Source organism: Streptomyces sp. NPDC001507 (genome assembly GCF_042894765.1).
Classification (GTDB): Bacteria; Actinomycetota; Actinomycetes; order Streptomycetales; family Streptomycetaceae; genus Streptomyces.
In genome coordinates, this window is the sequence record NZ_JBIAVV010000001.1 from 1,165,210 (window position 1) to 1,222,880 (window position 57,671).

Below are 57,671 nucleotides of genomic sequence, written 5' to 3' on the forward strand. Positions count from 1 at the left end.
GGAACGGTTCCAGGGAGACGACCGCCAGCGCTGATGGACTGGCAATGCCCGCAAAACACCGTAAATGCAGCGCCAGTTGCCTCCGTGATAGCGGGCTCTGGCTTTTTTCGAAATCGCAGTAACTTAGTTGTTATTCATTCTTGTTTGTTTGTTCGACACGTCCGTCGTTGACTGTCGCCATACGCAGCGCCGACCCCGCGGCGCCGGTTTGGGTCCTCCCATGACGTTTGCGGGTCCTTCCACTCTGAGGAGAGCCATGTTCCTTGCTCCCACGGCCGCCGGCCGCCGCTGGGCCCTCGTCGCGGGTGCCGCCGTCCTCACCGGCGCGCTGGTCACCGGCTGTTCGGGCGGCGGCACCTCGTCGTCAGGCCCGGCGTCGTCGGACACGATCAACTACGCGCTCCCGGCGAACTTCACGCCGAACTGGATCCTCCCGATCGGCACCGCCGCGCACCTCAACACCAACAACTCCTCCATCTCCCAGGCCGTCTGGGAGCCGCTGATCGCGTACGACGGCTCCGCCGGCAAGGTCGGCTGGAACAAGGACAACTCGCTCGCCACCGACGCGCAGTTCGCCGCCGACGGCAAGAGCGTGACGATCACCCTCGGGCAGCGCCACTGGAGCGACGGCAAGCCGATCACCTCGCGCGACGTCGAGTTCTGGTTCAACCTCGTCAAGGCGAACAAGGCCGACTGGGCCAGCTACAGCCCGGGCAAGGCCCCGGACAACTGGACGTCCTTCAAGACGGTCGACGACACGCACTTCACGATCACCTTCGACAAGGCCTACAACCAGCAGTGGATGCTCGCCAACGAGCTGAGCATGATCCGCACGATCCCGCAGCACGCCTGGGACAAGACCAGCGACTCGGGCGCCGTCTCCGACCTCGACCGCACCGCCGCCGGCGCCAAGCAGGTCTGGACGTACCTCAACAACGCCGCCAAGAAGATGTCCGGCTACGCGACCGACCCACTGTGGAAGACGGTCAGCGGCCCGTACACCATCACGTCGTTCTCCACCGCGGGCAGGGTCGAACTCACCGCCAACGCCAAGTACGACGGCGGCGGCAAGGCCAACATCAAGAACGTCAACCTGCTGCCGTTCACCACCACCGAGGCCGAGGAGAACGCCCTGCGCGCCGGCACCGTCGACTACGGCTACATCAACGCCTCCGACCTGAACCAGGAAGCCTCCTTCAAGGCCAAGGGCTACTTGGTGAAGCCGTGGAGCGGCTGGGCGATCACCTACATGCCGTACAACTTCAACAACCCCGCCATGGGAGCGGTGTTCAAGCAGCTGTACGCCCGCCAGGCCATCCAGATGTCGGTCGACCAGACCACCCTCTCCAAGGTGGTCTTCAACGGCAGTGCCGTCTCCACCTACGGCCCGGTCCCGCAGGGCCAGGAGTCGTCCTTCGTCTCGGCCGACCAGAAGAACAACCCGTACCCCTTCGACACCACCAAGGCCAGGAAGCTGCTCACCGACCACGGTTGGACCGAGCAGGGCGGCACCATGGTGTGCAACGCCCCCGGCACCGGTGCGAACCAGTGCGGCGCGGGCGTCGACAAGGGCACCAAGTTCGAGATGCAGGTGCTGTCCCAGTCCGGCTCGACCGTGACCGACAACATGATGAGCGCGCTCCAGTCGTCGTTCGCGAAGACCGGCATCAAGTTCGGCATCAGGACCGCCCCGGTCAACTCCGTGCTGTCGCAGGCCGGTCAGTGCAAGCCCGGCGAGTCGAGCTGCTCGTGGCAGCTGTCCTTCTTCGGCACCGCGGGCAGCTGGTACTTCCCCGCCTACCCGAGCGGTGAATCGCTCTTCGCCACCGGCGGCGGCTCCAACTTCGGCAGCTACTCCAACCCCGCCGTCGACAAGCTGATCACCCAGACCACCACGTCCTCCTCGAACGAGGCGGTGCAGAACTACAGCGCCGCACTCGCCAAGGACCTCCCCGTGATCTGGCTGCCGGAGCCCGACTACCAGATCTCCGTGGTCCGCGACGGCCTCGGCGGCTTCGCCCAGGACTCGCTCGCCAACTTCCACCCCGCCATGTGGAAGTGGACCAAGTAGGCCCGGTCGGTGCCCGCGCGGGCCGACGGCGGCCGGCCCCACGGCCGGCCGGCCGAAGCCCGCGCGCACCCGCGCCGCACCGCCGTCCACGTCGTGGTGACGCCCCTGTCCGGGTGACGCCCCCGCGCGCCACAGAGACGAAGCGACCGGAAAACACATGAGCACTTCCTCGTACCTGATCAGACGCGTCCTCCAGGCCGTCGCGGTGATCGTCATCGTGACCGTCGTCGTCTTCGGCCTGCTGCACGCGCTCCCCGGAGGCCCCGCGCGCGGGATCCTCGGCCCCCAGGCCACCGCCCAGCAGATCGCGAGCTTCAACCACGAACAGGGCCTCGACAAGTCCCTGCCCGTGCAGTACTTCCACTACCTCGGCAGGCTGCTGCACGGTGACCTCGGGACCTCCTACACCCTCAACGAGCCGGTCTCCCAGCTCATCGGCGAACGGCTGCCCAAGACCCTGGTGCTGACCCTGCTGTCGGCTCTCGTGGGCCTCGTCCTCGCGATCCCGCTGGGCATGTGGCAGGCCGTGCGCCGCAACAAGGCCACGGACTACGTCATCACCACGCTCAGCTTCATCGCCTACTCCACGCCCGTGTACTTCCTCGGGCTGATCCTGGTGCTGGTCTTCAGCCAGGAGCTGGCCTGGTTCCCCTCGCAGGCCCCGCAGGGGGAGACCGTGGGGCAGGTGTTCTCCGACCCGCAGGGCCTGGTCCTGCCGGTGTTCGCGGGCGCGGCCTCCATGATCGCCGTGTTCAGCCGCTACATGCGGGCGGCCACCCTGGAGAACCTCTCCGAGGACTACGTCCGCACGGCCAGGGCGGGCGGCTCCCGCTCCCGCGCCATCCTCGCGCGGCACGTGTTCCGCAACTCGCTGACCCCCGTGGTGGCCATGCTCGGCTACTACATCCCCGTGCTCTTCGGCGGCGCGCTCGTTGTCGAGCAGCTGTTCAACTACCCGGGCATGGGGCTGCTGTTCTGGACGGCGGCACAGTCCTCCGACTACCCGGTCCTGCTGGGCTGCGTCCTGGTGATCGCCGTCGCCACCGTCACCGGCACGCTGCTCGCCGACATCGTCCAGCGGATCATCGACCCCCGAGTGAAGGCAGGCCGGGCATGAGCGCCGTCATCCAGCCGGACGCGGTCCCGACGAAGGCCGCCGCCCCGCGCGAGGCCACCGGCACCCGCCTGGCCGTCCGCCGCTTCCTGCGCAACAGACTGGCCGTGGTCGGACTCGCCGTCGTGGTCCTCTTCTTCCTGTTCTGCTTCGTCGGCCCGCTGGTGTACTCCACCGACCAGACCCACACCGTGCTCGAACAGGTCAACCTCGCCCCCAGCGGCGCCCACTGGCTCGGCACCGACGCCGTCGGCCACGACGAGCTGGGCCGGCTCATGTACGGCGGCAAGGTCTCGCTGATCGTCGGCCTCGCCGCGGGCGTACTGGCCACCTGCATCGGCACGCTGTGGGGCGCCGCCGCAGGCTACGCGGGCGGCTGGATCGACGCCCTGATGATGCGGATCGTCGACGCCGGCATCGCGATCCCCGCCCTGTTCATCCTGCTGGTGGTCTCCGCCATCACCACACCGGGCCTCGCCGGACTCGTCCTCATCCTCGGCCTGGTGTCCTGGCTGGTGCCCTCCCGGCTGGTCCGGGCCGAGACCCTGACCCTGAAGAACCGGGACTACGTCCTGACCCTGCGCGCCATCGGCGGCACGCACGCCCGGGCGATCCTGCGGCACATCCTGCCCAACTCGGTGTCCACCGTCATCGTCGCCGCCACCTTCCAGGTCGCCGACGCCATCCTGCTCGTCGCCTACGTCTCCTACCTGGGCATGGGAGTGCGGCCACCGCAGACCGACTGGGGCGGCATGCTCTCCGCCGGCCTCACCGCCGCCTACTCCGGCTACTGGTGGCTGATCCTGCCGCCCGGCCTGGCCATCATCCTGGTGGTGTGGGCGTTCAACGCGATCGGGGACGGACTCCGCGACGCATTCGACGTGAGGGGACGCGGATGACCGCCACCACCGACGGCTCCGCCGCCCGCACCGCGGCGGCCGAGCCGATCCTCGAACTCGACGGCCTGGGCGTCGTCTTCACCACCGAGACCGGCGAAGTGCCCGCGGTCCAGGGCGTGTCCCTCCAGGTCCGGCCGGGCGAGACGCTCGCCCTCGTCGGCGAGTCCGGCTCCGGCAAGTCGACCATCGCGCTCGCCGCGATGGGCCTGCTCACCGGGAACGCCCGTGCCACCGGCAGCGCCGTCATCGCCGGCACCCAGATCGTCGGCGCCTCGGAGAACGGCCTCGCCGCACTGCGCGGCAAGACCGCCTCCATGGTGTTCCAGGAGCCGGCCACCGCGCTCGACCCGCTCACCCGCATCGGGAAGCAGATCGCCGAAGTGATCCGCAACCACCGCGAGGTGAGCGCCAAGGACGCGGCCGCCGAAGCCGTCGACCTGCTGCGCAGGGTCGGCATCCCGGAGCCGGAGCGGCGGGCTCGCGCCTACCCGTTCCAGCTCTCCGGCGGACAGCGGCAGCGCGTCGTCATCGCCATGGCCATCGCCAACGAACCCAGACTGCTCATCGCGGACGAGCCGACCACCGCCCTCGACGTGACCGTGCAGGCCGAGATCCTCGACCTGCTGCGCCGGCTCGCCGCCGAGACCGGCACGGGCGTGCTGCTCGTCACCCACAACATGGGCGTCGTCGCGGACTTCGCGGACCGGGTCGCCGTCATGTACCAGGGGGAGATCGTGGAGAGCGGGGCGGTCGAGGACGTCCTGCTGCGGCCCGCCCACGACTACACCCGGCGGCTGCTGGCCGCCGTACCGCGGCTGTCGGTCGCGGAGCCGGGCGCCGAAACGGGCGCCGAGACGGGCGCCCACCCGGTGTCCGAGCCGGTCGCCGTGCGCGGTCCGGAAGCCGAACCGGCGGACGCATCAACCGAGTCCGGCGAATCCGTCGTCGAACTGCGTGACATCAGCGTGGTGTTCGGCCGCGGCAAGGCCGCCGTGCACGCCCTCGACGGAGTGTCCTTCCGGGTCGGCCAGGGACAGACCCTCGGCCTGGTCGGCGAGTCCGGCTCGGGCAAGTCGACCGCCGCCCGGGTCGCGCTCGGCCTGGTCGCGCCCACCTCCGGAACCGTCTCCCTGTTCGGCACCGACCTGGGCCGCACCCGCGCCCGGGCCCGTCGCGCGCTGCGGGCCGGCATCGGTGTCGTCCTCCAGGACCCGGTGGCCTCCCTCGACGCCCGGATGACCATCGGCGAGTGCATCGCCGAACCGCTGCGGATCCACCGCCGCGACCTCACCGCCAAGGACCGCCAGGCCAGGATCGCCGACGTCCTCGACCAGGTACGGCTGCCCCGCGAGGTCGCCCGCCGCGCACCCCGCGAACTCTCCGGCGGACAGCGCCAGCGGGTCAGCCTGGCCCGCGCCCTGGTGCTCGAACCCCGGCTGCTGGTCGCGGACGAACCCACCAGCGCGCTCGACGTGAGCGTGCAGGAAGCGGTCCTGGCGGTGATCACCGAACTCCAGCGAGAACTGGGCTTCGCCTGCCTCTTCGTCTCCCACGACCTCGCCGTCGTGCAGCACTTCGCCCAGCACGTCGTCGTCATGCGCGCCGGCCGGATCGAGGAGCAGGGCACCACCGGGACGACCCTGCTGCATCCGGAGACCGACTACACCCGCCGCCTGCTGGCCGCCGTGCCGGTACCCGACCCCGTGGTGCAGCGGGGCCGCAGGGCCGAGCGGCTGGCCGCCCTCGCGGCCGGCCGTACGGAGGCCCAGGCGTGACCGGACCCCTGCTCTCCCCCCACACCCCGCAGGACCTCGCGATGCACACCCCACCCCTCCGGCCGCTGTTCGCCGGCATCGACATCGGCGGCACCACCACCCAGGTGGTGCTCTGTTCGGACGACCTGACGGTCCTCGACCGGGCGGAGACGGCCACCCCGGCGCGGGAGGGCGGCGAGGCCATGATCGGCACCGCGCTCGACACCCTCGCCCCGCTGCTGGCCCGTACGCCGGGCCGTCTGGTGGGCGTGGGAATCGGCGCCGCCGGGGTGGTGGACTCCGCCAGCGGCCGCATCCTGGTCGCCAGCGACTCCTTCCACGGCTGGGCGGGCTTCGCCGTCACCGCCGCCGTCGAGGAAGCCCTCGGTGTGCCCGCCTACCTGGACAACGACGTCAACGCCTTCCTGTACGGAGAGGTGCACGGCGGGGCGGTGCACGGCGAGACCGACGTGCTCGGCATGACCCTGGGGACCGGCGTCGGCGGCGCCCTGTGGACCAACGGCGCCCTGTACGCCGGCCCGCACGGCGCGGCCGGCGAGATCGGGCACATCCCCGGCTTCGGAGACCTGCCCTGCTCGTGCGGCGGGCGCGGCCACCTGGAGACGCTGGCCTCCGGCCGCTCCATCGCGGCCCGTTACGCCGACCGCACCGGTCTGCGGCGGACCGCGCGCGAGGTGGCCGAGGCCGCGGCGGGCGGCGACGAGGACGCCCGCGCGGTGTACCGCGCCGCCGGGGCGGGCATCGCCCGCGCGATCGTGATCACGGCGGGCGTCGCCGACATCACGACGGCGGTCGTCGGGGGCGGCGTCAGCCGGGCCTGGCCCCTGCTGGAACCGTTCATCCAGTCCGCGCTCGCCGCCGACCCGCCGGTCAGCGGTCACCCCGTACGCCTGGTCCGGGCCGCGCTGGCCTCCGACGCCGTCCCGGTCGGCGCCGCCGCCCGCGTACGAGGCGAACTGGCCACGAAGCCCGAGACGACCACGGTGTAGCGAGGGAGCGAACGGATCGGCGAGCCGTTCGCTCGTGGAGGTCGGACCGGACCCGGCGACCGGCTGGGAGGACGAGCTGCCCGGACAGCTCGTCCGGGCCCGGCGGACGGTGCCCGACGAGGCACGGACGACGGCCGAGGCAGCTGCGCCGGGCGCCTGCGGCCGTCCTATACTCCACCCCCATGGGGACCGTTGCTGCAAACGTTGTTGAAGACCTCGCTTCGACAGGTGTGCTGAGGGTTTCGATCAACCTGGGCAACCCCGTCCTCGCCCAGGGCACCCCCGCACACCCCGCCGGCGTCACGGTGGACATCGCCCGTGAGATCGGCCGGCGTCTGGCAGTGCCGGTGGAACTCGTCTGCTTCGACGCCGCGCGAAAGTCGTTCGCAGCCATGACATCGGGCCGAGCGGATCTCTGCTTCCTCGCGGTCGAACCGGCTCGGGAGGCAGAGGTCGCCTTCACCACCCCGTACGTAGTGATCGAGGGCGTGTACGCAGTGCCCGTGGAATCGGATCTCCGGTCCGCCGCCGACATCGACCGGCCGGGCGTCCGCGTCGGCGTCAAACAGGGCTCCGCGTACGACCTCTATCTCAGCCGTACGCTTCAGCGTGCAACCGTGGTACGGGGCGACGAGGGCGTGGACGTCTTCCTTGGGCAGGGGCTGGAGGCCGCAGCGGGCATCCGGCAGCCGATGTCTGCTTTCGTCGCAGAACACGCAGATCAGGTCCGGCTGATCGAGGACCGCTTCATGGAGATCCGACAGGCCGTCGGGGTTCCGCGGAAGTCCGACCCCGAGACCGTACGTTTCCTGCGCACGCTGGTCGAGGAACTGAAGGCGGAGGGGTTCGTGGCCGACGCCCTTGGCCGCTCGCACCAGTCCCGCACGCTCGTTGCGCCGCCGGCGTAGCGTCGCCGCGGGGCCGTCGCCGACCCGTCGGAGGTGTCTGGCAGACTCCGCGGGCATGGGAATGTTCAAGCGGTCCAACAAGGCGGACACTGCTGGTCGGGCAGGGGAGGGGCCCGACCTGAGCGTGCTTCTGCTGCAGGGCGAAGACATGATCGAGCAGGTGGGCCGGGCTCACATGTCCTGGGGCCTGGGCTCGGCGGACCGCTGGGATCTGGACCAGACGACCGGCATCATCACCTGGACCTTCCCCGACAAGACGGCGACGGCGTCGGCTCAGATCCTCGGCAGCTTCGCTCCAAGAGCGGGTTCATGGCTGTGGGCCTGGGCCAACCAGAGCCTCCTTCCCCACATGAGCCGCGACTCCCGCAGCTTCTGCGACTGGGCGGAGGCCAACGGGCATCCCGGGCTGGCTCAACCCAAGATCGACGCCGACGAGCAGACGGCTTCGACGCTTGCCGCCCTGGCTTTCCGGATCACCGGGGCGACCGGTTATTACCGGGGTCCCGGCGGCAACTCCTCCTACGTGATCATCACCTTCGGACCGGTCACCCTGACGAGCGCGGACGGCAGCGTCTCCACCTTCAACATCAACGTCGGCCAGCGCCGGGCCGGCGCTCCGGTCCCTGGCCGGACACTGGAGCTTGTTCGGCCGGTGGCCAGAACCATTCCTGACGACCTGACGGCTGGTGATGATCAGTGAGCGTCCCGAGCTCAGTGAGCACGCAGCGCCTGGCCGGCCCGGCATCCAGGCTCCGCATCAGGGCCGTCCATCGGCGGTAGCGGTCCTCGGCGGGCCGGATCTCCCTCGGTGCCCACCGGACCGGGGCGATACCGTGCCCCCGTGTGCGTATCAACAGCTGAAGCCGCGTTCTCCGGCACGATCGTGTACTGCGGGCGGCAGCACCACCCCGAGCACGGCCTCATCCACGTCCTGGGCTACCAGAACACCGCCGCCAACCTGGCGGACGGCCCGAACGCCCTGCTGCTGCACCTGCCCACCAGGCAGCTCACCCCCCGGCAGTTCCTCTCCGCCGGACGCAACGGCGATGTCCTGCACCGCATGGTCACCGCTGTCGAATCCGCCGCAGCGGCAGCTGACGGCATCGCATGGATGGATGCGGAGCCCCAGACCGTCCAGGTCTTCGACCATGACGTCTACACGGTGCTCCTCGCCGCAGAGCCCACCGCGATCGCCGCCGCGCTCGGAGAGGTGCCGCCACACCGGCGCCCCGACCTCGGCCCAGACCTGTTGCGCTTCTACACCGACCTCTTCCCCGACCACACCATCGCCGTGTGCTGCTTCGACAACGCCGACGCGCAACGTGCCAGACCCTTGCTGCTTTGGTACCCGCCCCTCGACCCCGACCGGTTGACCGTGCCGGCCCTGGACAGCCACACCGGAGCGGCGCCGGACCTCGACGCCGGCGTACCCGCCGACCACTGGGTCCTGCTCTCCACCGACCAGGCCCCCTCTGACTGGGGCGCACCCGTCACGTACCCCAGGGACATGCGCCACCACCTGCGGGCTTTCCTGCCCGCCACCGTCCTGGGCCGGCGCTTCGGACGAGAGCAGACCCTGCCCAACGGAGACTTCACCATCAGCCACCGCGACCTGCTCAGCGGCGACCTGGACCGCATCGAACGATTGCGACCGACCCTCCGCTGAAGGGCGGGGCGTCCATCCTGGCCTGTGTGAGGATCCCGGCGTGAACGATCTGCGCACCCGTCGCGCCGAGGAGACGGACCTTGCCACTCTCGTTCGACTGCGCGCCGCCGCCCGCTGGATGCTCGCCCGGGGCACCACCGGTCAGTGGCGGCCCGGCGAGCTCGGCGTGGCCCGCTTCCGCAGGGTCATGGCGGGTGGTGAGATCTGGTTCGCTGAGGCCGACGGCCGCGTGGCCGGGGCTCGGGAGCTGTGGTGGGACGACGAGGACGCGTAGGGGCCACAGCCACCGGTGGCCGGCTAGGTGCACCGGCTGATGGTGGACCGCAGCACCGCCCAGCCCGGGACGGGGGCGGGCCCTGCTCGGTGCGGCGGAGCGTCGTGTCGCCACGAGGGGGCGGGCGTTTGGCGGGTCGATCAGGTCGTTCGGCACCGCCGCACACGGTGCGGTTCACCGGCCGGTCCTCACCCGTCGGCCGCGGCCCGGTGCGTTCTCGTCGCCGGGCCGCGGCGGGCCTTCTGCGGTGTCAGGCCGGCAGGTGGAACTGCTGGTTGGTGCCGCCGGCGCAGGTCCAGATCTGCAGCCGGGCTCCGTTGGCCGTCGACTTGTCCGTGACATCGAGGCACTTGCCCGACGCCGGGTTCACCAGGGTGTTGCCGCTGCCCTGCTGCCAGATCTGGGCACCGGTGCCGTTGCAGTCGTACAACTGGACCTTCGTGCCGTTGGCGGTGCCGGCGGCGGTGAGATCCATGCACTTGCCGAGACTGCGGACAGTGTTGTCGGACCCTACGGTCCACTGCTGGGCCGTGGTGCCGTTGCAGTCATACATCTGAACGGCGGTGCCGTTGGCGCTGTTCGCCCCCGCGACGTCCACGCACTTGCCGCCGAGGCCGGTGATCTGGCCGGTGGAGCCGGCGGGCGGCGGGGTGGTCGTACCGCCGGTCACGGTGTTGAAGGTGCTGGAGAACTGCCAGGCACTCTGCGGGGTGCCGCTGCAGGAGTCGGAGAGCTGGCCGTTGGTGGCGCACGCCTTGTCACGGCCGAGCGCCCAGAAGGCGAGCTCCTGGATGCCCTTGGACTTGGCGAAGTTGGTCAGTGTGGTCGCGTTGCCGGTGGTGAAGATCTCGCTGGTGTCGTCGTTGACCCCGATCATCGGGGTGTTGCCCTCCATCGCCCACAGCTGGGCGTCGGACTTCTCCGGCCAGATGGAGCCGAGCTGGCTGCGCAGGGCGGTGGCGGCGTCGGTGGCCGCCTTGCCCATGTCGCGGGTGCCGTCGTAGTAGTCCATCGTCATGATGTTGACGAGATTGACGGTGAGCCCGTTGCTCTTGGCGTTCGACAGCAGCTTCGTGCCGTTGCCGTCGAGACCGTTCGGCATGGACGGCAGGGTGTACTGGACGTCCAGCTTGCGCCCGGCGGCGGCGTACTCCTGCTGGAGCTGGGCGAGGGCCTTGTTCCGGCGGTCGTTGGCGGCGGTGTCGGCGATCGCGCTGCCCTCGATGTCGAAGTCGACCCGGGTGAGGTTGAGGGTGTCGATGACCTTCTTGTACTGGGCCTTGAGCGAGGCCACGGTGGTACAGGCCTGGGCCTCCTCGGTGCCGGAGGCACCGCCGAAGGAGGCGATGACGTCGCCGCCCGCGGCGCGCAGGGAGTTGATCGCCGACGTCCAGCCGGCGTCGGTGACGGGCGTGTCGCCGTTGAACATGGCGTTACAGCCGCCGCCGTCGATGACGAAGGCGAGAGTGAAGTACTTCAGGCCGGTGGCGTTGCGGGCGTTGGTCATGGCCGAGGGCGAGTTCCACGTCTCGACGTACGGCGCGGCGTAGTGGGCGGGGAAGCCGGGGCCGGGATTGGTCGCGGCGCTCGCGGAACCGCCGGCGGCGACGAGGACGGTGGCAGCCGTCGCGAGGAGCGCGGGAACGGCCGTGAGGGCTCTGGCGGCGGATCTGTTCACAGGACGGCTCCTGTCATGGACGCAACAAGCGCGAGTGGGGGGTGTCGTGGTGGAGCATTCGGGAGCTGAAGGTGAAGAGTGGCAGAGGTTCACACACTTGAACGATGGCTTCACTGCTGAACCATCGGTGGTTGAAGACGGTATGGACTAGACCAGCTGTGCGTCAATACCCCGTGCACCGGCGGCAGTTCGGGTGGCCGTCTCCCCTTCGGCAAGAAGGCCGCCACCGACGGCCGGCGCGTCTTCCTGGCCGGGAACCACGGACCGGGGCGGCTTCGTGTCCTGCAACGGGTGTGCGGCGAACCCGACGCCACGTGGAGGGGGACCATGCAGATCATCGAGGTGACCGGCTATGCCGTCAGGTCTGCTGTGATCACCATGAGACGGACGCAGACGCCGCTCGAATTCGTGATCTTCCCGATGCTGCATGTGGCATCGCCGACGTTCTACTCCCAGGTCCGCCTCCGGCTCAGGGAATGCGATCTCATAGTCGTCGAGGGAATCCGGGGAAGATCGGCCGGGGTGAGCGCCCTCACGCTGGCCTACCGGTTCGCCCCGCGCCGGCGGCGCAACGGCCTGCAGGAGCAGAGCGACGGACTGGTGCTTCCCGAAGGCGTGCCGGTGGTCAACCCGGATGTGACCGCGGGCGAAGCGGTCGCCGACCTGAAGACACTGCCCCGGTGGATGTACGTACTGCTCATGCTCGCGGCCCCGGTGATGGGCCTGGTGTTCGCGGTGCGCGGTCCGCGCGCCTTCCTCGACGAGGACCAGGTTGTCGAGGACCTGCCGTCGACACACCGAGCGGAGATGATGGCCGACAACCCGGTCGAGCACGCGATGAGCGACCGGCGCGACCAGCGGTTGCTCGACGCACTCGGCGAGATCTACACGGAACGCGGCGCCGAGCCGATCCGGGTGGCCGTCGTCTACGGCGCCGGCCACGTCCCGGCGATCGTGTCAGGGCTGTGGAACCGCTACGGGTACCGGCCACGCGAAGCGGAGTGGCTCACCGTCCTCGTCCCGGAGTAGATGACAGGACGGGCCCCCTTGCCGGCAGCCCGGCACCGACCGCGGCCGCCCGGCCCACCGCTCGCAGCGATTTGAGCCATCGACGGCCACCACGAACTGCAGGCCGCGGCCACGGCCCGTCGGCCGGTGCAACTCCTCTCGTTCCTGGCCCTGGTGGAGGGCCTGGCCGGAGCGGAAGACCATGCTCGACTGCCTGCCCTGCGTGCCCAACCCCGCTCGGCCCGAGCGACTGCTCACTGAACCCGGACCGTCGGCGAGACCGGTGTGTCCGCATGCCCCAAGTCCGCCAAGAGCGACGGCGCGTGACCATGTCGCCCCCGATGGAACGCCGAACGCCGTGTCATGGCCGTGGGGGCTCGTGGGCCGTGCGGGTACTGGCTGCCCGGTCGTCGAGATGGTGCCGCAGGATCGAGGCGAAGTCCGGGTCGGGGTGCAGGCCGAGGGCCGCGGCGCGGCTGTTGTCGAAGGCGGCGGGCCAGGAACCCACGATGGCTTCGACGGCGGGGTCGGGGGCGATGGTGACCAGGTCGGCAACGGCGTCTCCGGCGGCCTGCCGGAGCGTGGCCAGCATGTCGGTGACCGAGACGGTGAGGGCGGGCAGGTTGACCGGAGCCGAGCCGGACAGCTGTCCCGGTCCGGTGCCGCGGGCGACCTCGGCGAGGTGCAGTAGTCCGAGGACGGTGCGCTGGGGGGAGGCGAGGGCCACACGGAGGCCGGGGTCGACGGGACACGTAGCCGGAAGGCCGGCGAGAGGGTCGCGGATGATGGCGGACAGGAACCCGGAGGCGGCCGCGTTCGGCTTCCCAGGGCGTACGGCCACGGTCATCAGGCGGGCGACCCGTCCGTCGACGAAGCCGCGCCGGGTGCAGTCGGCGATCAACTGCTCGCACATGAGTTTCTGGGTTCCGTAGCTGGTACGCGGGGTGGGGAGCGTGAACTCGTCGACGGGCGGCGCCGGCGGCCGGCCGGGGTGGATGCCGAAGACGGCGAGGCTGCTGGAGAACACCAGCCGCGGCACCGGCCCGCCGGCAGCGCTCTGCCCGCGGGCGGCGTCCAGCAGGGCGCGGGTCACGTCGAGATTGGCGTGCATGCCCAGATCGAAGTCCTCCTCGCACTCGGCCGACACGGCGGCCGCGAGATGGAAGATCACGTGGACCGGGTCGGCGAAGAGGTCGTCGAGCCGGTCGGACAGGTCACCTTGCACGACCGTGACGAGGGGATCGTCCACCCCGGCCGCGTCGTCGGGCACGATGCGGTCGGCGAGCACCAGCCCTTCGATCGGTGCGCCGCAGAGCATCCGCTGTTCGAGGAGGGGAGCGGTGAGCCGGGATCCCAGGAACCCGAACGCACCGGTGACGGCGATCCTCATGTGTGGTCTCCTCGGTATCGGTCCGGTGGGTGCCGGAACAGGGCCGACTGCTGAAGATCCTTCTTGCCGAGGAGGCGACCCGTCCGCGCCGGACTCACGCGCACCGTGACCACCACTTGGTCGATCCGCCTCCCGTCGGCCGGACAGTCACACAGCGACGTCGGGCTACCCCGGCCCGGACAACAGCCAAACCGCACCCCGGCAAAGCCACCACAGGCAGGTCCGTGAACGGCCGAAACCGCAGCCGGCGGGGGAATCCTCACCTGCCGCACGGACCGACCGCCGCGCACGGACAAGGTGAGCCGGAGACCGCGCCCGACCCCCTGCGCTCGCGGCGCCTCCCTGAGCGTCCGGACACGGACGCCCCGCACCCCTTGAACACGCCGACCACGGTCGGCCGGCCCTCCCCGGCACCTCGCTCCGCCGCGCCCCACGACCACGTGCGGCGCGCCTGCCGGACGTTGCGCGAACCTGCCCCCGCGCGATCTCCCGAACTCCACTATGTCCCTTATTGTGGCTTTCGTTGTCGTGTCTCGGTCGATGGGATGGAGTTGGGGCCGTGGCGTTCGCGGAGTCGTCGGCCGGTGAGGGTGGGGCGAAGGCTTCTCCAGGTAAGGCCCCGAAGCCCGGGCAGCGGTCCTGGGCTCCGCTGCTCGCGGTGTGCGCCGGGTACTTCATGGTGATCCTGGACGTGACGGCCATCAACGTCGCCGTGCCGGTGATCGGCCGGGAACTGTCGGCCTCGCTCACCGGCATCCAGTGGATCACCGACGGATACACCCTGGTCTTCGCCGGACTCCTGCTCACCGGCGGCGCGTTGGGCGACCGGCTGGGCAACCGGCGGGTCTTCTGCGTGGGCGTAGCGGTGTTCACGCTCGCCTCAGCCGCGTGCGCGCTCGCCACGAGCGCCCCCCTCCTGGTCGCGGCCCGGCTGGTCGAGGGGCTCGGCGCGGCCCTGATCGTGCCCGGCTCGCTGGCCCTGCTCCAACAGGCCTACCCGGGGACGGCCGCACGCTCCCGCGCCTTCGGACTGTGGGGTTCGATGGCGGGCATCGCGGCCGCCGCCGGTCCGCTGCTGGGCGGGCTGCTCGTCTCCACCCTCGGCTGGCGCTGGGTGTTCCTCGTCAACCTGCCCGTCGGAGCGGCCTGCCTGGTACTGACGCTGCGGCACGTGACACGCTCGCCCCGCCGCGCCGACCGGGCCCTGGACTGGCCGGCGCAGTGCGCGGTGATGGCGACGGCCGCCCTGCTGACCGCCGCGCTCAACGAGGCCGGACGCCGGGGCTGGTCCGATCCGGCCGTACTCGCGGGGCTCGGCCTGGCCGTCCTGGCCGCCGCGGCGTTCGCGGTACGCGAGCGGCTCGCCCGCTCGCCGGTCCTGCCACCGAGCCTGCTGCGCTCCCGGGCGATGAGCGGGGGAGCCGTCATCGGCCTGCTGTTCAACTTCGGCTTCTACGGCATGGTGTTCACCGCCAGCCTCGAATTCCAGCACCAGCGCCACTTCAGCGCCCTGGGCACCGGGGTGGCGCTGTTCCCGGCGGTGGCGATGACCATGTTCGCCTCCGTCCTGTCCGGCCGGCTGACCCGCCGTACCGGAGATCGCCCACTGGTGATCTCCGGCATGCTCCTGGCCGCCCTCGGACTGACCGGCTGGGCCGCCGCAGGTACCGACCCCGCCTACCCGTTGCTCGTCGCCCCGATGATGGCCGCGGGATTCGGCACCTCCTTCGCCCTCACCGGCACGACCGCCACGGTGATGGGGGCCGCGCCCGCCGCCTACGCGGGCGCCGCCTCCGCCCTGTTCAACACCACTCGCCAGATCGGCAGCGCCACCGGCGTCGCGCTCGGCGGCAGTCTGCTGGCCACCGCCACCGACTACACCACGGGCCTGCGCGTCAGCATGGCCGTCGGCGCGCTGGCCTACCTGGCCGCCGTGGGCCTGGCATGGCTGTGTGTACCGGCGGTGCCGACGAAACCCATGACTGCTTGAGAACGCCGTGCAGAGCCGCGGGCGCGGAAGTCCCGCGCCTACGCGGAGGTGTTGGCGTGCGCCGGCTCTGCCGCCACGACGAGGGGCTTGACGGCCGGTGCGGGCATGGACCGGCGGAGACGGAGCTGCCGCGTGACCTCCGTCAGGTCCGCGATGAACGTGCCCGCGAGCTCGGCGGTGAACCCGGTACGGACGACGAGGCGCAGGACGGAGACGTCCTGGCAGGGAGCGGGGAAGGCGTAGGCGGGCAGCTGCCAGCCGCGTGCGTGCATGGCGCGGGAGACGTCGAAGACGGTGAAGCCGTGGGTGCCGTGCGCGAGACGGAAGGCGAGCGCCGGGAGTTCGGATCCGTCGGTGACCAGCTCGTAGGGCCCGGCGGCCCGGATGCGCGTGGCGAGGGCCCGGGCCGTCGTACGGTTCTCGACCGCGAGGCGGCGCAGCCCCTCGAAGCCGTAGCGCAGGAAGCTGTAGTACTGCGCGACGACATGGGCGCCCGGACGGGAGAAGTTGAGGGTGAAGCTGGGGGAGCTGCCGCCGAGGTAGTCCACCTCGAAGACCAGGTCGTCCGGAAGGGCCTCGGCACCGCGCCAAAGGGCCCAGCCGAGACCGGGGAAGACGTGCCCGTACTTGTGCCCCGAGGTGTTGATGGATGCGACGCGTTCGAGCTGGAAGTCCCACATCAGACCCGGGTCGAGGAACGGGGCCACCATCGCACCGGAGGCGCCGTCGACGTGTACGGGGATGTCGGTGCCGGTCGCGGCCTGGTAGCCGTCCAGGGCCATGCAGATGTCGGCGACGGGCTCGTAGGATCCGTCGTAAGTGGAGCCGAGGACGGTGACGACGCCGATGGTGTTGTCGTCGCAGTAGGCGGTGAGGGTGTCGGGCGTGAGGTGGTAGCGGCCGGGCTCCATCGGGACGTAACGCGGCTCGACCTCGAAGTAGTTGGCGAACTTCTTCCAGCACACCTGGACGTTCGCACCCATCACCACGTTGGGCCGGGCGGTGTCCTTCCCCTGCGCGCGCCGGCGCTGCTGCCAGCGGCGCTTGAGCGCGAGTCCGCCCAGCATCGCCGCCTCACTGGAACCCGTGGTGGAGCAGCCCCGGACCTGTTCCGGGTGCGGTGCGTGCCACAGCCGGGCGAGCATCCGCACACAGCGTTCCTCCATGGCGGTGATCTGCGGGTACTCGGCGCGGTCCGCGAGGTTCTTCTCCGCGGTCTCGGCCATCAGCTGCCGTGCCTGCGGTTCCATCCAGGTGGTCACGAAGGTGGCCAGGTTGCGCTGCGCGCTGCCGTCGAGCGCGAGTTCGTCGCGCACCTGCTGCAGCACGAGGTCGGGCGGGGACGCCGCCGCCGGAAGTTCGTCGGCGGGCCCGGGGAACTGGGCCGCGGCGGGCGGGACAAGGGTGTGGATGCGGGTGTCGGTGTCGGTGCGGAAGTCGGTCGCGGAGATGACGTCGGTATCCGGGATGGGCATGTGCGCCTCGGTGCTTTCTGGTCCGTGTGGCCCCCGTGCACTTCCGACGCTAGATCGCCGAGCGGTGCGGCATCTGTGCCGATTACACCGATCCAGCGACCGGTTTGCGCACCGATGAACTGAATTTTCCCTCGCGTATACGGGCGGACCGTGGCCGGGGCCGGGCGAAGGGAGCGAGATACGGGGTCCGGGACGCCGCTCTCACCGCAAGCGCGGCGTGTGCCCCCGAGACGGCGGCCCCGGAACCCCACCAGGACAGGCGCGAGCCGTCACCCACCTCGGCAACGCCACTGGGGGAGCGGCATTGCCCGGGGGCCTGCTGATGACATCCCTGGGTCTGGTCGGCAGCCGGTGAGCAGGACGGCTGCGGTCGTGCCGTGGACGGTCCTCGCCGAACCGGAAGGCAACGAGCTGTGTGTCCATGCCCCGTCCTGCCCGTGACACGCGTCGGGATGCCTTCGCCTCCGGCCCACCCGGGGTGCCCGTCCGGCCGACCGGCAGGCCCCGATCTCAGGTACCCGCCGGTTCCGGCTCGCCCACTTCCCGGCGCGCACGGGCGGCCGGTGTGGCGAAGGCGGCCGCGACCACCAGGACGAGCACCAGGATCAGGGCGTGCCGCAGCCCGAAGTGCTCACCGAGGTAGCCGAGGGAGGGCGGGCCCACCAGGAAGGCGACGTAGCCGACGGTCGCGGCGAGCGCGACGCGGGCGGCGGAGCCGGGACCGGAGTCGCCCGCCGCGGAGAGCGCGACGGGGAACCCGAGCGACGCCCCGAGGCCCCACAGGACGGCGGCGGCAGCCGCGACCGCCTGGTTGTCGACGAAGATCACGAGGGCCAGTCCTGCGGCCCCGACGAGCGCGCTCCCGCACAGCGCCGCCGCCCGCCCGAACCGGTCGACGAACCGTCCGCCCGCGAAGCGCCCCACGGTCATCGCGGCGGCGAAGACCGCGTACACGGCCGAGCCCAGCGCGGCGTCGAAGCCGTGCCCGTCCACCATGACCAGCGGCAGCCAGTCGTTGGCGGTGCCCTCGGCCATGGCGAGCGCGAGGATGACACAGCCGATGAGCAGCAGCGCGGGGTCCCTCCACACCGTGGCGCGCGGCGCGCCCGTCGCACGGGGTCCGGCGGAGGTCTGCCGGCCCACCTCGGCCGGGACCCGCCGGATGACCAGGGCGAGCGCGCCCAGCACCACCGCCGCCACGACGAGCAGATGGACCAGGACCGGGAAGCCGACCGCCGTCAGGCACATACCGGCGACCGCCCCGAGCACGGTGCCCAGACTGAAGAAGCCGTGCATGGCGGGCAGCGTGGAGCGGCCCAGCAGCCGTTCCACCTCGGCGCCCTCGACGTTGAGGGCCACCTCGCCGCCGCCCATGCCGAGCCCGAACAGCCCGAGGCCCAGCGCCACACAGGCCCCCGATCCGACGGCGGCCCCCGCCCCGACCACCACGGCACCGGCGGCGACGGCCGACGTGCCGGCCAGGATGACGAGCCGGGCACCCCAGCGGGCCACGACGGTGCCCGAGCACAGGATGCCGAGCATCGAGCCGACCGAGAGCCCGAACAGGATGAGACCCATCTGTGCCGTGGAGGCGCCGAGCAGGTCACGCACGTCCGGGGTGCGGGTGACCCAGGAGGAGATGGTCAGCCCGGGCGCGAAGAAGAGGACGAAGACGGCGGTGCGACGCCGGGCGAGGTCAGAGGTCATGGGCGGTGGCTCCAGCTGGATCCGTACACAAGTCTGTACGACCGTACACACTGACCTGTACGTCTGTACACACTCGGGAGCGGGCAACCCATGGCACATTGAGGGCGTGAGCGGTACACGACGCGAGATCCCGAACGATCCCGGACGCAAGGAGCGGATCCTCGATGCAGCCCTGGACGTGATCTCCGAGAGCGGCGTGCACAGCACCACCCACCGGAAGATCGCAGCGCGGGCGGACGTCCCGCTGGGCTCGCTCACCTACTACTTCGACGGCATGGCGGACCTGCTCGCCCAGGCCTTCGCCCGGCTGTCCGACACGATGTCCGGTCTGTACCGGCGGACGCTGCAGTCCGCGTCCTCCACGGCAGAGGCCGAGGCGGCCGTCGTCGAGCTGATCTGCGGCCCGGCCTACGCCACGGAACGCGACATGACGCTCATCTTCGAGATGTACGCCTACGCCAACCACAACGAGGCGGTCTCCGCCACGACCCGCACCTGGCTCGAACGCAGCAGGGAGAGCCTCGCCCTGCACTTCGAGCCCGGGGTGTCCCGCGCACTCGACGCACTGATCGAGGGCTGGCCGATGCACCGGGCGTTCGCCGACGCGCCCCTGGACCGCCGCCTGGTCACCGAAACCGTCCGCGCGATCGTGGCCGCCGAGCCACGCCTGTCCACGGACACCACCTGAACCACATCGACGTGCCCTGCGGGACGTCGGCCAAGGCGAAGGAGGAAACGGCGACCGATGCCTCCGGCGCCGCCGAGCCGGGACGTCTGCGACCAAGGGCTTGTCGGAGGGCTTGCGGACGTTCGCCGAGTCGTGCAATCAAGAAGTCATCTCAATGGGCGGCCGCGCCTTCGAGTGTGAGCGTGAGGCTGCCCGGCCCTGGCGTCATGGCTTGACCGTGATGTGAGACTTGCAGCATGGACATGGGGCGGGAGTCGCGGTGGGAAAAGGACGCAATGACCGTGGAGATCGTCTTCGCCCTGGTGACTGCCGTCGCGCTGGCTGCGGCGGTCTTCGCCGTCGCTCTGTCCCTCGCCCTGGTCTTTGACATCTCCGGTTCGGTGAGGAAGGGCGTGCTGGTGGGGGGCGCACTGCTCGGAGCGACGGCCGGAGTGTGGCGCCTGGTACGGGTGCTGCTTCGGTTCGACGAGCAGCGTCGGATGGGCCGTTGACCACCGGGGTTCTCTTTGAGGTCGGCAGCCTGCCGACGTGGAGACCGTTGAGCGGCTGATGCCGGACGAGCTGTGGCGGTTGTTCCAGCGGGTGGCTCCGGAGGCTCCGTCGCGGCCACAGGGTGGAGGCCGGCGCCGCCATGGTGACGGGGAGGGGCTGGCCGCAATCGTATTGCGGGTCGCTCGGGAGTGACTGCCTGGCGGCGACTGCGGGACTGGACTGAGGCCGGGGTCTGGCCCGCCTGCACGCGAAACTCCTCGGCGAACTGCTGCGGCCGAGCGACGGGCGGCGACAGCCCCTATGGCGCTTGCCCTGCTCGGTCCATGCCGCGGCCCGGCGCCGGCGTCGGCGCGCCCCTCAGGCCACCTGCCCGCCGTGCAGCGCGGTGTAGGCGCCGCCCCGGCACAGCAGTTCCTCGTGGGTGCCGATCTCGCGGATACGGCCGTCGTCCATCACCACGATGCGGTCGGCGCCGCGCACCGTGGACAGCCGGTGGGCCACCACGAACGTCGTACGGCCACGCAGCAGGCGGGCAAGGGCCTGCTGCACCAGCGCCTCGGAGCGGGTGTCCAGCGCAGAAGTGGCCTCGTCCAGCACCAGGACCCGCGGGTCCCGGATCAGCGCGCGTGCGATGGCGAGGCGTTGACGCTGCCCCCCGGAGAGCCGGGCGCCGCGCTCGCCGACCACGGTGTCCAGACCGTGCGGGAGCCGGTCCACGAACTCCAGGGCGTTGGCGTCCCGCAGCGCGGCGCGCACCGCCTCCTCGTCGGCCTCGTCATCCATGCCGTAGGCGACGTTCTCCCGGACCGTGCCGTCGAAGAGGATCGACTCCTGCGGCACGACCGAGACGAACCGGCGGTAGGTGCGCAGGTCGAGTCTGCTCATGTCGGTGCCGTCCAGGAGCAACCGGCCGGAGGTGGGCCGGATGAAGCCGATGACGAGGTTGAGCACGGTGGACTTGCCGGCCCCCGAGGCGCCCACCAGAGCGACCGTCTCGCCCGGGACCACGTCGAGGCCGAACTCCGCCACGGCCGGACGTCCGGCGTCCTCGTAGGCGAAGCCGACCCGCTCGAACGTGACCGCCCCGCGGACGGCGGTGACCTCCTCCCGGCCCTCGTTGTCCTCCAGTTCGGGCGCCTGGAGCACCTCGCCCACCGAACGCACCGACTCCAGGCCCTTGGTGATGACCGGCGCCAGATTCGTCAGCGTGGTGGTGGAGTTGGTGAGGGTGGTCAAGAAGGCGCTCAGCATGACGACGTCGCCGGGCGTGACACCCCACACGCCGTAGTACGACACCAGCGCGGCGGCGGCCAGGACGGCGACGCCGATCACGTTCAGGACGACCCAGGCCAGCGAGCCGAAGCGGCCGTTGACCAGGTCCAGGCGCATCCCCGAGGTGAGCAGCCGGCTCAGGGTGCCGTCCATCCGGCGCAGCGCCTTGCGCTCCAGGCCGTGGGCCCGGGTGACCGGGATGAGCCGCGTCATCTCGGTCACCCGCGAGGACAGCGTCTCCACCTCGTGGCGGAAGTGCTCGTTGTGGGTCCGCAGCCGCGCCCGCAGCCGGGCCACGAGCAGGGTCGCCGCCGGCACCACGATCAGGAAGACCGGCAGGAACTCCGGTGTGCGGACGCCGATGATGACCAGTCCGCCGGTCAGTACGGTCAGCGCGCCCAGCCCCTGCTCGGCGGTCTGCTGCACCATCAGCTCGACGGTCTCGACGTCCCGTACGACCTTGGCCTGGAGCACGCCCGCGCTGACCCGGGAGTGGTAGCCGATGGACAGCTGCTGCATCCGCGTGCACAGCGCGGAGCGCAGCGTGGTGCCCATCCGGCGGACGCTGCCGTAGAGGAGGCGTACGTACAGCACGTGCAGCGGATAGTTGACCAGCAGGATCGCCATGATGACCGCGATGGACGTCCACAGCCGGGCGACCGGCCCGTGCTGGACGACCGTGTCCACGACGGACGCGGTGATCAGGGGCAGCAGCCAGACGGGGCTGTGCTTGACGGTGAACACCACGACCGCCGCGGCCAGCTTGCGGCGGTCCGCGCGCAGCAGATAGGCGAGTGTCCGGACGGGGTGTTCGCCCCGGTAGCGGTGATCGAGCGGCCGTTCCGACGTCGACGCCATCGGCGGTCATCCTCCCCTGTCCCTGCCCCCGACCTGCAGCAACCGCTTTCCCCTGGTCCGCGGGCCACCGTACACCGCCCGGGCGGCGCAGGCGCGGGGTTTTCGGGAGGGCAAGAGCCCCGTCACGGATGGCCGGGCGGCCTTTCGCCCGGCCATTGGTGGTCGGAGGGCTCCGGCGGCGGTGTCCGGACTGACGTCCTCGCCTTCGTCGTCTGTCGGGGTCCGGTCGTCGATGACGATGCGGACGGGTCGGCCTCGCCCACGTCACCGGCACGGCCGACAGCCACGTCGCACTGGCCGTCGCCGACCACATCGGGTGTACGCCGCCAGCCGTAGGTGCCAGGCGTCCCCCCAGGTGGATCCGTGGGGCTGCCGTGCCCCCTGATACCCCCGTGCTGTGTCCTGCGCCACACAGTCCGCCGTCCGGCTTGCCGCGGATCCCCGCCCTGCGCAATCTCGGGTCAACTCGCCCATTTCGCATGGAGGTTGACCGTGAACTGCCCCAGCTCCGACTGCGGTTCGTCGAACGTGCAACTGCTGTCGCTGTACGTGGACGGCCTGCCCGTGAGCGCGCCGAACCGGGAGCGTTTCGCCCGGCCTGCGCCTTCGGCCAGGAACCTGCTGCCCGCTCTCGGCCTGGCCGTCCTGGGCGTGCTGTTGCTGGTGACCGGTGAGATCCTGGCCGGCGTCGTCCTCCTCGGAGCAGGCGCGGTGTGGGGACTCGTGGCTCACCGCCGCAATCAGGAGGTGGAGCGGGCACGGAGCAAGTGGGAGAACACGAGGATCTGCCTGGCCTGCACCGAACGCTGGACGCCCTGACCCGCTTGCCGCCAGGACTTCGCGGCCTGCCCGCTGCGGACCGAGGTGCTGCAGGCTCTGCTGGAGGGGGGCGTCGAGCCGAACGGCGGTACTCCGGGCATGAACGCCGCCGCCCTGCCCAAGGCCGCCGTGGGGTGGTCCGCCGACGAGCTGCCCGGCCACTGCACAGGGGGCTGCGGACGGGCTGACCGCCACGGACACTCAACTACCGGCTGCTACGGGGGTCGTCCGTCCGCCCCGTCGCGTGAGGCGGGCGCCCCCGCGGTGCATGTCGGTCGCCCGGAGGGGAAGTGCCCGGTCCTCCGGGGCGGTTGCGTCAGGCCCGGAACGGCCGGACGGGGACCCCCTGTGTACCGGTGTCGATGACGAAGACGGAACCGGACAGCGGGGATCTGGCCAACTCCTCGGCGGACAGGCCGTTGCGCGCGGAGGTGATGTACAGGCGGCCGTCAGGGCCGAAGGCGCAGCTGGTCGGCTGGAGGACAGGCACCGGAACGACACCGACGACCCGCCCGGCCGGGTCGTACCGCCGTACCTCGCGCCCCCCGTGCATGGCCACCCAGAAGCACCCCTCCACGTCGACGGCAAGGCCGTCGGGAACGCCGGCCCCCTCGGTCTCGGCCAGCACCTCAAGGCGCCCGAGCTGTCCCGGCTCGGCGTGGAAGTCGGCCCGGTAGAGGAGGTTGGCGTAGCTGTCGGCGAGGTAGAGGACGGTGTCCTCGGCGTTCCAGCCCAGGCCGTTCGGCAGTACGAGACCGTCCGCGACGACGACGCTCGGCCCGTCGCCGTCCCACCGGTGCAGCCGGCCCAGCCCCTGCGCGAACTCCATGTCGTTGCTGCCGGCCCAGAACCGGCCGTGGGAGTCCACCTTGCCGTCGTTCATGCGCAGGTTCGGCTCGGGCAGCGCCTTGTCCACCAGCGTCAGCCCGCTGCCGGTGACGAGACCGAACCCGTCGGCCACGGCGGCGGCGAAGCCCTCCCGCGTGGCCCGGGGCGCTACCGCGCCGACCATCGTGCCGACCTCCGTGACGGTCTGCGTCCCGGTGGACAGATCGTCGTCGTACACCTTGCAGCCGTAGATGTCGACCCACAGGAGATGCCCGGTCCGCGGGTCGAACACCGGCCCCTCACCCACGTCCGACGTATCGCTGCGTACCGCCACGTCGAGATTCGAGTACGTACGGACAGCGGTCATCGCGACTCCGATCCTTGCGGCTTTCCACCAACCTCACCCCGGTCACCCCCTGATCGTCAACCGCGATTCACGGATGACGGGCATGCGAACCGCGAATGATTTCCCGCCCCTTGTCATAGCGGCGGAATGGCGGTCGTTCCGTCAGGCCGCGGAGCCTTTGTCGCAGCGCGGATGAAAGCCCGTGCGGCCGCACCGAGCGGCCGCTCCGAGTGCCACCAGATTCCCACGTCCCGATACCGGTTGAGACGGCGAATGGGCCGCATTTCCATTCCCTTGCGCAGGACCATCACCCCACCCAGGTAGTTGATGATGCCGATTCCGTGCCCCGCACGCACCATGGCACCGAGCGTGGTCGGCTGATGCGACACGATTCCGCTCGGCGACACCAGGTCCTTGATGCTCAACTCGACCTCGGCCTCGTAACCGACCACCGTGTTGGCGAGCGGGTCGCCGATCGTGATGACGCGCCGGCCCGTGAAGTCCGCGAGATCGACCTCGCTCTTCTCCAGCAGGGGATGCCCGGTCGGGGCGAGCATGACGAACGGCTCCCGCCACAGCGGACGCATGGTGAAGGCGTGGTCGTGCGGTTCGGGCCGGACCGTGCGCAGGGCCACCGAGACCCGGCGCTCGGACAGTGCCGCCTCGATGAAGTCCACGTCTCCGTCCAGGACCGCCACCCGGATCCCGGGATGCTCGTCCTGCAGCGCCGTGATGACCCCCGGGAGGAACTCCGAACTCCCGCTGGCGAAACTCGCGACGGTGACGGTTCCCGTGATGTCGCCCCGGTCGGTCTGGCGGGCCGTGACCAGTTCGTCCGCCGCCGCGAGCACCGCCCGCGCCCGGGCCAGCAGAGCGCGCCCGTCGTCGGTCAGGGTGAGGGGCCGGATACGGCGCTCGACAAGCAGACAGCCGAGTTCACGCTCCAGATTCGCGATGTGCGCCGACACACGTGGTTGCGACAAGTGCAGCTTTTCCGCCGCTCGGGTAAAGCCGCCCGTATCCACGACCTCGACCCAGGTTCGCAACCAGGCCAGTTCGAGACTCATTGACCGAACCTCCTCACCGCGCGGCCGTACCGCCGCCGGTTCGGAATTACTTCCGGCGGCGGGGCATCTGCGCGGCAGATCATGTGTATTCGCAATTCGCCGTTGACGAGTTCCCGCGGCCATGGCCGACTGGGACAATGACCGATCAGACTTCCTTCGGCACCGCCCGCGGCCTGTTGTCCGCGCACGGAGCGGACCTCCTGCGCGGCGACGACGGTGCGGTGATCACATCTGTGGAGACCTATGCCCTCGCCGTGCCCCTGAAGCGGCCCATCGCCGACTCCACCGCCGCCATGGCGCACTGGACGGTGCCCGTGGTCGAGATCCGCACCGCCGACGGCCGTGTCGGCACGGGTGTCTCCGGCGTGCACTGCGCTCCCGAACTCCTCTCCGACGTGATCCTTTCGTATTATGCCGACGCCCTCCTGGACACCTCGTCGGAGGACATCCTGGGCACCTGGAAGCGGCTGTACTGGCTGCCCACGCACTGGATGGGCCGGGCGGGCGTCGTCCACATGGCGCTCGCCATGGTCGACATCGCCCTGTGGGACCTCGCCGCCCAGCGGGCCGCCATGCCCCTGTGGCGCCTCCTCGGCGGCACGCGGGAGAGCGTCGAGGCCTACAACACGGACGGCGGCTGGCTCAACCTCTCCGACGGCGAACTCGTCCGGGACCTCACCGCGCTCGTCGACCACGGCTGGTCCCGGGTGAAGATCAAGGTGGGCCGCCCCGACTGGCGGGAGGACGCCCGCCGCGTGCGCGCGGTCCGCCGGGCCCTCGGCGACGACGTGACCCTGATGTGCGACGCCAACCAGCGCTGGGACCTGTCGACGGCGAACCAGATCATGCCCGTCCTGGAGGAGGCGGCGATGGACTGGGTCGAGGAGCCGTTCCACGCCGACGACCTCCAGTCCCACGCGCGCCTCCAGGCGTCGACGCGACTGGACGTGGCGGCCGGGGAAAGCATCTACTCCTACCACCAGTTCGCCTCCTTCATGGCGGCCGACGCCATCCGGGTCGTCCAGGCCGACGTCACCCGCGTCGGCGGGGTGACCGAGTTCCTGCAGATCGCCTCCCACGCGGCTGCACGGGGACTGCGGTTCGCGCCGCACGCCGGCGACATGATGCAGGTCCACCAGCACCTCGTGGGGACGGTCCTGTCCGAGGTGCCGCCGCTGGTCGAGTTCATCCCCTGGACGCAGGAGGCCTTCGTCGAGCGCAGCGTCGTACGCGAAGGGCTCATGGAACGCCCGCAGGAGCCGGGCGCCTCGACCGCGATCGATCCGGCCGCGCGTGTCCGCTGGCAGATCCCCGGAGCGGGGTCGGCCAAGGCCCTGTGAGAACGCCCCGCGCAGCCACCGACGGAGGGAACGAGATGACCGAGCCGCCCCTGAGGCACACCGACGAACGAGTTGCCGTGGTCACCGGCGCCGGCCAGGGAATCGGGCGCGCCATAGCCGTGGCGCTCGCCGCCCGCGGCGTACGGGTCGTCGTCACCGACCGCAACACGGAGACCGGCACTGCCGTGGCCAAGGAGGTGGGCGGCGACTTCCTGCCCCTGGACGTCTCCGACCCACAGGCCGTCGCCGGGGCGGCGGACGAGGTCGTACGGCGCTTCGACCGCGTGGACGTCCTCGTCAACAACGCCGGCATCGCCCACGAGGACGCGGCCCTCGACGTGTCGGACGACGTCTGGAACAGCATCCTCGCGGTCGATCTGACCGGCACCTTCGTGGCCTGCCGCGAGTTCGGCCGGCACTTCGTGAGCCGGCGCTCCGGCTCGATCGTGAACATCTCCTCCATCGCCGCCTTCATCGGCTCCCATCCCGAGTACCACGTCGCCTACGACGTCGCGAAGGCAGGCGTGGCCCAGCTGGCGCGGTCCCTCGCGGTCGAGTGGGCGCCGTACGGGGTGCGGGTCAACGCGGTCGCGCCGGGACGGACCCGCACCCCCATCCTCGACACCGTCGGGATGGACGATCCGCAGCGGATGACGCAGTGGATCGGGCAGATCCCGATGGGGCGGCTGCTGGAGGCCGAGGAGATCGCGACGGCCGTCGCGTTCGTCGCCCTCGACGGCACCGCGATGACCGGGCAGACCCTGCTCGTCGACGGCGGCCAGATCGCCCAGTGACGACGGCACCGGCCCTCGCCCTCAGCCGAGGCCGAGGCCGAGTGTCTCGCCCTCGGCGAGCCGTATGCCGAGGAGATCGGCGCCGTACCGGACCCGGACCTCCGCGGCCCTGGACGCCCGGATGCGCGCGGCTTCCAGCCGGCCCTCCCGCCACCGGATGTCCACGGTGAGGCCGCCCCGGGCACGCAGTCCGCACACGCTTCCCCCGGGCCAGCCGGACGGCAGTGCGGGCAGCAGTTCGACCTCGCGGCCGTCGGACTGCAGGAGCATCTCGGCGACTCCCGCCGTGCCGCCGGCGTTGCCGTCGAAGGAGTAGATGTTCTGCGCCGCGCCCGCCACCCCGCCCGCGGAGAACGTCATCAGGTTCGCCTCGCTGGCGTCCGTGACGAGGCTGGTGAGGTGCTTGAGGGCCGCGTCGCCGTCGAGGAGACGGGCGAAGCAGACCGTGAAGTTGGCCTCGACCCACTCGGTCTGCTCCCAGCCCGGTGCCTGCTGCCTGCGCTCGATGGTGACCTCGGCGGCGCGGGCGAGCTCCGGTGTGCCGCGCGGGGTGATCTGCCGCTCCGGGAACAGGGCGGCGAGGTGGGAGGTGTGCCGGTGGCTCGGCTCCGCCTCCTCGTGGTCGTGCAGCCACTCCTGCAGCTGCCCGTGCCGCCCGATCCGGAACGGCGGCAGCCGGCGGCGCGCGGCGGCGATCCTGGTCCGCAGCCCGGCGTCGACACCCAGCAACTCGGCACTCTCCGCGCAGACACGCAGCACCGCCTCCATGAACACCCGGTCCGCGGTGGCGCCCATGGACACCGAACACCGGCTGCCGTCGGGCGCGAGGTACCAGTTCTCCGGCGACTCCGACGGCCCGGTGACGAGCAGGCCGTGCTCCGGCTCCTCGACCGCGTAGGCGAGGAGGAACTCGGCGGCCCCGCGCAGGACCGGGTACGCGCGCTCCCGGAGGAACGTCTCGTCACGGCCGTACTCGAAGTGCTCCCACAACTGGAGGGCGAGCCAGGCCCCGCCGGTCACGTTCATGCCCCAGCCGATGCCGGCACCCGGCGCCGTGTACCCCCACGCGTTGGTCACCGTGTGCGCGACCCAGCCCGGCGCTCCGTACATCTGCCCGGCGGTGGTCCGGCCACGGTCCGCCAGCAGCTCCAGGAGGCCGAACAGCGGTTCCTGGCACTCGGCGAGGTTGGCCGGTTCGGCGGCCCAGTAGTTCTGCTGGGTGTTCATGTCGAGGTGGAAGTCGTTGGTCCAGGACGCGCTGCTGGCCAGGCCGTCGTTCCACACCCCCTGCAACGCCAGGGGCAGGGGGGAGTCGCGGCGGGAGCCGGCCACGGTCAGGTAGCGGCCGTACTGGAAGTACAGCGCCAGAAGGGCGTCGTCGCTCTTCCCGGAGGCGAGCCGGTCGCGGCGGGCGTCGGTGGGCAGGGACTCGATGTCGGGCGGTGCCGATCCGAGGTCCAGGGAGACCCGTCGCATCAGCGCCCGGAGGTCCGCGACGTGTGCCGCCCGGACGGCTTCGTATCCGGCCTCCAGCGCGGCGGCCAGCAGTGACTCCGCCCGCGCCCGCGGGTCCGCCCCCGCCCAGTCGGTACCGACGGCGATGTAGACGACCGCGCTGTCCGCGCCTTCCAGGCGGAGCGCGTCGCCTGCGCGGTGCACGGTGCCGCCGTCGGTCTCGAGGCGGACGTGGATCTCCAGGGCGACTCCGTGCTGCCCGTCGCTGTGCAGGCTCTCGTAGGCGTGGCCGCTGAAGACGACGGAGCAGTCCGTGGTGGTCGTGGTCCCGGGGAGTGCTCCGTCCTGGACGGACAGCGTGAAGGCGAGCGAGCCGGGGCGGTCCGTGGTGAGGCGCAGCGCGATGACGCCGTGCGGGTTCGTGGCGAACGCCTCGCGGGTGACGCGGACGCCGTCCTGCTCGTAGGCGACCGTTGCGAGACCCGTGTCCAGGTCGAGGGCCCGCCGGTAGCCCCGGGCCGACGGCCCGTCGGGGAACGCGAGCTGGACCTCGGGCAGGGGCAGGTTCGTCCCGAAAGACTCCGGCCTGCCCGGCAGATGCTCCGCCGCGAGCCGCTGGGCCTCGGCGTGTTCCCCGGCGAAGAGGAGTGCGCGGATGCGGGGCACCTGCGCCGGGGCGCTCGGACTCAGGTCGGTCGCCGACGGGCAGCCCGACCATGCGGTGGACTCGGAGAGCTGGATCCGTTCACGGTCGGTGCCGCCGTGGACCATGCCGCCCAGACGGCCATTGCCGAGGGGCAGCGCTTCGAGCCAGCGGGTGGCGGGACGGTCGTACCAGAGCGTTCCGGGCGGGCGGCGGACATCGTGGAAGTCCTGGGCGGAGAGAGCTTTCAGCATGGGGCGCGCTTTCGGGACGGAGTGACGGACGGAGGACGAGGACGGCCCGCGGCGGTGTGGTGGCCGTGGTGGCCGCGGTGGTGCGGGGGCTGCGCTGGTGTGGAGGCCGGTGGTGTGCAGGCCGGTCGGTGGTGCGGAGGCCGGTGGTGCGGAGGTCGCGCAGGTGTTCGCGGGTACTCGCGGGCGCTCGCGGGCGCTCGCGGTGCGGACGGGCTACTTGGCGGGGGCGAAGATGCGCTGCGCGGCGACGGCGGCGCCCCCGCGGGCCCATTCCTCGAACGGCAGGGGCCTGACGACGAGATCGCACTCGGCAGCGGCGCCGAAGGCACGGGCCGCGAACGTCGTACGGATCTGCTCCTCGTAGAGGTCGTAGGTGGCCACGCCCTCGCCTGAGATGATGATGCGTTCGGGCCCGATGAGATTGGCCACGGAAGCCAGCGCCAGACCCAGGGCGTGACCGGCCCGGGCGAAGACGGCGCGGACATCGGTGTTGCCGGCATGGGCCAGGCGGACCGCCCTGCCCATCGTCAGCACCGGATCACCCGTCGCCCGGCGGGCCTGCTCGGTGATGGCCTGGGCGGAGGCGACGGCCTCGACGCACCCGGTGTTCCCGCAGGTGCACACCCGCTCGGTACCGCCCACGGGAAGGTGGCCCACTTCCCCCGAGACACCGTGGGCCCCGGAGACGACCCGGCCGCCGATGGAGATCCCGCAGCCGATGCCCGCGCCCACGGTGACCAGAGCGAAGGACGACAGCCCGACCCCGACGCCGAACCACTGTTCCGCGACGGTCAGGGCACGTACGTCGTTCTCGATCACGGCCGGTATGCCCGTGGCCGTCTGGACGAGCCGGGCCAGGGGGACCCGCCGCCAGTTCAGGAAGGGGGAGTACTGGACGGTGCCCGTGTGGCCGTCGACGTCCCCGGAGATCGTGACGCCGATGCCGTGCAGGGCACCGGCTGCACCGGGCGGCGCCTGCGCGCGAAGCCGGTCGGCGAGCCGGGCGACGGCCAGCACGACCGTACCCACGTCCCGGGAGGCGAGATGGGCGCGGGCGGTGGCGAGGGTCCGTGCCGTCAGGTCGGTCAGCACACCGATGAGTTCGTCACCGGTGACCTTCACGCCCACGAAGCAGGCACGGTCGGCCCGCACCGCGATCAGCGTGGCCGGCCGGCCGGCGGTGCGCTCGGCCGGGCGGCCCAGCTCGGTGATCCAGCCGTCGGTCAGCAGGGGAGTGGCGACCTTGGTGATGGCGCCGGGTGACAGACCGGTGCGGCGCCCGATCTCGGCGCGGGTGAGCGGGCCGTGCGCGAGCAGGGTCTGGAACAGCAGAGCGGCCGCGGGTGGCTGATCGGCGAGCGTCATGCGGCGACCATACATTTCCATTGAAAAATAAGAAAGGAGAAGTGCGTCGGCCCTCGCTGCACCGTTTTCGGCGCTCATCACGCGAATCTCGCTTCATTCTTTCCGCGAATGTCGATGATTCGGGCCGCGCAATATGTTGACGCTGGAAGAAAAGCCTGACTACATTCGCGGCACCTCGCGACAGGTGGATGGGACGTCCACCGGCGCAGGTGGCGGCCGGTCTCCTCCTCGACCGGCCGCGTGATTCATCGCGGGCTGCGCTCCCGAACGGGCGTCGGCTTACGGCCACTTGGGCGGCGCCTGACGCCCACTCGACAAATCCCCTGCGGCTGACCGCGCATGGGCACTTCCGGGCCCTTCCGAGGACCTCGCCGTGCCTTTCGCGCCGAGACGGAGTAATCACATGGCTCGTCCAGCAGGACCCGGGGCATCCGTGCGCCGCGGACTCCCTACCGGCGGTTCGCGCCTGCGTCGCCCGCCCGTTCCCCCCGCCACCGCGTACATCCCCGTCGGGCGCCTCACCGTCGGCGGCACCACCCTCTGACCCGGTTGCCCGTACCGCTCATGCCGCACATGCCGCTCATGCCGCCGGCGTCGCCTGTAGCGCCTGTATCGCCCGTTTCGATCGTCTCGCTCGTATCGCACGAAGGAGGGTGCTGTGGTGGTCACATCACAGGGCAGCCACGCAACGCCGCTGAAACCGCGGTCCGGTGAACCGGGCGCGGTGGCCACCACGGCCGGCTCGCCGGTCGGGAAGCGGACCCCACCGAGGAAGGGGCGGCGGCCCCGCACCAACCGGTCGGCGGCGGTACGCCGCCGGGACCTGCCGGTCGCCCTGCTGCTCATCCTGCCCGTCGTGGTCGGCTTCGCGACCTTCTACGCCTATCCGACCCTGCGCGGCATCTACCTGAGCTTCACCGACTTCCACGTCCTGAGTCCGCCGCAGTGGGTGGGACTGGCCAACTTCCGGGGGCTGACCGGGGACGACGTCTTCTGGCACTCGCTGCTCGTCACCGTCTACTTCGTCCTGCTGTCCGTGGTCTTCGGCACCTTGATCTCCCTGGTGACGGCGGTGGTGCTGGACCGGGTCACCAAGTCGTCGGTCCTGCGCGGGGTGATCCTGCTGCCGTTCCTGATCTCCAACGTCATCGCCGCACTGGTGTGGCAGTGGATGCTGGATCCGACCCTCGGCGTCGTCAACATCGCCCTCAAGAACCTGACCGGACACACCATCCTGTTCTTCGGCAGCGGGGGATGGGCGATCCCCTCCCTCGCCGCGATCAGTGTGTGGAAGTGGATGGGCTACTACGCCCTGCTGATCTTCGCCGGCCTGCAGACCATCCCGCCGACCATCTACGAGGCCGGCCGCGTCGACGGCGCGAGCGAGGTGCAGATGTTCCGCCGGCTGACCGTGCCCCTGCTGCGGCCGATCCTCGTCATGGTGGTCGTCCTGACGGTGATCAACTCCTTCCAGGTGTTCGACATCGTGCAGGTCACCACCGAGGGCGGCCCTGCCAACGCCTCGAACGTGCTGCAGATGTACATCTACCGAAAGGCCTTCCGGCAGTTCGACTTCGGCTACGCCGCCACCATGTCGCTCGCCCTGTTCGCCCTGCTCATCACGGTCACCTTCACCCAGCTGCGGCTCGCCCGCGCCAACGAATCCGACCTGAACTGAAGGAGACCGCATGGCAGTCACCATCGCACCCGGCTCCGCGGCCACCACAAACCGCCCGATCCGGAAGGACCCGCGCAGGCTCTCACCCGGCAGAGCCGTCGCCTGGACCTACCTCGGCGTCATCGTCGTCGTCACGCTCTTCCCGTTCTACTGGATTCTGCGCACCGCACTGTCGAACAACTACAAGCTGGCGACCAACCCGTCCTCGCCGCTGCCGGTGGGCTTCACCTGGGGTGCCTTCGAGCGTGTCCTGGGCCTCGCCTCCACCGCGCAGGCCCAGGCCCAGGGCGGCTCGGGCGCCACCCTCGACATCGCGCTCTACCTGCGCAACTCGCTGTTCTACGCGTCGGTGCAGACCGCGCTGGTCGTGCTGGTCTCCGCGGCCGCCGCCTACGCGTTCTCCCGGTTGCACTGGCGCGGCCGCGACCTGGTGTTCAACATCCTGATCAGTGCCCTGATGGTCCCCAGCGTGTTCACGCTGCTGCCCAACTTCGTCCTGGTGAAGGACCTGGGACTCACCGACACCTTCGCCGGTCTCATCCTGCCCGGCGGCCTCTTCCAGGCGTTCACGCTCTTCTTCCTGCGGCAGTTCATGCTCGGCCTGAGCACCGAGGTCGAGGAGGCCGCCGTCATCGACGGCGCCGGCCCGCTGCGGATCTTCTTCCGGATCATCCTGCCGATGTCGTCCGCCCCGATCGCCACCGTGTCGCTGCTGATGTTCGTCAACGCCTGGAACGACTACTTCTGGCCGCTGCTGATCACCAACAGTCAGGACGTGCAGCCGCTGACCCTCGCGCTCGGCGTCTTCAAGCAGTCCTCGCCGCAGGCCGCTCCTGACTGGGCGGGCCTGATGGCCGCCGCCCTCATCGCGGCACTCCCGATGCTGCTGCTCTTCGTCGCCTTCGGCAAACGCATCGTCAACTCCATCGGCTTCTCCGGCCTCAAGTGACCAGTGAAAGAAGGAACCATGAGAGTTCGCAAGGCTGTGGCCCTGGGAGCCGCGCTCTCCCTGGCGGCCCTCCTCTCCGCCTGCTCCTCCGACTCGGGCAACGGCTCCGGCTCCGGAACCCTGAACTGGTGGACGTGGGACGACAAGCAGGCGGCCGCCTACCAGGTCTGTGCCAAGGACTTCGAGAAGGCCAACCCGGGCGTCACGGTGAAGATCACCCAGTACAACGTCACGGACTACTTCACCAAGCTCACCGCAGGCTTCGTCGCCGGCAAGGCCCCCGACGCCTTCCAGAACAGCGTCCAGTTCTTCCCGCAGTACGCCGACCAGCACCAACTGCTCCCGCTGGACGACTACATCAAGAAGGACGGCTTCGACCTGTCCCGCTTCTCCGTCGGCGTCGACTCCTGGAAGTACACCGACGGCAAGCAGTACGGCCTGCCCCTGGACTGGGCGGCCACCGGCCTCTACTACAACGTCGACATGCTCAAGAAGGCCGGCTACACCACCAAGGACGTCGAGAACCTGAACTGGAACCCCGACAACGGCGGCACGATCGGCAAGATGATCGCCCATCTGACCCTCGACGCCAACGGCCGACGCGGTGACCAGCCGGGATTCGACAAGGCACACATCAAGACCTACGGCTTCGGTCAGCTGGCCGCCAAGGACTTCCTGGGCCAGTCCACCTGGAGTTCCTTCGTCTCCACCACGGGCTGGCGGCTCGGCAACAAGGCCAACTGGCCGACCGAGCTGAACTACGACGACCCGCGCCTGGTGAAGACCATGGACTGGATCCGCACCCTGGTCGCGAAGGGATACGCACCCAGGATCGGTACGTTCACCAACACCGTCTCCGACGTCGACCTGCTCTCCTCGGGCAAGATCGCGATGGAGACGGGCGGGTCGTGGTCCGCGTCCACCTTCGCGAAGATCCCCAACATCAAGGTCGGCATCGGTCCCACGGTCCTCGGCCCTGACGGCAAGACCCGTGCCGTCTTCAGCAACTCCAACGGGAACACCATCTGGGCCGGCACGAAGAACCCGGACCTGGCCTGGAAGTGGGTCTCCTACATGGGCTCCGAGGCCTGCCAGTCGAAGGCGTCGGCGACCGGCACCTTCTTCCCGTCCATCCCCGCCTCGATGGACGCCTCCGCCAAGGCGCTCGAGGCGCAGGGCGTCGACCTGTCGGTCTTCACCGACATGCTCAAGAACAAGCAGCTCTACCCCTCCCCGGACTTCAACAACGGCGCGGAGCTGCAGGACGCGATAGAGCCCATGATCGAGGCCTACTTCGGCGGACAGAAGGACGACAGCGTCTTCGCGGAGATGCAGGCCGAGACGAAGACCATCCTGAACAAGAAGTGACCGCCGTCCCTGCGGCGCACCGCGACCGGGACGCGGCCCGTACGGCGCGTCCTACCGCCCTCCCCAAAGAGAGACCGGAGCGGCGGCCGGCGCCAGGGACCGCCGTCGACGCGCCGGTCGATGCGCCGGTCGATGTGCCGGATCCCGCCCGTCCTTCGCCGGAGAGATCACCGGAATCGGGTGAGGACCGCTCACCTCTCCTGCGCCGAACCTGAGCACACGGCACCGCAGATGCGGCCGCACCCCGACTCAGGACGGAAGGAGACCGTGATGACCGGGCACGACCCGCGGCGGGGCCTGCACGAGGTCGGCGGCAGCGGTGGCGCGGCACATGCGCCGACGCGGCAGCGGTGCCATCGTGCACGTGTGCGGCCCCCCGGCGGCCGAACCGACCGCCGAGACGGCCGCCTACAGCCTGGCCGCCCACAGCCTGGGCGGTGGCCTCCGCGTGAACGCGGTGGCGCCCCACCTCCTAGACACGACCAGGAACCGGGCGGCCTTCCCTCCCGGCAGGCGCCGGTCCACGCCGTGCAGCCGGAGGCCGTCGCGAACGTCATCGCCCTTCTCGTCGGCGATCTCGCACCCCACATCAGCGGCGCGGTCCTGCCTGCCTACGGCACCTGGCCCGGCCAAGCTGAACGACCCCGTACGTCATCCACACCCCCACGTCATCGACCGACCGGAGCACAGACCACCATGTCAACCACGAACCGTCGCTCGTTCCTTGCCCGCGGTGCGGCGCTGGCAGCCGTGCCCACGGCCGCCGTCCTGGCCGACGGAGCACTCGCCGGCCAGGCGTCCGCCGCCACGCTGCCCGACTACGCACCGATCCCGCCGTCCGCACTCGGTCCCGCCGTCAACGCACAGGGTTACTACGTCGGCCGGGTCGAGAAGAACCTGTACTGGGTCACGGACGGGACCTACCAGGCGGCGTTCCTGACGACCCGTGAGGGTGTCGTGCTGTTCGACGCGCCCCCGTCCATCGGGCACAACCTGCAGCGTGCCGTCGACGAGATCGCCGCCGCCAACGGCGTCTCCAACAAGGTCACCCACCTGGTCTACTCCCACCACCACGCCGACCACCTCGGCGCGTCGTCACTGTTCGGCCGGCACGTGACGCGGATCGGCCACACCGAGGCCAAGAAACTCCTGGCCCGCGACAACGACCCGGCCCGGCCGGTTCCCGACATCACCTTCGACGAGCGCCATACGCTGCACGTCGGCGGTGAGCGCATCGAACTGGCCTGGCACGGCACCAACCACACCCCCGACAACGTCTACATCCACCTGCCCCGCCACAACACCCTCATGCTCGTCGACGTCCTCCTGCCCGGCTGGGTCCCCTTCGACAGCTTCAATCTCAACGAGGATGTGCCCGGCTCCATCGCGGCCCCCGCCAAGGCCATGAGCTACCCGTGGAAGCACTTCATCGGCGGCCACATAGGCAGGCTGGGCACCCGTCAGGACATGGTCGTGTACCAGCAGTACGTGGACGACATCGTCGAAAACGTGAAGAAGGCCCTCGTGACGGTCGACCCCACGCCGTACTTCGCGAAGTACGGCGACAACGTGTGGGCGGCGGTCAAGGAATACCAGGCCGCCCAGGTCGCGTACGCCTCCGACCCGGTCATCAGGAAGTACACGGGCGTCCTCGCCGCCGCCGACGTCTACACGGCCAGTACGACGTTCGTCATCCTCGAGTCACTCCGCCTCGACCTCGGAGTGGAATCGCAGGTCCACGCCTGATCACCGGTCCCGCCGGCGCGCCCAGGATCGCGTCGAGGTGGCTCGTTGTTCGTCACTCCTGGAACATCTCCGTTCGGCAAGGGGCGGTTGGGGCGCACACTCCGACAGAGGACGTCGACGCCGAGGGCTTCGACCCTCAGGTACGGCCGTTCGCCAGCAGCCGCAGCTCGCGGCCGCGCTGTACGGCCGAGGACCGGTCCCCGGCGCCGAGCTTGGCGTAGATCCGCCGTATGTGGGTGTTGACGGTGTTGGGCGAGACCGAGAGTTCCGCGGCGATCTCAGGACGGGTGAGGTTGGTCGGCAGGTAGCGCAGGACGCGCAGTTCGCTCGGACTGAGCTCCTCGGCCGGTCCCGCGGCCGGCCGGCCCGCGGGCGCCGGGGCATTGCCGCGCGCGGCGTCGAGGATGTCGGCGACCAGCGCGGCGTGCGATGTCGTCTGCGGCAGGGTTTCGAGCAGTGCCCATGCGCCGGTCACGGCGAACGGGAGGATCAACCGGTCCGGCTCGGCGAGATGCAGAGCGTGTTCGACGGCTTCCCCGGCCGCGCGGTCGTCGCCCAGGGCCCGGCAGGCGAGAGCGTCCAGGAGCCGGGCCTCGACCGGGGTGAGGAGGGAGTGTGCGGGGGCGTCGCCGTCGAGGACCGGCCGAAGTTCGCGGCGGGCACCGGCGGGGTCCTGTTCGGCGAGGCGGATCACCGCGGCCGCGGTGCGGATCTCACCGAGCGCGGTGTCCTGCCCGTCGAGTCCGGCGAGGGTACTCCAAGCCAGGTCGGCCATGCCGAGGCGGGCCTGGGTGGCTGCCGTCCAGGTGCTCACCCGGGCCGGCAGGCCGTGCCGGCCCACCATGCGTGCCTGGACCTCCTCGGCGGCGGCCAGTTCGGCCAGTGCCTCGCGGTGCCGTCCGCGCGCCGCCGCAAGCATCGCGGAGACCAGCCGTACCAGTATCCGGACGCCGGGTTCGCCTTCGGACCGGGTGACGAGCCGGGCGCGCTCCAGCCACTGTTCGGCGTGGCCGAACTCCCCCGTGCAGACGAGCGTCCCGGCGAAGGCCGCCTGCGCGGGGGCGATGACCGCCTCGGTGTCCCAGCCGTAGCGGGCGGCGAGAGCCAGGGCTTTCTCACACTGGTGCCGGGCCCGGGCGAGGGAGTGGGCTGCCGAGGCGAACCCCAGGTGGGCGAGGCAGGCGACCTCCAGGTACGGGCGGCCGATGCCGCGGGCGAGCGCGGCGCCCTCCAACAGGTGCCGTTCGCTGTCGGCGAGCCGCAGAGACCAGGACTCACTGACTCCCAGGTTCAGCAGCACCAGGGCCCGCAGGTCGCCGGCGAGCGCGACCTCGGTGGTGGACCGGCCGGTGACCGGCGAAGGCAGCGCGTCGGCCTGCTCGTACACGGCGTCGAAGTGCCCGCGCAGCCGGGCCAGCAGCAGATCCAGGGCGGCGATCGCCATCCGCAGCCGGGCCCGGCGGTCGGCCGGTGCCGCGGCGGCGTACGACCGGGCGATGCCGAGATGGGCCAGGGCCTCGTCCAGGCGGTACTGGTGCAGGGCGGCGTTGGCATGCACCAGGGCCAGGTCCGGGGAGTCCTCGCCCACGTGGTCAGGGAAGGAGCGCAGCAGCGCCACCACGGTCGCGGCGCGCCCGTCGAGCGTGAGGCTGACGGCGTGGTCGGCGAGCAGGCGGGCCGCCTCGGTCCAGTCGCCGGCGGCCTGCAGATGCCGGACGGCGTCGACGGCCTGGGCGTGTTCGGCGAACCAGCGTGCGGCCAGGCGGTGCAGTTCCGGGACGGCCTGCGGGCAGGTGCGGCGAAGTTCCAGCCGGAGCAGGTCGGCGAACATGCGGTGGTAGCGGAACCAGGAGCGGCCGGGGTCGATTGAGACGACGAACGCGTTGGCGTCCTCCAGATCCAGCAGGATGCGCTCCGACCCGGCCGCGCCGGTGAGCAGGTCGGCCAGTTCCCCGTTGACCCGGTCCAGCAGGGAGGTGAGCAGCAACAGGCGCTGCACGTGGGGCGGTTGCCGCTCCAGCATCTCGGCGATCAGGTACTCGGCGACCGTACGGTGGCTGCCGGAGAACTCGGCGACGAACTGTTCGGGATCCGGGTGCCCGGTCAGCGAGAGCACCGCGAGCCGCAGCCCGGCGGCCCAGCCCTCCGTGCGCCGGTGCAGCATGCCGGCGACGCGGTCGGGCAACGCGACCCCGGAGGTAGCGAGCAGCTCCCGGGTCTCGGCCTCGGTGAAGCGCAGCTGCGCGGCGCGGACCTCGGCCAGTTCCCCGGCCAGCCGCAGCTTGTGCAGGCGCAGCGGCGGGTCGTGACGGGTCGCCAGGAGCACGTGCACGTCCGCAGGAAGACCCGCCAGCAGGGCCGCGAGCTGCTCGACGGCCTCCGCGGAGCCGAGTTCGTGCAGGTCGTCGATGACGAGGAAGAAACCGCCGTCGGACCCCGTGATCTCGGACAGGACCTTCTCCATCATGGCACCGGCGTTGAAACCGGGCATCGCCGCAGGCGGCTCCCCAGCATCACCGGCGCCGGCCGCGGCGCGGACCGCCGCCAGCAGAGCGAGCCAGAACAACTGCGGATCCCGCTGGCCGGGCCGTACCGACAGGAACGCGATGCGACGGTGCGCAACCGGCCGCTCGGCCCACGCGCGCAGCAGCGACGTCTTTCCGCTGCCTGCAGGCGCGGATATCAACGTCACCCGCTTGTCGGCCGCGTGCTCCAACGCGGCGACCAGGTCGCGCCGCTCGATGAGACCGAGGCGCTTCCGGCCCGGCACGTCAGCTGCCCCCACTACGGCCGACCGGTCGGGCCCCGCACCCTGTCTCCCTGGCACGCGGCCAGCCTAACCGACGGCAACCACCGCATCCCGGCGAGCACAAGCACCGCATCCAGGCGATCACCAGCCACTTCCACGATGCCGACGACAACTACCCGGGGAACCGGGGCCGCCCGACCCAGGAAGCCGGCGCCAGTGCGTTCACCAGTTCCCGCCCTGGTCCACGGTCGGGTTCAGGTGCTCGCCGACGAAGTGACGGCCGTGCGACCGGCAGGGAGCGCGTGAGGCCTGGAGTAACGCGGTGGCGGCCGGGCATCCGGTCTTCCGGGCTCGGATCGTCCGGCAGCCCTCGACGTTCCGTCTTCATGGCCCAGTGGGGGATTCGCGTGATACTCGACGATGTACCGGCAACTCCGGCCCACGGGGGCGTCACGTCCGGCCCGGCGGTCCGCAAGCAGCGGCTGCGCCGTCGTCTGGAGCGGCTGATAGGCGTGGCCGCCACCGAGGGGAACGACCTGTTGCCGCTGCGCAACGGGGACGAGATCTTCCCCGCGATGCTCGGGGCGATCCGCTCGGCCCGGCACACCATCGACATGATGACGTTCGTGTACTGGCGCGGGCAGATCGCCCACGACTTCGCCGCCGCGCTGGCCGCACGCGCCCGCGCAGGGGTGCGTGTGCGCCTGCTGCTCGACGGCTTCGGCGCCCAGAAGATCGAACGGCGGCTGCTGGACCTCATGGACGCCGCGGGCGTGCAGGTCGCCTGGTTCCGCAAACCCGTCCTGCTGTCCCCGTTCAAGCAGAACCACCGCTGTCACCGCAAGGCCCTCGTGGTCGACGAGGAGACCGCCTTCACCGGCGGCGTCGGCATCGCGCAGGAGTGGTGCGGCGACGCCCGCAACCCCGCCGAGTGGCGGGACACCCACGTCCAGGTGCGCGGTCCGGCCGTGGACGGCATCGCGGCGGCGTTCGCGCAGAACTGGGCGGAGTGCCACGACGAACTCTTCGACGACCGCGACCGCTTCACGGAACACCCGCAGAGCGGTTCGGCGGTGGTACAGGTGGTTCGCGGTTCCGCGAGCATCGGCTGGCAGGACATGCAGACGCTCATCCGGGTCATGCTCACCTCCGCCGAGGAGCGGTTCCGGCTGGCCACCGCCTACTTCGCCCCCGACACCTACTTCATCGACCTGCTGTGCGAGACCGCCCGCCGCGGCGTGCGGGTCGAGATCCTGCTGCCCGGCCCCCACACCGACCAGCGGGCCTGTCAGCTCGCCGGACAGCACCACTACGCGCGTCTCCTCCAGGCGGGTGTGCACATCCGCCAGTACCAGCCGACCATGATGCATGCCAAGATCATCACCGTGGACTCGGTCGCCTCCCTCATCGGATCCACCAACTTCAACCGCCGTTCCATGGACCACGACGAAGAGGTCATGCTCACCGTCCTGGACGAGGGGTTCACCGCGGCACTCGACCGCGACTACGAGGCGGACCTGGAGCGCAGCGTCGACATCGACCTCGACCGGTGGAGGCGACGGGCGGTCCTGCAGCGCGTCAAGGAGGCCGCGGTCACCCCGATCCGGCGTTTCCTGTGACCAGCCCCCGCCGCCTTGGGCGGCGGGGGGCCGGAAGTGAGAACATCCGCCCCATGGAGAGAGCGGACGGCCGTACGGCCCGCTGGTGGAGGGCGCTGCGCCGGACCCCGGCCGCCGTCTGGAACGACGACATCACGGACTGGGCCGCGGCGCTGACGTACTACGCGGTACTGGCCCTGTTCCCGGTCCTGCTGGTCGTCCTGTCGATCCTGGGCCTGACCATCCCCACGGCCAAGCCGCAGGTCATCGACCGTATGGCGCAGGCGGCCCCGCTCGCCTCCCGCGCACTGCTGCGCAGCACCCTGGGGCAGATGGCCGGACAGTCGTCGACGGCGTGGACGGTGATCGTCCTGGGCGGTGCGGCGGCCCTGTGGTCGGGGTCCAGCTATCTGAGCGTCTTCCGCCGGGCGTTGCACGCCATGCACCGGATCAGTTCGCACCGGCCGGTCTGGCGTACGGCGCCGCGCATCGTCGCCACCGCCCTCGTCCTGGTCACCCTGCTGCTGACGTCCACCATCGCGATGGCGCTCACCGGAAGCCTGGCCCGGCGGCTGGGCCGGGTGCTGGACCTGGGTACCGCACCGCAGGGGGCGTGGGACGCGCTGCGGTGGCCGGTGGTGGCCGTGGTCGCGGTCGTCCTGGTGCTGGTGCTGTACCGCTCAGGACCGGCGCCGACCCGCGCGGTCCGGATGATGGCGCCGGGCGGCGCGCTGGCGGTGGCACTGGTGCTGATCGTCTCCCTCGGGTTCACCCTCTACACCTCGCACGTCGGCACCTACCACCGCCTGTACGGCTCCCTGGCGGGCGTGGTCGTGTTCCTGATCTGGCTGTGGCTGTCCAACCTTGCCCTTCTGGTCGGCGCCCAGTTCAACGCGGAACTGGCCAAGGGAATCCGCCCACCGAGGTCCCGACCGGGGTGCCGGCGGCCATGATCAGTGCGCCACCGCGGCGCTGGCCGCCCTGTCCACTGCCGGGCGTGCTGCATGTGGACGGTGTCGAGCAGCAGCGTCATGTTCAGGGCGATGAAGACCGCGACCGCGCCCACGACGGCGCCGTTGTAGACCGGCCGCCGGAAGAGCCGCGGGTCCATCAGCGGCTCGGGCCGTCGGGACTCGACCCGCACGAATCCCGCCGTGGCCACGGCAGCCCAGGCGTATCCCGTCAGCGCCGCGGGCGACGTCCAGCCGATGTGCGGGCCTTCGATCAGGTGCCAGGATTCGGTCGGCGTCTTCATGGGCGCCCACGTTGCCCTCGCGTGGGCTAACAACCATATCATTGTTACGCAAAATATCGTAACGGTGATAAATTGGACTGATGTAAGAGCGGGCCGCACGTACCCAGACGCGGGTTCTGCGCGCCGCCGCGGAACTCCTGAGCTCGCAAGGTCGTGCGGGCATCTCGACGCGTGCCGTGAGCGCGGCAGCCGGTGTGCAGCCTCCCACCCTGTACCGCCTTTTCGGCGACAAGGACGGGCTGCTCGACGCCCTCGCGGCCTACGGTTTCGAGCAGTACCTGCGGGAGAAGCAGGCGCTCGAGCAGACCGACGATCCCGTCCAGGACCTGCGCCGTTCGTGGGACCTGCACGTCGGGTTCGGGCTGTCGCGCCCCGGTTTCTACGTGCTGATGTACGGCGAGGGCCGCTATCGCGGCGGCATGCCGGGAGGACTCGAGACCATCGCCATCCTGCGCCAGACCCTCGCCCGGGTGGCCGCGGCCGGCCGGCTCCGCATGAGCGTGGAGCGGGCCACTCAGCTTGTCCATGCCATGGGCCTGGGTGTCGTACTGTCCCTGATCGCCACGCCGCCTTCCGAACGGGACGAGACCCTGCCGACTACGGCCCGTGAACACGCACTGCGCATGATCACCACCACGGACACCGTGGGGGAGCAGGGCACGGGCGAGGACTCGTGCGCGGTGGTGGCATGCCGCGCCGCGGCCCTGCGCGAGGCGCTGTCCCGGGACCGCACCACCTCGCTGACACCGTCCGAGGGCGCGCTCCTGGCGGACTGGCTCGACCGCCTCGCCGACGCGAACTCCGCCGCGCGGTCGGCATCCTGAAGGAGGGACGGCGCCGATGGCCGGAGCCAGGAACACGATGCCGGAGGCCGGACGGGAAGCCGGGCAGTCGGCAGGCCCCGCGATGGCGGTGGTGGACGCGCACGGAGTGGTGGTCGCGTGGAGCCCGGAGGCGGAGCGCCTCAGTGGCGTCGTCGCCGACGACGCGATCGGGCGCTTCGCCGGACGGCTCCTGGCGGACCCGGAGGTGGTCCCGAGCGCGCCCGTTTTCACCGACCTGAGCCGCCGGGAAGTCGGCTGGTCCGGGATCGTCGGCCTCCGCCGCGGCGACGGACCCCCGCGGGACGTGTACCTGCGGGCCCATCCCCTCACCGAGCGCGACGGCGGGGTGCGCTGGCTGGTCACCGCGACCGAGATGACGGCCGTTCCCTCGTGGCCGATGAACGGCGCCGGTGTGCGGGCTCTGCTCACCGGGGCGCCGGTCGGCATCGCCGTTCGCGACACCGACCTGCGGTGCACCTGGGTCAACGACGCGCTGGCGCTGCAGGACGGCATACCGCGCGAGAAGAGACTCGGGCGCCGGCTGACAGAGGTGCTGCCGGGACCCGAGGCCGAGTCGGTCGAGGCGGTGATGCGACAGGTCCTGCGGAGCGGGAAGCCGCAGGTCGACCATGAGTACCGCGCGTGGAGGCCGGCGCGGCCACAGCAGGAGCACGCGTTCTCGACCTCGTTCTTCCGCCTCGACGACGCCGACGGGCGCACGTTGGGGGTGTGCGTCATGAGCGTCGACGTGACCGACCGGCAGCGGGCCCGCGAGCGCCTGGCCGTGCTCAGCGAGGCCAGCACCCGGATCGGCACCACGCTGGAGGTGATGAATACCGGTCAGGAACTCGCCGACCTCGCCGTGGCCCGCATCGCCGACTACGTCACCGTCGACCTGGCGGAGACCGTCGCGGAGGGCGAGGACTCCCTGGCCCGGCTCGGCGCGGCGAACGGCCGCGTGCCCGCGTTCCGCCGGGCGGGGGTCGCCTCGGTCCACGACGGCGCACCGGAGTCGCTCTTCGCGCGCGGAGAAACCGTGTCCGTGCCGGCTCCTTCCCCCTTCACGGAGGTCCTGGTCTCGGGCGAATCACATCTCGAACCGGTGCTGAGCACCGCGCGGGGCGCCTGGCTGGACCAGGACCGGGAACGGTTGGAGAAAGTACGCAGGTACGGCATGCACTCGCTGATGATCGTGCCGATCCACGCGCGCGGCGCGGTGCTGGGCGTCGCCGTCTTCCTGCGCATGGGCGACTCCGTGCCCTTCGAGACGGACGACCTGCGGCTGGCCGAGGAACTCGTCGCGCGTGCCGCCCTGTCCCTCGACAACGCCCGCCGGTACGTACGCGAACGCACCGCCGCCCTCGCCCTCCAGCGCAACCTGCTGCCGGGCAGGCTGCTCGGCGGGGCGGCCGTCGAGGTGGCGTCCCGCTACCTTCCCGCCGACACGGAACACGGCGTGGGCGGCGACTGGTTCGACGTCATCCCGCTGTCCGGCGCGCGGGTGGCCCTGGTCGTGGGCGACGTGGTCGGCCACGGCATCAACGCGGCGGCGACCATGGGCCGGCTCCGGGCTGCGGTGCACACCCTCGCCAACCTGGACCTGTGCCCGGACGAACTGCTGTCCCACCTCGACGACACCATCTCCCGCCTCGGCGTGGAGGACAGCGACATCCCGGAACGCGCCGCCGCGGAGTCGGGCGCCACCTGCCTGTACGCCGTGTACGACCCGGCCACCCGCCGCTGCACGATGGCCCGCGCGGGTCACCCGCCGCCCGTGATCATCTCGCCGCGAGGCGGCATGTCCGTCCCCGACCTGCCCGCCGGTCTGCCGCTCGGTGTCGGACCGGCCTCCTTCGAGTCCGTGGAGGTGGACCTGCCCGAGGGCTGCGTGATCGCCTTCTACACCGACGGTCTGGTGGAGACCCGGGATCAGGACATCGACGCGGGGATACGACGGCTCGGAACCGCCCTCGCCCGGCCGGCCCGCCCCCTGGCCGAACTCTGCACGGCAGCGTTCGACACCCTGCCGTCCCGGGCCCTGGAAGACGACGCCACGCTGCTCCTGGCACGGCCCCGATCGCTCCTGCCGTCGCAGTTGGCCACCTGGGACCTGCCGAGCGATCCGGTCGTGGTCGCGCACGCCCGGGCCCTGGCCACGGCCCAGTTGACCGGATGGGGACTGGAGGGCCTGGTCGCCACCACCGAACTCATCGTCAGCGAGCTGGTCACCAACGCCGTGCGCCACGGCGCCGGTCCCATCACCCTTCGCCTCATCCGGCACGAGGTGCTGGTGATCGAGGTGACGGACACCAGCGACTCCGTCCCTCGTCTGCGCCACGCCCGTCCGACGGACGAGGGCGGGCGCGGTCTCTTCCTCGTCGCACAGCTCGCCGGCCGGCGGGGCACCCGCAACTCGTCCAGGGGCAAGACGGTCTGGGCCGAACAGGAGATCAACCCCCCTCCGTCCTGAGAGCGCGGACATCGGACGGGCCCCTGTGCGCGGCCCGTTGCGGGACCGTTCCCCGCAACGGGCGCTTCCGCTCAGGCGGTCGCTTCCGCTCAGGCGGTGAACAAAGTGAGCAGGGTGGCGATCCTGCCGTCCCGGACGGTGATGATGTCGATGCCGCGTGCGGCCGGTTCGCCCGCGGGGCCGAACGCCCAGGCGAGGGCGCCGTCGTGCGGTCCGGCGTAGCGGCGGCCCTCCTCGGTGAAGCCGAACTCCGGCGGCACCTTGTCGAGCAGCGCGCGGGCCTTCTCCTCAAGCGCGTCCCAGCCGGTGCTGACGCCTTCCGGGTCGGTGAACACGACGTCCTCGGTGTAGATCCGTTCGATGGCCGCGCGGCGGCTGTCGGGGTCGCGGTTGCCGAACACTTCGTGCAGGTTCGCGGCGAGCAGCTCGGTCACGGTGTTCATGGTGTTCTCCTCAGAGGGTGTTGCCGGGACGGCCGGCCGCCGCTGGTCGCGGCCGGCCGCCCCGGTCGGGTCGGGGAGGGATGGGGAGCCGGTTTCCGGGCCGGCGGACCGGTCAGATCTGGCTGGCGCCGCCGTCCACGTAGATCTCGGCGCCGGTCATGTAGCTGCTGGCGTCGGATGCGAGGAACAGTACGGTCTCGGCGATCTCCTCGGGGCGCCCGAGCCGGTTCATCGGTACCCCGGCGGCGAGTCCCTTGAGCAGCTGCTCGGCGGAACCGGGGTCGCCGGCCAGGCCGCTGAGGCCAGGGGTCTCGATCGGGCCCGGGGCGATGCTGTTGACGCGGATGCCACGGGTGACGAGTTCGGCGGCCCAGCTGCGGGTGAGCGAGCGGAGGGCGGCCTTGCTGGCGGCGTAGACGCCGAACGACGCGGCCCCCTTGGTGTCGATGTTGGAACTGGTCACAATGACCGAGGAGCCCGTCCTGAGGAGCGGCAGCGCCTTCTGCACGGTGAACAGGGTGCCGCCGACATTGGTGTTGAACGTCTCGGCGTAGTGCTCCCAGGTGACGTCGGGCAGTGCCGCGAACTCTCCGCCGCCCGCATTGGCGAACACGATGTCCAGGCCGCCGCGCTCGGCGACAACGGCGAACAGCCGGTCGAGATCGGCGAGGTCGGCGACGTCGGCACGGACCCCGGTGGCCCGGTCGCCGATCGAGGCCACCGCATCGTCCAGGGCTTCCTGCCGGCGCCCGGTGAGGAACACGTGCGCGCCCGCCGCTGCGAGCCGCCGGGCGGCGGCCAGGCCGATGCCCGAGGTGGCCCCGGTGACGAGGGCGGTCCTGCCGTCGAGCTGTCCCATGATCGTTTCTCCTTGTGTGGGGTTGCTTGTCCGTGGATCGGACACGCGCCCGGTCCGGCCGGGACGCCCGCCGCGCTGTTCCACGACGACCACTCCATTTCCGTACCGTTCGATACCGAATAACGGGAGGGACCTCCCGGTTATTTCCGTACCGTCCGGTTAAGATTTAGGGGACGGCTTGGAGCGGGGGTGTGCATGGCCGAACGAGGCAGGCCTCGGGGCTTCGACGCCGACGCGGCACTGGACCGCGCGGTGGAGGTCTTCTGGCGCCAGGGATACGAGGGCGCGTCGCTGAGCGACCTCACCGAAGCCATGGGCATCAACCGGACCAGCATGTACGCGGCCTACGGCAACAAGGAGGAGCTGTTCCGCCGCGCCGTGGCCAGGTACGCCGAGGCGGACATGGCCTATGCCCGAGACGCACTCACCCGGCCCACCGCGTACGCCGTCATCGAGGCCTTCCTGCGGGCCAACGCGGACGCGCTCACCCGCGCCGACCGCCCGCCCGGATGCCTCTCCGTCCAGGGCGGCCTCGCCGAAGGCGGCGACAACGGCCATATCGCCGCGTTCCTCGCCGAGAGCCGTCTGGCCGGCGAACGGGCGCTGGCCGATCGGCTGGCCCGCGCCGTCGCGGAGGGCGACCTGCCCGCGGACACCGATCCCAGCGCGCTGGCTCGCTACGTCATGGTCGTCAGCGAGGGCAACGCCGTCCACGCGACCGCAGGCGCGGGACGTGCGGCACTCCACGCCACCGTGGACATCGCACTGCGCGCCGTCCCTGGCCACGACACTGGAGCCCCCGGACCCGCGTGACACCGCCTCGGCCGCCATACGTGCCGCGACAAGGCCTCCTGCCCCAGGTGCCGGCGTCCCTCACCGGACGGGCCGTTGGCGTGGTCGGAGGGATGCCGGTGCAGTGACCGCCCCCGGTTGCCGGCGCCCGGGAGGACGCTCGGGGCGCGCGACGCCGACCGTACGTCGACACTCCGGCCCGGCAAGTCCCTCGCCAGGGCCTCCTCCCGCTCGGTGCCGTAAGTGCCGAGACGGGGAGGCCGGTCCGCACCCGGAAGCGGGTGCGGACTCCATAGGAGCGACCGGCAATAGGTGTCGGCGAGGTGGCCCGGGCGGCAGAACGGGCACGGGTCCACGTGATCACGGAGTTTTCACGCTCAGTGATCACGAAGGACAGCCGTGCCCGCGCTGCCATCTTGTCTGCTCGAACCCCTCTGGGACCAGTTCGCCGCACTCCTACCCACACGGCCGGAGTTCGCCGCGGGGCACCCGCTCGGCTGCCACCGCCGCAGAATCCCCGACCGGACCGTGTTCGAACACGTGGTGCTCGCGCTGGTCCACGGCCAGGGTTACGAGAGCCTGTCCAGTCCCGGATGCTCCGACCGCACCATCCGCCGACGGCTCAAAGAGTGGGCCGCGCTTGGCATTTCCGAGGCCGTCCACACCATCGCGCTCCAGGCGTACGACCGCATGATCGGCCCGGAGCTGTCCGAGATATCCGTCGACGGCTGCATCACCAAGGCCCCGTGCGGCGGCGAGTGCGCAGGCCGGTCCCCGGTCGACCGCGGGAAGCAGGGCCTGAAGCGCTCGCTCGCCTCCGACGCGTGCGGCGTCCGCTCGGCCTGGTCGCCGCAGGGGCCAACCGCCACGACCCACCTCTCCTCGGCCCGACCCTCGAAGTGGCCATCGGACAGGTGGGACCCGTGCCCGAGGATGTGAACGTCAACCTCGACCGGGGCTACGACAACAACAAGTCCCGCACTCTGCTCGGGGAGTTGGGCTTCACCGGTGAGATCGCCCGCAAGGGTGTACCCGCCCCGATCCAGGCCGGCAAGCGGTGGACCGTGGAACGGGCGCACTCGTGGATGAACGGCTACGGCAAGCTCCGGCGCCGCACCGAGAGGAACGGCGCGGTCGTCGAGTTCTACCTCCACCTTGCCGCGACTCTCGTCACGCTCGGCATGCTCATCCGACGCTCGACGAGCCGGTACCGCTGGGACGGCCACCCCACTACCCGACGCCTCAAGTGATCCATCTGCCGGTCGGTCTTAATCGAGTGCGAGAGTTCCGGTCCGGGTGATACAAGGTCCGCGTGACTGATCATCTCTACTTCCCCACCCTGCTGCGGATGATTGACGAGCGTTCCGCCGCGTTCCGCGCCGCCGTCGCCGCGGCCCCCAGCCTCGACGCCGACGTCCCGTCCTGCCCGGGCTGGACGCTGTACGACCTGGCGAACCACCTCAGTGAGGGGGACCGCTTCTGGGCCTACATCGTGCTGAACACCGCGCCGGGCGACGAACGGCCGAGCAAGGACGGACTGGCGGCGCCCAGGGAGCGCGAGGCCCTCATAACCTGGCTGGCCGACTCGACGGAGCAACTGCTCACTGCTCTGCGCGAGGCCGGCCCGGACCGGGGCTGCTGGGCCTGGTGGGAGCCGCTGGCCTCGCCGCACACGGTGGCCGCCGTGGCCCGCCGCCGCGTCCCGGAATCGCTGATCCACACCTACGACGCCCAGCTGGCCTCCGGTAACCCGCAGGAGCTGCCGACGACCGAGGCGGTCGACGCCATCGAGGAGTTCCTCGCCACCGTCTGCACCGTCACGGTCCCGTGGCCGGGCGAGCCCGCCACTATGGACTACCACGCAGCCGACGCCGGCTCCTGGCGCCAGACGGTGGACGCCGCCGGTTCCCGCTTCACCCGCCTCACCGCGGCGGAGCCTGCCGAGAGCAAGCCCACCGCCGCCATCTACGGCACGACGAGCGAGATGGCCCTGCTCATGTACATGCGCATCCCGGTCGGCTCGCTGCGGATCGAGGGCGACGCCGACCTGCTCCAGCAACTGCAGAACTGGGGCTGAGGCCGACCGGCAGATGGATCACTTGAGGCGTCGGGTGGTGGGGCGGCCGTCCCAGCGGTAGCGGCTCGTCGAGCGTCGGATGAGCATGCGGAGCGTGACGAGAGTGCGGCAAGGTGGAGGTGGAAGTCCACGACGCGTAGCGGGAGCCGTGGACCAGTGCGAGCACGATGTACCCGAAGACGGTCCGGTCTGAAATCCGTCGCCGGTGGCAACCAGCGGATGGCTCTTGGCGTATCCCTTCCGCACGGCAGCAGAGCGGCGAAGTGGTCCCACAGGGGTTCCGAAAGGCATGCTGGGACCGCAGGCACGAGCCCTCCGGGTGATCACAGAGCGGGAACCTGTCAGTCGTCGAGGCGTTGAAGGATCTGTGTGAACTCGCCGTTCTGGATCAGACCGGTGAGGACCTGGGTCATGTTGCTGACGCCGGCATCGCGGACGATGAGCCCGTCCGAGCACCAGAAGTAGCGGCCCGCGAGGGCTTCCCCACTGACAGCCCATCGCTTCATGAGGATCTCGACCTGAGCGAGGGTGATGATGGTCGCGCTCCACCGGGAGCCGTCCTTGAGGTCCACGAAGACGTCGACGTTGTCCACGGACTCCAAGTCCTCGCCGGCATTCGGCAGGAACCTGGCCTCGAACTGCGCTGTGTGGACGCGGTACCAGGGTCCGTCCCAGCTGCCCGGCGTTGTGCCGTGGCTCATCGGGCGAGTGTGCCGGGCTGATTCGGCCTCCTCACCGCTTTGTTCCGGCACGCTTCCCGCGTGAATGGCGATCTTGTGTCCGATGACCTGTGGGAGCGGACAGCACCGCTGACTCCGGCCCGGCCGCCGCGGCGTCACCGGTTTCCCGGACGGAAGCCCGTCGACGACCGAACTGCGCTGGCCGGGACCATGTATGTCCTGCACAGGGGCGTGTCCTGGGCAGACGTCCCGTCCGAACGCATCGACTGCTCCGGTGTCACCTGCTGGCGGCGACTGCGAGACTGGACCGAGGCCGGGGCCTTCGCCGGTCGACCGCAGCCGTCCCGGCAGCAAGCCCACGTCATCGTCGACCGCCACGGCACCCCGCTTGCCGTCTCGCTGACCGGCGGCAACCGGCACGACGTCACCCGGCTCATCCCGCTTCTGGAAGCGATTCCGCGCATCCGGGGCCGACGTGGCCGTCCGCGCCACAGGCCGAAGCGCCCGTACGCCGACCGAGGCTACGACTTCCACAAGTACCGCCGACTCCTGTGGGCCCGCGGCATCGTCCCGAAGTCGCCCGACGCGGCGCCCCGCACGGCTCCGGCCTGGGCAAGACCCGTTGGGCGGTAGAGAGAACCTTCGCGTGGCTGCACCAGTTCAAGCGCCTGCGTATCCGCTTCGAGAGACGCGCCGACCTCCACCAGGGAATGCTTCAACTCGCCTGCGCCATAGTCTGCTTGAGACGGCTACGCGCCGCATTGTGAAACGATCAGTAAGTCCGGCGACGCGCAGCGTGATCTCCGCCTCGGCCCGGCGTCTGGCGGGCAGCGCGCGGTGTGGGGGACTTACCGGTGGGTCTCGCCGGGTCCTTCCCTTCTCGAACCAACAGGGCCCCTGTGCCGGTGAGCTGAGAAGCTGTGTCTGCATGGCGAGACCAAGCGCCTGGGATGAGCACTCTATGCTGGCCCACAGCAGGACAGGGGGAAGGGGCGGCTGGTGGACTGGTTCTGGTGGGTTCTCATCATCTTCTGGACGGGTGGCTTCGCGTGGGCAGCCGAAAACGTCCGTACCGCACTGCGCAACCGGCATGAGCGCAAGTTGCAGTTGCTGGAGGCGGCGAAGCAGGAACGGTTGGCCATCGAAGCGGCGCACAAGCCGCCGGAGCCGGTGTGTGGATGCACGCACCATCTCGCTAAGCACGACAAGCAAGGCCAGTGCCACGAACGCGTCGAAGTGCCAACGGCCTGGGATGAGAACAAGAGACCGCTGCGCTACGAGGCTGGCCGATGCAACTGCCAGCAGTACGTGGGACCGCAACCGCTGTCGCACGTGTTCGCGGAGGACCTGACTGACCTCGCCTGACCAGGATGGGCAGGGACGGTGTTCCCCGGCTGCGGCTGATCGTGGTCACGGAAGACGATGCGGGGCCGGGATGTGTCGCGGATGCGGTGGTCCGCTGAAGCCGTCGGCGAAGGCGACCGCGGCGTTCTGTTCGTCGGCTTGCCGCTCGCGGCACTGGCGCCGGCTGCGACGGACGAGGGCGAGGACCGAGTCGGTCCAGGCTGCCCGGACGGTGAATTGCCCAGAGTGCGGAGCGAGTTAGAGGCAACATCACCGTCTCCGGCCTCGCGCGCGCCGCCCGAGTCGATCGCAGCTTCCTCAACCGTCACCGTGATCTGCTCGAACGCGTCCACGCTGCCGCCGCCACGCCTGTTCCGGAGGGCCGACGGGCTGCTGTCACACGAGCCTCCCTGCAGGCCGACCAACTCCAGCGACGCATCGCCATGCTGGAACTCGAAGCCGTCCGTGCAGCCAACAGGCAGCTGACCCGTGCCTTGAGCCGGCACCGTACCGGGACGTCGTCAATCGCATGATCGGACAGCTCTACCAGCGCCTCCAGCACGGCGAACGGTTCGACGAGCTGGTCGCCTTCCTCACACCACCCTCGGTGACCGAGACGACTGCTGCCTGACCTGTCGGCAACGCACTTTGCTCAGGTCGCGAACGCAGTAGATCATTCCCAGATGAGACGCGAAGTCCAAGCATTCATAGCCGACGGCCCCCTCCCCGACGGGAACGCCGACGAGCAGGAGATCGACCGACGAGTCAGACAACTCGAATCCATCTCCGCGCCCGTCACACCCGACGAGGCGCAAGCCCTGGCAACCTGCTTCGGCCCCGACGAGTGCTACGGCGTCGCATGGTCACTGCTGCACCTGATCGAGACCAGCCCAGGACCCGTACCGCTGGTCACACTCCCTGACCCTGATGCCCACGACTGGCACCACACGCTGTGGAACCGCTGGGGAAACCACGGAGTCACCGACGAGAACTTGACGCGTTAGAGCCCCGAGGTGTCTGGACAGGGCCGTTCACCGGGCTGAGCCCGCCCTGCTTCGGCAAACCGGTGAACGCCATGCGTCGCGCGAGGCTACGACTTCGACAAGTACCGCCGCCTGCAGTGGAAGGGCGGCATCAAGCCGATGGTCGCCGACGCGGCGTCACTCACGGAAGCGGCCCGGGCAAGGTCCGGTGGATGCCCGAGCGCGCCTTCGGCCGGCTGCACCAGTTCAAACGGCTCCGGATGCGTAACGAGCGTCGCGCAGACCTCGACCAGGGCTTGCTGGAACTGGCTTGCGGCGTGATCTGCCTGCGACGACTCCAGAAGAGTCACCGCTCTCCGAGTCAGTAACGAAGGCGAGCCTCGGACCCGTCGATGCGCAGCCAGCAGTCCTTGACTACCCGCAGTAAGGACCGCCCGCCGCCGACCGGAACCAGCATGAGGTCCAAGTCGAGCAGCGGCTTCAGCACTGCAGCAGTCCTAGACCCATCTGGATCCGGACCCCGGAGAGCTGTTAAAGCCTCGAACACGAACCTCACGTTCTCCCATCCCGGCCCCGGCACGAAGCGCGCCAAGAAGAAGGGCTGGTCACAGCCGTACTCATCCAGCTCACCGAGCAGGACATCCCCCTGCAGAAGCTGCCACTGCGTCACGACCCGCCTCCGTCCTCGACCACCCAGCCGGTGACGGATCCTCGCACGATCGTCGGACCAAGGACGTCGTTCCGAGACGATCAGTCAGGCGCGTCCCCTCGCCCGCAGCGAGACCCGTCCCGCAGGGACCGGGTATTAGAGGAAAGGCGTCCCGGCGTCGAGCCCTGAGAGCACCCTCCCGTACAGCTCCAGGTTGGCGGCGGGATTGACGAACGAATGCAGGTTCAGGGCGTTCAGGTCCCGCACGATCCGCTGGATCGGCACCTCCCGGTGCAGGGACGAGGCACCCGAGGCGGATCCGACCAGGTCCGCGGCCTCCTTGCACAACCGCGCCAGATACCCGCACTGCGCCCTGATCCGGGACCGCTCCTGGGTCGTGTAGGACGCTGCGTCGGCCACCCGGGATTCGATCAGCCCCACGAAGTCGGCGGCGAGCAGTTCCGCGGAGGAGACCTTCATCGCGGCCTCGGCGAACTGGAGATGCGTCACCGGGGCCTCGTGCTGGCGCTCGTAGAGGGTGTACGTGATCCCGCGCTGGTGAATGCGTTCCCCGAACTCCGTCAGAGCCGCCCGCGCCAGACCGAGGGCGTTCGCGGCCGTCCAGGCGCAGAACAGCAGCAGCACCGGCATGTGGTAGAAGGGGTCGGCACCGTTGCGCTCCGACGGAATCGCGCCCGCCAGCAACGGCCCGACCGGCAGTACGCGATGGGAGGGTACGTGAACCTCCTGCGCGATAACGGTGTTGCTGCCGCTCCCGGCCAGGCCCGAGACGTTCCAGTCGTCCAGGACCTTGAGATCGGTCATGGGGATCGCCAGCCACAGCATCTCCGGCGGCCCCTGCCCGGTGTCCGCCGACGCGGTCAGCAGATGCCAGTCGGCGTCCTGACAGCCGGTCGCGAAGGGAGAGTTCCCGCTCACCACATAACCGCCGTCCACCGCAACGGCCTTCGAGCCTGGGATGAGCGTGCCACCCACCCGTACATCGGGATGGGTGAAGATCTCGTCCTGTGCCTGGTCGGGGAACAGGGCCGCGATGAACGCGCACCCGGCCTGGATCAACGCCATGAACCCGGCCGATCCGCAGGCGGCGGAGACCTCGCTCAGCGCGTCGACCTGCGTCCGCAGCGAGCTCTGGTAACCCCCATGGCGGCGGGGAACGTTCATCCGGTGGATCCCGGCCCCCGCGAGAGCCTCGACGACCTCCTCGGCGACTCGCCCTTGCTGCTCCGCACGCAGGGCGTGAGAGCGGACGAGGGGGTGGAGCGCGCGTACGCGTTCGACGAGATCGGTGTCCGAGCGAGGTGCTGACGAACCGGCCAAGTGGCGACCTCCGTTCTCGGGACCCAACGGGAACCCTCACCGTCGCGCCGATCCCGTCCGCTGTCAACGCGCCGTCAGGCCAACGAAGTTGATCCGCCCTGCTCTGGCGTGAACCAGGAGTTCCCCCTGGCTCACCCGGACCGTCCACGACGCCGGAGACGCCACCCGCTCCAGCCCCTACCTACGCAACCGCCCCCGACCGGCTCTTCCCCCCGCGGGGTAGCCGCGCAGGCCTTTCGGCCTCCCGACCGGTCAAGGGCGCAGCAAGGTGCCGGCGACCTCCTCCAGGAGGGCTACGGCGAGAAGTTCGCCGTTCGCGGGTCCGAAGCGTTCCAGGGCCCGCCGGTGGAGGCGCAGTACGGCGTCGGCGATCGCGTGCGGGGTGCCGAGGTCGCGGGCCTCACCCGTGATGACCTCGAGCTGGTCGCGGATGCGGTCGAGTCCGTAGGAAGGGAGGTAGTTCCCGGCGAACAGGGCCGACAGGTCCCTGCGGATGAAGTCGCTCCCGGCCGCGCTGTCGGCGAGTGTGTCGCGCAGGACGCCGAGGTCGATGCCCGCTCGGCGGCCCAGCAGAAGTGCCTCGGCGGTCGCCGCGGCCTGCCCGAACCAGAGCAGGTTGATGAGGAGCTTCGTCGTGTAGCCGGTTCCCGGGCCGCCCATGTGACTGATCCGGTCCGAAGTCGTCACGGCCTCCAACAGGGGCCTGTACCGGTCGAGGACTTCGGGAGAACCGCCCACGAACAGCCTGAGACGCCCCTGTTCGGCATCGTCGGGGCTGCCACCGACGGGTGCTTCGAGGACGTCGACGCCATGGGCACGCGCTCGTTCCCGCAACACCTCCGCCACCGCGGGGGCGTTGCTCGTCATGTCTATCCATACCGCCCCGGAAGCCAGGACGGAGAGCACGGCGTCCTGAAGTGCCGCCTCGGCCTCGTCGGGCCCAGGCACGACGGTGACCAGTACGTCCGCACCGGCCGCGGCCGCGGTGACGGACGACGCCCAGTCGGCGCCCAACGAGCGCACCGCTTCTTCCCGCTCGGGACGCAGATCGAAGGCCGTGACCACGTGCCCCGCCGTAACGAAGCGTCCGCACAGAGGCGTCCCCATACGGCCGACGCCGACCAGGGCTACACGCGAGAGCACAGAATCACCGCCATGTCAGTCGTTGCGTCCGTCGTTTTGCTCCGGCTCACCCGCAGGGCCGACGGCTGTCCGGCCCTCTGGAGGTATTCGGGATCACCCAGAGGATCACTGTGAGCATCGTAGGTCTGCTCCGGTGCCCCGCGTCGGGCCGTGCGCGCTGCCGGCTGCCTGAGGTGGCCTGTCGACGGCGAACGCCTCTGGCGCGTTCGCTCTGTCGGGCTGCGCCGATGCGACCGAAGGCAGTGCGACCGAAGGCAGTGCGACCGAAGCCAGTGCGACCGAAGTCAGTGCGGTCGAAGCCGGTGCGGTCGAAGTCGACGGCCCGCGATTCGTCACGGTGTGGCCACGAGACGGCACGCGGCGGGCCGGGACGCGGCCCCCGGGGGGTAACTTGCCGCAGTGACCAAACAATCGAACACTCCTGACCCGAAGGTCAGCCGGCAGGTGCAGCAGCAGGCCGGGATCGCCCCGAGCGGTCCCGGCGGCGGCACCCTCTTCACCGAACCGGTTCTGGTCGTGAACCAGAAGGCCAAACTCATAGAGCTGACCAACGAGTACAAGGTCATGGACCAGCACGGCAACCAGCTCGGGTCCGTGGCCGAGGTCGGGCAGAGCGCGCTGCGCAAGGTCGTACGCTTCATCAGCGACTGGGACCAGTACTTCACCCACAAGCTGGAGATCCGGGACGCCCAGGGGCAGCCGGTGCTGCGACTGACCCGTCCCGCGAAGATATTCAAGTCCCGGGTGATCGTCACCCGTCCGGACGGAGAACCGGTGGGCGAGCTGGTCCAGCAGAACGTCTTCGGGAAGATCAACTTCGCCATCAACGCCGGTGGGACCCAGATCGGCGCCATCAAGGGGGAGAACTGGCGCGCCTGGAACTTCGCCGTCGTCGACCAGGCAGGCACCGAGGTGGCCCGGATCACCAAGACCTGGGAGGGCCTTGCCAAGACCATGTTCACCACGGCGGACAACTACGTCCTCCAGATCCACCAGCAACTCCCCGAGCCGTTGCGGAGTCTGGTCGTCGCCACCGCGCTGACGGTCGACACGGCTCTGAAGCAGGACGCCCGCGGACTGGGCTGACGAAGAGCCGCGTCGAGCGGCGCAAGGTCCACACGTCGGGGCAGCGGAGCCTGCCCCGACCGGATCCACACGGCGTCACCTTGCTCTCCACCCGCTGCCGTGTGCGTCGTCCGTTCCGGGAACAGCGACCGGCCTCCACGCGTCGTCCGACCCGCGGCCACGGCCATGCCCCGACGCGTCGTCTGACCGCACCCCACGCCGCGGCCGGCCGCCCTCGGCCCGGTCCGGCCCGCACGCGGCACAAGCGGGTTGCGACGGCTTGATATCGTCACGGTGTCGGACTGCCCAGCACCGTCGCGGTCCGCGGAACCATGGCATTCCCAGCCGGTGACACGGGCCTTCGACCCGTCAGCCCGGCCCCAGTCGCCAGGACCACGCGCGTCCGAGGCGGGGCATGCTCTCCCGTCCAGAAACAGGCCGTCATGCGCAAGTCCCCGGCAGACTCCAGCCGCGCCGCCGTCCCCCGCGCCGT

Annotated in this window: 45 protein-coding genes and 5 pseudogenes (1 of these 50 running past the window's edge); 33 read left to right on the forward strand and 17 right to left on the reverse strand. The window is 70.5% G+C overall.

Going from position 1 to position 57,671, the window contains the following annotated elements; all coding sequences use genetic code 11:
* The first annotated feature begins 256 nt into the window (after positions 1–256).
* The 9 genes and pseudogenes from ACFY0K_RS05180 to ACFY0K_RS05220 all read left to right on the forward strand — a co-directional run.
* Positions 257–2,071 (forward strand): peptide ABC transporter substrate-binding protein, encoded by a 1,815-nt coding sequence (locus ACFY0K_RS05180; protein ID WP_390638662.1) that lies wholly within the window; start codon positions 257–259, stop codon positions 2,069–2,071.
* Between the two features lie 157 nt (positions 2,072–2,228).
* Entirely contained in the window at positions 2,229–3,188 is a 960-nt protein-coding gene (locus ACFY0K_RS05185; protein ID WP_390638663.1) for an ABC transporter permease, read from the forward strand.
* On the forward strand, positions 3,185–4,084 hold the full coding sequence (locus ACFY0K_RS05190) for an ABC transporter permease (protein ID WP_390638664.1): 900 nt from the start codon (positions 3,185–3,187) through the stop codon (positions 4,082–4,084). Before ACFY0K_RS05185 ends, ACFY0K_RS05190 begins: the two co-directional genes overlap by 4 nt.
* Entirely contained in the window at positions 4,081–5,859 is a 1,779-nt protein-coding gene (locus ACFY0K_RS05195; protein WP_390638665.1) for a dipeptide ABC transporter ATP-binding protein, read from the forward strand. Before ACFY0K_RS05190 ends, ACFY0K_RS05195 begins: the two co-directional genes overlap by 4 nt.
* 41 nt (positions 5,860–5,900) lie before the next feature.
* Positions 5,901–6,848, forward strand: coding sequence for an ROK family protein (locus tag ACFY0K_RS05200; protein WP_390638853.1), 948 nt, complete (start codon positions 5,901–5,903; stop codon positions 6,846–6,848).
* A 182-nt stretch (positions 6,849–7,030) separates the two neighbouring features.
* A complete protein-coding gene (locus ACFY0K_RS05205; protein WP_390638666.1) occupies positions 7,031–7,756 on the forward strand; it encodes a transporter substrate-binding domain-containing protein in 726 nt (241 codons plus the stop codon).
* A gap of 55 nt (positions 7,757–7,811) precedes the next feature.
* A complete protein-coding gene (locus ACFY0K_RS05210; RefSeq protein ID WP_390638667.1) occupies positions 7,812–8,456 on the forward strand; it encodes a DUF6882 domain-containing protein in 645 nt (214 codons plus the stop codon).
* A gap of 141 nt (positions 8,457–8,597) precedes the next feature.
* Positions 8,598–9,422 carry a hypothetical protein gene (locus ACFY0K_RS05215; RefSeq protein WP_390638668.1) on the forward strand — a complete coding sequence of 275 codons (825 nt, stop codon included), beginning with the start codon at positions 8,598–8,600 and terminating at the stop codon, positions 9,420–9,422.
* A gap of 40 nt (positions 9,423–9,462) precedes the next feature.
* Positions 9,463–9,820 (forward strand): annotated as a pseudogene (locus ACFY0K_RS05220) (N-acetyltransferase); the annotation flags it as partial.
* A 126-nt stretch (positions 9,821–9,946) separates the two neighbouring features.
* Here the strand turns inward: ACFY0K_RS05220 and ACFY0K_RS05225 are convergent.
* Positions 9,947–11,374 carry an RICIN domain-containing protein gene (locus ACFY0K_RS05225; protein ID WP_390638669.1) on the reverse strand — a complete coding sequence of 476 codons (1,428 nt, stop codon included), beginning with the start codon at positions 11,372–11,374 and terminating at the stop codon, positions 9,947–9,949.
* A 327-nt stretch (positions 11,375–11,701) separates the two neighbouring features.
* Between ACFY0K_RS05225 and ACFY0K_RS05230 the strand changes: the two genes are divergently transcribed.
* Complete coding sequence (locus ACFY0K_RS05230; RefSeq protein WP_390638670.1) at positions 11,702–12,403, forward strand: hypothetical protein; 702 nt, start codon at positions 11,702–11,704, stop codon at positions 12,401–12,403.
* A gap of 340 nt (positions 12,404–12,743) precedes the next feature.
* Here the strand turns inward: ACFY0K_RS05230 and denD are convergent, their stop codons facing one another.
* The gene (gene denD, locus ACFY0K_RS05235; RefSeq protein WP_390638671.1) at positions 12,744–13,772 is read right to left on the reverse strand and encodes a D-erythronate dehydrogenase; all 1,029 of its coding nucleotides are present in this window, start codon (positions 13,770–13,772) and stop codon (positions 12,744–12,746) included.
* 559 nt (positions 13,773–14,331) lie between these two features.
* Here denD and ACFY0K_RS05240 point away from each other — a divergent pair.
* Complete coding sequence (locus tag ACFY0K_RS05240; protein WP_390638672.1) at positions 14,332–15,762, forward strand: MFS transporter; 1,431 nt, start codon at positions 14,332–14,334, stop codon at positions 15,760–15,762.
* 38 nt (positions 15,763–15,800) lie between these two features.
* Here the strand turns inward: ACFY0K_RS05240 and ACFY0K_RS05245 are convergent, their stop codons facing one another.
* Positions 15,801–17,237 (reverse strand): glutamate decarboxylase, encoded by a 1,437-nt coding sequence (locus tag ACFY0K_RS05245; RefSeq protein ID WP_390638673.1) that lies wholly within the window; start codon positions 17,235–17,237, stop codon positions 15,801–15,803.
* A 510-nt stretch (positions 17,238–17,747) separates the two neighbouring features.
* Positions 17,748–18,944, reverse strand: a complete 1,197-nt coding sequence (locus ACFY0K_RS05250; RefSeq protein ID WP_390638674.1) for an MFS transporter — start codon at positions 18,942–18,944, stop codon at positions 17,748–17,750.
* A gap of 106 nt (positions 18,945–19,050) precedes the next feature.
* Here ACFY0K_RS05250 and ACFY0K_RS05255 point away from each other — a divergent pair, with 106 nt between their 5' ends.
* Positions 19,051–19,632, forward strand: a complete 582-nt coding sequence (locus ACFY0K_RS05255; protein WP_351960728.1) for a TetR family transcriptional regulator — start codon at positions 19,051–19,053, stop codon at positions 19,630–19,632.
* A gap of 236 nt (positions 19,633–19,868) precedes the next feature.
* Positions 19,869–20,123, forward strand: a complete 255-nt coding sequence (locus ACFY0K_RS05260) for a DUF6332 family protein (RefSeq protein WP_351720266.1) — start codon at positions 19,869–19,871, stop codon at positions 20,121–20,123.
* 358 nt (positions 20,124–20,481) lie between these two features.
* On the opposite strand, the gene ACFY0K_RS05265 is transcribed toward ACFY0K_RS05260, so the two are convergent.
* Entirely contained in the window at positions 20,482–22,254 is a 1,773-nt protein-coding gene (locus ACFY0K_RS05265; protein WP_390638675.1) for an ABC transporter ATP-binding protein, read from the reverse strand.
* Positions 22,255–22,746: 492 nt separating this feature from the next.
* Here ACFY0K_RS05265 and ACFY0K_RS05270 point away from each other — a divergent pair, with 492 nt between their 5' ends.
* Positions 22,747–23,073, forward strand: coding sequence for a hypothetical protein (locus ACFY0K_RS05270; protein ID WP_390638676.1), 327 nt, complete (start codon positions 22,747–22,749; stop codon positions 23,071–23,073).
* A 316-nt stretch (positions 23,074–23,389) separates the two neighbouring features.
* Here ACFY0K_RS05270 and ACFY0K_RS05275 read toward each other — a convergent pair whose 3' ends face one another.
* The gene (locus ACFY0K_RS05275; protein WP_390638677.1) at positions 23,390–24,268 is read right to left on the reverse strand and encodes an SMP-30/gluconolactonase/LRE family protein; all 879 of its coding nucleotides are present in this window, start codon (positions 24,266–24,268) and stop codon (positions 23,390–23,392) included.
* Positions 24,269–24,381: 113 nt separating this feature from the next.
* Positions 24,382–25,314 (reverse strand): LysR family transcriptional regulator, encoded by a 933-nt coding sequence (locus tag ACFY0K_RS05280; protein ID WP_390638678.1) that lies wholly within the window; start codon positions 25,312–25,314, stop codon positions 24,382–24,384.
* A gap of 137 nt (positions 25,315–25,451) precedes the next feature.
* Here ACFY0K_RS05280 and ACFY0K_RS05285 point away from each other — a divergent pair, with 137 nt between their 5' ends.
* Positions 25,452–26,654 carry a mandelate racemase/muconate lactonizing enzyme family protein gene (locus ACFY0K_RS05285; protein ID WP_390638679.1) on the forward strand — a complete coding sequence of 401 codons (1,203 nt, stop codon included), beginning with the start codon at positions 25,452–25,454 and terminating at the stop codon, positions 26,652–26,654.
* A gap of 35 nt (positions 26,655–26,689) precedes the next feature.
* Complete coding sequence (locus tag ACFY0K_RS05290) at positions 26,690–27,448, forward strand: SDR family NAD(P)-dependent oxidoreductase (protein WP_390638680.1); 759 nt, start codon at positions 26,690–26,692, stop codon at positions 27,446–27,448.
* 21 nt (positions 27,449–27,469) lie between these two features.
* Here ACFY0K_RS05290 and ACFY0K_RS05295 read toward each other — a convergent pair whose 3' ends face one another.
* Both ACFY0K_RS05295 and ACFY0K_RS05300 read right to left on the reverse strand, forming a co-directional pair.
* Positions 27,470–29,800: a glycoside hydrolase N-terminal domain-containing protein gene (locus ACFY0K_RS05295; RefSeq protein WP_390638681.1), complete on the reverse strand. Its 2,331-nt coding sequence runs from the start codon at positions 29,798–29,800 to the stop codon at positions 27,470–27,472.
* 213 nt (positions 29,801–30,013) lie between these two features.
* A complete protein-coding gene (locus ACFY0K_RS05300; RefSeq protein ID WP_390638682.1) occupies positions 30,014–31,165 on the reverse strand; it encodes an ROK family protein in 1,152 nt (383 codons plus the stop codon).
* Between the two features lie 658 nt (positions 31,166–31,823).
* On the opposite strand from ACFY0K_RS05300, the gene ACFY0K_RS05305 reads away from it, so the two are divergent.
* From ACFY0K_RS05305 to ACFY0K_RS05320, 4 genes are all read left to right on the forward strand, one after another.
* On the forward strand, positions 31,824–32,843 hold the full coding sequence (locus tag ACFY0K_RS05305) for a carbohydrate ABC transporter permease (protein WP_390638683.1): 1,020 nt from the start codon (positions 31,824–31,826) through the stop codon (positions 32,841–32,843).
* Between the two features lie 10 nt (positions 32,844–32,853).
* On the forward strand, positions 32,854–33,792 hold the full coding sequence (locus tag ACFY0K_RS05310) for a carbohydrate ABC transporter permease (RefSeq protein WP_390638684.1): 939 nt from the start codon (positions 32,854–32,856) through the stop codon (positions 33,790–33,792).
* A gap of 18 nt (positions 33,793–33,810) precedes the next feature.
* Positions 33,811–35,160 (forward strand): ABC transporter substrate-binding protein, encoded by a 1,350-nt coding sequence (locus ACFY0K_RS05315; protein ID WP_390638685.1) that lies wholly within the window; start codon positions 33,811–33,813, stop codon positions 35,158–35,160.
* 696 nt (positions 35,161–35,856) lie between these two features.
* Entirely contained in the window at positions 35,857–36,906 is a 1,050-nt protein-coding gene (locus ACFY0K_RS05320; protein WP_351960747.1) for an MBL fold metallo-hydrolase, read from the forward strand.
* Between the two features lie 136 nt (positions 36,907–37,042).
* Here ACFY0K_RS05320 and ACFY0K_RS05325 read toward each other — a convergent pair whose 3' ends face one another.
* Complete coding sequence (locus ACFY0K_RS05325) at positions 37,043–39,733, reverse strand: LuxR C-terminal-related transcriptional regulator (RefSeq protein ID WP_390638686.1); 2,691 nt, start codon at positions 39,731–39,733, stop codon at positions 37,043–37,045.
* Between the two features lie 329 nt (positions 39,734–40,062).
* Here ACFY0K_RS05325 and ACFY0K_RS05330 point away from each other — a divergent pair, with 329 nt between their 5' ends.
* The 4 genes from ACFY0K_RS05330 (at position 40,063) to ACFY0K_RS05345 (ending at position 45,802) form a co-directional block, all read left to right on the forward strand.
* Complete coding sequence (locus ACFY0K_RS05330; RefSeq protein WP_390638687.1) at positions 40,063–41,274, forward strand: phosphatidylserine/phosphatidylglycerophosphate/cardiolipin synthase family protein; 1,212 nt, start codon at positions 40,063–40,065, stop codon at positions 41,272–41,274.
* A 53-nt stretch (positions 41,275–41,327) separates the two neighbouring features.
* Positions 41,328–42,206: a YihY/virulence factor BrkB family protein gene (locus ACFY0K_RS05335; protein ID WP_390638688.1), complete on the forward strand. Its 879-nt coding sequence runs from the start codon at positions 41,328–41,330 to the stop codon at positions 42,204–42,206.
* A gap of 418 nt (positions 42,207–42,624) precedes the next feature.
* Entirely contained in the window at positions 42,625–43,332 is a 708-nt protein-coding gene (locus ACFY0K_RS05340) for a TetR/AcrR family transcriptional regulator (RefSeq protein WP_390638854.1), read from the forward strand.
* 16 nt (positions 43,333–43,348) lie between these two features.
* Positions 43,349–45,802 carry a SpoIIE family protein phosphatase gene (locus tag ACFY0K_RS05345; RefSeq protein WP_390638689.1) on the forward strand — a complete coding sequence of 818 codons (2,454 nt, stop codon included), beginning with the start codon at positions 43,349–43,351 and terminating at the stop codon, positions 45,800–45,802.
* A gap of 89 nt (positions 45,803–45,891) precedes the next feature.
* Here ACFY0K_RS05345 and ACFY0K_RS05350 read toward each other — a convergent pair whose 3' ends face one another.
* Both ACFY0K_RS05350 and ACFY0K_RS05355 read right to left on the reverse strand, forming a co-directional pair.
* Positions 45,892–46,245, reverse strand: a complete 354-nt coding sequence (locus ACFY0K_RS05350; protein WP_388720101.1) for a nuclear transport factor 2 family protein — start codon at positions 46,243–46,245, stop codon at positions 45,892–45,894.
* Positions 46,246–46,357: 112 nt separating this feature from the next.
* On the reverse strand, positions 46,358–47,104 hold the full coding sequence (locus ACFY0K_RS05355) for an SDR family NAD(P)-dependent oxidoreductase (protein ID WP_390638690.1): 747 nt from the start codon (positions 47,102–47,104) through the stop codon (positions 46,358–46,360).
* Between the two features lie 195 nt (positions 47,105–47,299).
* Here ACFY0K_RS05355 and ACFY0K_RS05360 point away from each other — a divergent pair, with 195 nt between their 5' ends.
* The 3 genes and pseudogenes from ACFY0K_RS05360 (at position 47,300) to ACFY0K_RS05370 (ending at position 49,973) form a co-directional block, all read left to right on the forward strand.
* Positions 47,300–47,917 (forward strand): TetR/AcrR family transcriptional regulator, encoded by a 618-nt coding sequence (locus ACFY0K_RS05360; protein ID WP_390638691.1) that lies wholly within the window; start codon positions 47,300–47,302, stop codon positions 47,915–47,917.
* Between the two features lie 378 nt (positions 47,918–48,295).
* A pseudogene (locus ACFY0K_RS05365) lies at positions 48,296–49,146 on the forward strand (IS5 family transposase).
* 62 nt (positions 49,147–49,208) lie between these two features.
* On the forward strand, positions 49,209–49,973 hold the full coding sequence (locus ACFY0K_RS05370; protein ID WP_390638692.1) for a maleylpyruvate isomerase family mycothiol-dependent enzyme: 765 nt from the start codon (positions 49,209–49,211) through the stop codon (positions 49,971–49,973).
* A gap of 18 nt (positions 49,974–49,991) precedes the next feature.
* On the opposite strand, the pseudogene ACFY0K_RS05375 reads toward ACFY0K_RS05370, so the two are convergent.
* Positions 49,992–50,110: pseudogene (locus ACFY0K_RS05375) on the reverse strand (IS5/IS1182 family transposase); the annotation flags it as partial.
* A 204-nt stretch (positions 50,111–50,314) separates the two neighbouring features.
* Positions 50,315–50,674 carry a hypothetical protein gene (locus tag ACFY0K_RS05380; RefSeq protein ID WP_390638693.1) on the reverse strand — a complete coding sequence of 120 codons (360 nt, stop codon included), beginning with the start codon at positions 50,672–50,674 and terminating at the stop codon, positions 50,315–50,317.
* Positions 50,675–50,734: 60 nt separating this feature from the next.
* On the opposite strand from ACFY0K_RS05380, the pseudogene ACFY0K_RS05385 reads away from it, so the two are divergent.
* The 4 genes and pseudogenes from ACFY0K_RS05385 to ACFY0K_RS05400 form a co-directional block, all read left to right on the forward strand.
* Positions 50,735–51,420 (forward strand): annotated as a pseudogene (locus tag ACFY0K_RS05385) (IS5 family transposase).
* A 232-nt stretch (positions 51,421–51,652) separates the two neighbouring features.
* On the forward strand, positions 51,653–52,018 hold the full coding sequence (locus ACFY0K_RS05390; RefSeq protein ID WP_351960756.1) for a hypothetical protein: 366 nt from the start codon (positions 51,653–51,655) through the stop codon (positions 52,016–52,018).
* Positions 52,019–52,680: 662 nt separating this feature from the next.
* Positions 52,681–53,001 carry a hypothetical protein gene (locus ACFY0K_RS05395; protein ID WP_390638694.1) on the forward strand — a complete coding sequence of 107 codons (321 nt, stop codon included), beginning with the start codon at positions 52,681–52,683 and terminating at the stop codon, positions 52,999–53,001.
* A gap of 81 nt (positions 53,002–53,082) precedes the next feature.
* Positions 53,083–53,348 (forward strand): annotated as a pseudogene (locus ACFY0K_RS05400) (IS5/IS1182 family transposase); the annotation flags it as partial.
* Here the strand turns inward: ACFY0K_RS05400 and ACFY0K_RS05405 are convergent.
* The 3 genes from ACFY0K_RS05405 to ACFY0K_RS05415 form a co-directional block, all read right to left on the reverse strand.
* Positions 53,342–53,650, reverse strand: coding sequence for a hypothetical protein (locus tag ACFY0K_RS05405; protein ID WP_388720093.1), 309 nt, complete (start codon positions 53,648–53,650; stop codon positions 53,342–53,344). The pseudogene ACFY0K_RS05400 and the gene ACFY0K_RS05405 overlap by 7 nt on opposite strands.
* A gap of 135 nt (positions 53,651–53,785) precedes the next feature.
* Entirely contained in the window at positions 53,786–54,997 is a 1,212-nt protein-coding gene (locus ACFY0K_RS05410; RefSeq protein WP_390638695.1) for an acyl-CoA dehydrogenase family protein, read from the reverse strand.
* Between the two features lie 225 nt (positions 54,998–55,222).
* Positions 55,223–56,113, reverse strand: coding sequence for an NAD(P)-dependent oxidoreductase (locus ACFY0K_RS05415; protein WP_390638696.1), 891 nt, complete (start codon positions 56,111–56,113; stop codon positions 55,223–55,225).
* Between the two features lie 399 nt (positions 56,114–56,512).
* On the opposite strand from ACFY0K_RS05415, the gene ACFY0K_RS05420 reads away from it, so the two are divergent.
* Positions 56,513–57,199: an LURP-one-related/scramblase family protein gene (locus ACFY0K_RS05420; RefSeq protein WP_390638697.1), complete on the forward strand. Its 687-nt coding sequence runs from the start codon at positions 56,513–56,515 to the stop codon at positions 57,197–57,199.
* 422 nt (positions 57,200–57,621) lie between these two features.
* Positions 57,622–57,671, forward strand: the 5' end (the start) of a protein-coding gene (locus tag ACFY0K_RS05425; protein WP_390638698.1) for an endo alpha-1,4 polygalactosaminidase. 853 nt of this gene lie beyond the right edge of the window; 50 of the gene's 903 nt are visible here — the first part of the coding sequence; it begins with the start codon at positions 57,622–57,624; its stop codon lies beyond the right edge, outside the window.

Bases quoted from the DNA above. Each gene is read 5' to 3' on its own strand.
- ACFY0K_RS05245 (WP_390638673.1), bottom strand. From the start codon at position 17,237: ATGCCCATCCCGGATACCGACGTCATCTCCGCGACCGACTTCCGCACC.
- ACFY0K_RS05350 (WP_388720101.1), bottom strand. From the start codon at position 46,245: ATGAACACCGTGACCGAGCTGCTCGCCGCGAACCTGCACGAAGTGTTC.
- ACFY0K_RS05290 (WP_390638680.1), top strand. From the start codon at position 26,690: ATGACCGAGCCGCCCCTGAGGCACACCGACGAACGAGTTGCCGTGGTC.
- ACFY0K_RS05210 (WP_390638667.1), top strand. From the start codon at position 7,812: ATGGGAATGTTCAAGCGGTCCAACAAGGCGGACACTGCTGGTCGGGCA.
- denD (WP_390638671.1), bottom strand. From the start codon at position 13,772: ATGAGGATCGCCGTCACCGGTGCGTTCGGGTTCCTGGGATCCCGGCTC.
- ACFY0K_RS05180 (WP_390638662.1), top strand. From the start codon at position 257: ATGTTCCTTGCTCCCACGGCCGCCGGCCGCCGCTGGGCCCTCGTCGCG.
- ACFY0K_RS05265 (WP_390638675.1), bottom strand. From the start codon at position 22,254: ATGGCGTCGACGTCGGAACGGCCGCTCGATCACCGCTACCGGGGCGAA.
- ACFY0K_RS05355 (WP_390638690.1), bottom strand. From the start codon at position 47,104: ATGGGACAGCTCGACGGCAGGACCGCCCTCGTCACCGGGGCCACCTCG.
- ACFY0K_RS05195 (WP_390638665.1), top strand. From the start codon at position 4,081: ATGACCGCCACCACCGACGGCTCCGCCGCCCGCACCGCGGCGGCCGAG.
- ACFY0K_RS05335 (WP_390638688.1), top strand. From the start codon at position 41,328: ATGGAGAGAGCGGACGGCCGTACGGCCCGCTGGTGGAGGGCGCTGCGC.
- ACFY0K_RS05295 (WP_390638681.1), bottom strand. From the start codon at position 29,800: ATGCTGAAAGCTCTCTCCGCCCAGGACTTCCACGATGTCCGCCGCCCG.
- ACFY0K_RS05300 (WP_390638682.1), bottom strand. From the start codon at position 31,165: ATGACGCTCGCCGATCAGCCACCCGCGGCCGCTCTGCTGTTCCAGACC.
- ACFY0K_RS05315 (WP_390638685.1), top strand. From the start codon at position 33,811: ATGAGAGTTCGCAAGGCTGTGGCCCTGGGAGCCGCGCTCTCCCTGGCG.
- ACFY0K_RS05260 (WP_351720266.1), top strand. From the start codon at position 19,869: ATGGACATGGGGCGGGAGTCGCGGTGGGAAAAGGACGCAATGACCGTG.
- ACFY0K_RS05250 (WP_390638674.1), bottom strand. From the start codon at position 18,944: ATGACCTCTGACCTCGCCCGGCGTCGCACCGCCGTCTTCGTCCTCTTC.
- ACFY0K_RS05360 (WP_390638691.1), top strand. From the start codon at position 47,300: ATGGCCGAACGAGGCAGGCCTCGGGGCTTCGACGCCGACGCGGCACTG.
- ACFY0K_RS05200 (WP_390638853.1), top strand. From the start codon at position 5,901: ATGCACACCCCACCCCTCCGGCCGCTGTTCGCCGGCATCGACATCGGC.
- ACFY0K_RS05310 (WP_390638684.1), top strand. From the start codon at position 32,854: ATGGCAGTCACCATCGCACCCGGCTCCGCGGCCACCACAAACCGCCCG.
- ACFY0K_RS05320 (WP_351960747.1), top strand. From the start codon at position 35,857: ATGTCAACCACGAACCGTCGCTCGTTCCTTGCCCGCGGTGCGGCGCTG.
- ACFY0K_RS05190 (WP_390638664.1), top strand. From the start codon at position 3,185: ATGAGCGCCGTCATCCAGCCGGACGCGGTCCCGACGAAGGCCGCCGCC.
- ACFY0K_RS05345 (WP_390638689.1), top strand. From the start codon at position 43,349: ATGGCCGGAGCCAGGAACACGATGCCGGAGGCCGGACGGGAAGCCGGG.
- ACFY0K_RS05185 (WP_390638663.1), top strand. From the start codon at position 2,229: ATGAGCACTTCCTCGTACCTGATCAGACGCGTCCTCCAGGCCGTCGCG.
- ACFY0K_RS05230 (WP_390638670.1), top strand. From the start codon at position 11,702: ATGCAGATCATCGAGGTGACCGGCTATGCCGTCAGGTCTGCTGTGATC.
- ACFY0K_RS05275 (WP_390638677.1), bottom strand. From the start codon at position 24,268: ATGACCGCTGTCCGTACGTACTCGAATCTCGACGTGGCGGTACGCAGC.
- ACFY0K_RS05380 (WP_390638693.1), bottom strand. From the start codon at position 50,674: ATGAGCCACGGCACAACGCCGGGCAGCTGGGACGGACCCTGGTACCGC.
- ACFY0K_RS05285 (WP_390638679.1), top strand. From the start codon at position 25,452: ATGACCGATCAGACTTCCTTCGGCACCGCCCGCGGCCTGTTGTCCGCG.
- ACFY0K_RS05395 (WP_390638694.1), top strand. From the start codon at position 52,681: ATGAGACGCGAAGTCCAAGCATTCATAGCCGACGGCCCCCTCCCCGAC.
- ACFY0K_RS05280 (WP_390638678.1), bottom strand. From the start codon at position 25,314: ATGAGTCTCGAACTGGCCTGGTTGCGAACCTGGGTCGAGGTCGTGGAT.
- ACFY0K_RS05205 (WP_390638666.1), top strand. From the start codon at position 7,031: ATGGGGACCGTTGCTGCAAACGTTGTTGAAGACCTCGCTTCGACAGGT.